At 69.2% G+C, this 56,759-nt stretch carries 48 protein-coding genes (2 of these 48 running past the window's edge); 27 read left to right on the forward strand and 21 right to left on the reverse strand.

The features are described from left to right. The 4 genes from odhB to sucD all read left to right on the forward strand — a co-directional run. Positions 1-1,102, forward strand: the 3' portion of a protein-coding gene (gene odhB, locus NFU04_RS00260) for a 2-oxoglutarate dehydrogenase complex dihydrolipoyllysine-residue succinyltransferase (protein ID WP_251307553.1). It extends 416 nt beyond the left edge of the window; only the last 1,102 of its 1,518 coding nucleotides appear in the window; its start codon lies beyond the left edge, outside the window; its stop codon occupies positions 1,100-1,102. A gap of 48 nt (positions 1,103-1,150) precedes the next feature. Next, entirely contained in the window at positions 1,151-2,587 is a 1,437-nt protein-coding gene (gene lpdA / locus NFU04_RS00265; protein ID WP_251307554.1) for a dihydrolipoyl dehydrogenase, read from the forward strand. Between the two features lie 137 nt (positions 2,588-2,724). After that, a complete protein-coding gene (gene sucC / locus NFU04_RS00270) occupies positions 2,725-3,891 on the forward strand; it encodes an ADP-forming succinate--CoA ligase subunit beta (RefSeq protein ID WP_146801620.1) in 1,167 nt (388 codons plus the stop codon). Next, entirely contained in the window at positions 3,891-4,763 is an 873-nt protein-coding gene (gene sucD, locus NFU04_RS00275) for a succinate--CoA ligase subunit alpha (RefSeq protein WP_146801619.1), read from the forward strand. Before sucC ends, sucD begins: the two co-directional genes overlap by 1 nt. Positions 4,764-4,825: 62 nt before the next feature. Here sucD and NFU04_RS00280 read toward each other — a convergent pair whose 3' ends face one another. The 7 genes from NFU04_RS00280 to NFU04_RS00310 all read right to left on the reverse strand — a co-directional run bounded on the left by NFU04_RS00280 (position 4,826) and on the right by NFU04_RS00310 (position 13,087). Continuing rightward, positions 4,826-5,845, reverse strand: coding sequence for a lysylphosphatidylglycerol synthase transmembrane domain-containing protein (locus NFU04_RS00280; RefSeq protein ID WP_251307555.1), 1,020 nt, complete (start codon positions 5,843-5,845; stop codon positions 4,826-4,828). After that, on the reverse strand, positions 5,842-6,966 hold the full coding sequence (locus NFU04_RS00285) for a glycosyltransferase (protein WP_251307556.1): 1,125 nt from the start codon (positions 6,964-6,966) through the stop codon (positions 5,842-5,844). Before NFU04_RS00285 ends, NFU04_RS00280 begins: the two co-directional genes overlap by 4 nt. Positions 6,967-7,040: 74 nt before the next feature. Continuing rightward, positions 7,041-7,823 carry a biofilm regulation diguanylate cyclase SiaD gene (gene siaD / locus NFU04_RS00290; protein WP_251307557.1) on the reverse strand — a complete coding sequence of 261 codons (783 nt, stop codon included), beginning with the start codon at positions 7,821-7,823 and terminating at the stop codon, positions 7,041-7,043. Then, complete coding sequence (gene siaC / locus NFU04_RS00295; RefSeq protein ID WP_285835092.1) at positions 7,820-8,215, reverse strand: biofilm regulation phosphoprotein SiaC; 396 nt, start codon at positions 8,213-8,215, stop codon at positions 7,820-7,822. The genes siaD and siaC overlap by 4 nt, the downstream gene beginning before the upstream one ends. 8 nt (positions 8,216-8,223) lie before the next feature. Next, positions 8,224-8,757 carry a biofilm regulation protein kinase SiaB gene (siaB, locus tag NFU04_RS00300; RefSeq protein ID WP_251307558.1) on the reverse strand — a complete coding sequence of 178 codons (534 nt, stop codon included), beginning with the start codon at positions 8,755-8,757 and terminating at the stop codon, positions 8,224-8,226. A 13-nt stretch (positions 8,758-8,770) separates the two neighbouring features. After that, the gene (gene siaA, locus NFU04_RS00305; RefSeq protein WP_251307559.1) at positions 8,771-10,834 is read right to left on the reverse strand and encodes a biofilm regulation protein phosphatase SiaA; all 2,064 of its coding nucleotides are present in this window, start codon (positions 10,832-10,834) and stop codon (positions 8,771-8,773) included. Between the two features lie 312 nt (positions 10,835-11,146). Further along, positions 11,147-13,087, reverse strand: a complete 1,941-nt coding sequence (locus NFU04_RS00310; protein WP_251307560.1) for an exoribonuclease II — start codon at positions 13,085-13,087, stop codon at positions 11,147-11,149. 278 nt (positions 13,088-13,365) lie between these two features. On the opposite strand from NFU04_RS00310, the gene NFU04_RS00315 reads away from it, so the two are divergent. The 9 genes from NFU04_RS00315 to NFU04_RS00355 all read left to right on the forward strand — a co-directional run bounded on the left by NFU04_RS00315 (position 13,366) and on the right by NFU04_RS00355 (position 25,336). After that, the gene (locus tag NFU04_RS00315; RefSeq protein WP_251307561.1) at positions 13,366-14,100 is read left to right on the forward strand and encodes a GntR family transcriptional regulator; all 735 of its coding nucleotides are present in this window, start codon (positions 13,366-13,368) and stop codon (positions 14,098-14,100) included. Between the two features lie 183 nt (positions 14,101-14,283). After that, positions 14,284-15,408 carry an N-acetylglucosamine-6-phosphate deacetylase gene (gene nagA, locus NFU04_RS00320; protein WP_251307562.1) on the forward strand — a complete coding sequence of 375 codons (1,125 nt, stop codon included), beginning with the start codon at positions 14,284-14,286 and terminating at the stop codon, positions 15,406-15,408. Then, positions 15,399-16,418 carry an SIS domain-containing protein gene (locus NFU04_RS00325; RefSeq protein WP_251307563.1) on the forward strand — a complete coding sequence of 340 codons (1,020 nt, stop codon included), beginning with the start codon at positions 15,399-15,401 and terminating at the stop codon, positions 16,416-16,418. Before nagA ends, NFU04_RS00325 begins: the two co-directional genes overlap by 10 nt. Positions 16,419-16,447: 29 nt before the next feature. Then, positions 16,448-19,033 carry a phosphoenolpyruvate--protein phosphotransferase gene (gene ptsP, locus NFU04_RS00330; protein ID WP_251307564.1) on the forward strand — a complete coding sequence of 862 codons (2,586 nt, stop codon included), beginning with the start codon at positions 16,448-16,450 and terminating at the stop codon, positions 19,031-19,033. Between the two features lies 1 nt (position 19,034). Continuing rightward, entirely contained in the window at positions 19,035-20,735 is a 1,701-nt protein-coding gene (gene nagE, locus NFU04_RS00335; RefSeq protein WP_285835093.1) for an N-acetylglucosamine-specific PTS transporter subunit IIBC, read from the forward strand. 260 nt (positions 20,736-20,995) lie between these two features. After that, the gene (locus tag NFU04_RS00340; protein ID WP_251307565.1) at positions 20,996-21,793 is read left to right on the forward strand and encodes a Cof-type HAD-IIB family hydrolase; all 798 of its coding nucleotides are present in this window, start codon (positions 20,996-20,998) and stop codon (positions 21,791-21,793) included. Between the two features lie 90 nt (positions 21,794-21,883). Then, entirely contained in the window at positions 21,884-22,606 is a 723-nt protein-coding gene (locus tag NFU04_RS00345) for a response regulator (protein WP_251307566.1), read from the forward strand. A 1-nt stretch (position 22,607) separates the two neighbouring features. Then, the gene (locus NFU04_RS00350; protein ID WP_251307567.1) at positions 22,608-24,083 is read left to right on the forward strand and encodes an ATP-binding protein; all 1,476 of its coding nucleotides are present in this window, start codon (positions 22,608-22,610) and stop codon (positions 24,081-24,083) included. Beyond that, on the forward strand, positions 24,083-25,336 hold the full coding sequence (locus tag NFU04_RS00355) for an ABC transporter substrate-binding protein (protein WP_251307568.1): 1,254 nt from the start codon (positions 24,083-24,085) through the stop codon (positions 25,334-25,336). Before NFU04_RS00350 ends, NFU04_RS00355 begins: the two co-directional genes overlap by 1 nt. Before the next feature lie 59 nt (positions 25,337-25,395). Here the strand turns inward: NFU04_RS00355 and NFU04_RS00360 are convergent, their stop codons facing one another. From NFU04_RS00360 to NFU04_RS00380, 5 genes are all read right to left on the reverse strand, one after another. After that, positions 25,396-25,833, reverse strand: a complete 438-nt coding sequence (locus NFU04_RS00360; RefSeq protein WP_251307569.1) for a universal stress protein — start codon at positions 25,831-25,833, stop codon at positions 25,396-25,398. Positions 25,834-25,924: 91 nt separating this feature from the next. Next, a complete protein-coding gene (locus tag NFU04_RS00365) occupies positions 25,925-26,959 on the reverse strand; it encodes a TIGR01620 family protein (RefSeq protein WP_251307570.1) in 1,035 nt (344 codons plus the stop codon). A gap of 11 nt (positions 26,960-26,970) precedes the next feature. Continuing rightward, entirely contained in the window at positions 26,971-28,353 is a 1,383-nt protein-coding gene (locus NFU04_RS00370; RefSeq protein ID WP_251307571.1) for a YcjX family GTP-binding protein, read from the reverse strand. 29 nt (positions 28,354-28,382) lie between these two features. Further along, positions 28,383-29,561: an MFS transporter gene (locus tag NFU04_RS00375; protein ID WP_251307572.1), complete on the reverse strand. Its 1,179-nt coding sequence runs from the start codon at positions 29,559-29,561 to the stop codon at positions 28,383-28,385. Positions 29,562-29,688: 127 nt separating this feature from the next. Next, positions 29,689-31,284, reverse strand: coding sequence for a solute:sodium symporter family transporter (locus NFU04_RS00380; RefSeq protein ID WP_251307573.1), 1,596 nt, complete (start codon positions 31,282-31,284; stop codon positions 29,689-29,691). A 221-nt stretch (positions 31,285-31,505) separates the two neighbouring features. Here NFU04_RS00380 and NFU04_RS00385 point away from each other — a divergent pair, with 221 nt between their 5' ends. Continuing rightward, positions 31,506-32,054, forward strand: coding sequence for a DUF924 family protein (locus tag NFU04_RS00385; protein ID WP_251307574.1), 549 nt, complete (start codon positions 31,506-31,508; stop codon positions 32,052-32,054). Between the two features lie 54 nt (positions 32,055-32,108). After that, positions 32,109-32,348, forward strand: a complete 240-nt coding sequence (locus NFU04_RS00390) for a GlsB/YeaQ/YmgE family stress response membrane protein (protein WP_146801598.1) — start codon at positions 32,109-32,111, stop codon at positions 32,346-32,348. A 79-nt stretch (positions 32,349-32,427) separates the two neighbouring features. Here NFU04_RS00390 and gabT read toward each other — a convergent pair whose 3' ends face one another. The 3 genes from gabT to NFU04_RS00405 all read right to left on the reverse strand — a co-directional run bounded on the left by gabT (position 32,428) and on the right by NFU04_RS00405 (position 36,239). Continuing rightward, on the reverse strand, positions 32,428-33,726 hold the full coding sequence (gene gabT, locus NFU04_RS00395; RefSeq protein ID WP_251307575.1) for a 4-aminobutyrate--2-oxoglutarate transaminase: 1,299 nt from the start codon (positions 33,724-33,726) through the stop codon (positions 32,428-32,430). A gap of 34 nt (positions 33,727-33,760) precedes the next feature. Beyond that, on the reverse strand, positions 33,761-35,206 hold the full coding sequence (locus NFU04_RS00400; protein WP_251307576.1) for an NAD-dependent succinate-semialdehyde dehydrogenase: 1,446 nt from the start codon (positions 35,204-35,206) through the stop codon (positions 33,761-33,763). Between the two features lie 145 nt (positions 35,207-35,351). Next, entirely contained in the window at positions 35,352-36,239 is an 888-nt protein-coding gene (locus NFU04_RS00405) for a LysR family transcriptional regulator (RefSeq protein ID WP_251307577.1), read from the reverse strand. A gap of 115 nt (positions 36,240-36,354) precedes the next feature. Between NFU04_RS00405 and NFU04_RS00410 the strand changes: the two genes are divergently transcribed. The 9 genes from NFU04_RS00410 to NFU04_RS00450 all read left to right on the forward strand — a co-directional run bounded on the left by NFU04_RS00410 (position 36,355) and on the right by NFU04_RS00450 (position 48,011). Then, the gene (locus tag NFU04_RS00410; RefSeq protein WP_251307578.1) at positions 36,355-37,794 is read left to right on the forward strand and encodes an aldehyde dehydrogenase family protein; all 1,440 of its coding nucleotides are present in this window, start codon (positions 36,355-36,357) and stop codon (positions 37,792-37,794) included. An 11-nt stretch (positions 37,795-37,805) separates the two neighbouring features. Further along, positions 37,806-38,807, forward strand: coding sequence for a dipeptidase (locus NFU04_RS00415; RefSeq protein ID WP_251307579.1), 1,002 nt, complete (start codon positions 37,806-37,808; stop codon positions 38,805-38,807). A gap of 65 nt (positions 38,808-38,872) precedes the next feature. Continuing rightward, positions 38,873-40,462: a BCCT family transporter gene (locus NFU04_RS00420; protein WP_251307580.1), complete on the forward strand. Its 1,590-nt coding sequence runs from the start codon at positions 38,873-38,875 to the stop codon at positions 40,460-40,462. Next, entirely contained in the window at positions 40,455-42,206 is a 1,752-nt protein-coding gene (locus NFU04_RS00425) for a hypothetical protein (RefSeq protein ID WP_251307581.1), read from the forward strand. The genes NFU04_RS00420 and NFU04_RS00425 overlap by 8 nt, the downstream gene beginning before the upstream one ends. Next, entirely contained in the window at positions 42,203-42,970 is a 768-nt protein-coding gene (locus NFU04_RS00430) for a DUF3726 domain-containing protein (RefSeq protein ID WP_251307582.1), read from the forward strand. Before NFU04_RS00425 ends, NFU04_RS00430 begins: the two co-directional genes overlap by 4 nt. Positions 42,971-42,986: 16 nt before the next feature. Beyond that, a complete protein-coding gene (locus NFU04_RS00435) occupies positions 42,987-43,376 on the forward strand; it encodes a RidA family protein (protein WP_251307583.1) in 390 nt (129 codons plus the stop codon). 104 nt (positions 43,377-43,480) lie between these two features. Continuing rightward, the gene (locus tag NFU04_RS00440; protein WP_251307584.1) at positions 43,481-45,940 is read left to right on the forward strand and encodes a DUF1266 domain-containing protein; all 2,460 of its coding nucleotides are present in this window, start codon (positions 43,481-43,483) and stop codon (positions 45,938-45,940) included. 87 nt (positions 45,941-46,027) lie between these two features. Then, entirely contained in the window at positions 46,028-46,663 is a 636-nt protein-coding gene (locus NFU04_RS00445) for a C40 family peptidase (RefSeq protein WP_459382053.1), read from the forward strand. 85 nt (positions 46,664-46,748) lie between these two features. Further along, a complete protein-coding gene (locus NFU04_RS00450) occupies positions 46,749-48,011 on the forward strand; it encodes an MFS transporter (RefSeq protein WP_251307585.1) in 1,263 nt (420 codons plus the stop codon). Here the strand turns inward: NFU04_RS00450 and msrA are convergent. After that, positions 47,933-48,544 (reverse strand): peptide-methionine (S)-S-oxide reductase MsrA, encoded by a 612-nt coding sequence (msrA, locus tag NFU04_RS00455; RefSeq protein ID WP_251307586.1) that lies wholly within the window; start codon positions 48,542-48,544, stop codon positions 47,933-47,935. The genes NFU04_RS00450 and msrA overlap by 79 nt on opposite strands. Positions 48,545-48,699: 155 nt before the next feature. On the opposite strand from msrA, the gene NFU04_RS00460 reads away from it, so the two are divergent. Beyond that, entirely contained in the window at positions 48,700-50,910 is a 2,211-nt protein-coding gene (locus NFU04_RS00460; protein ID WP_251307587.1) for an FAD-dependent oxidoreductase, read from the forward strand. Positions 50,911-50,970: 60 nt separating this feature from the next. Here NFU04_RS00460 and NFU04_RS00465 read toward each other — a convergent pair whose 3' ends face one another. Further along, complete coding sequence (locus NFU04_RS00465; protein ID WP_146801590.1) at positions 50,971-51,453, reverse strand: FKBP-type peptidyl-prolyl cis-trans isomerase; 483 nt, start codon at positions 51,451-51,453, stop codon at positions 50,971-50,973. 213 nt (positions 51,454-51,666) lie between these two features. Between NFU04_RS00465 and NFU04_RS00470 the strand changes: the two genes are divergently transcribed. Continuing rightward, positions 51,667-51,951 carry a hypothetical protein gene (locus tag NFU04_RS00470; protein ID WP_251307588.1) on the forward strand — a complete coding sequence of 95 codons (285 nt, stop codon included), beginning with the start codon at positions 51,667-51,669 and terminating at the stop codon, positions 51,949-51,951. A 125-nt stretch (positions 51,952-52,076) separates the two neighbouring features. Here the strand turns inward: NFU04_RS00470 and NFU04_RS00475 are convergent, their stop codons facing one another. Beyond that, entirely contained in the window at positions 52,077-52,544 is a 468-nt protein-coding gene (locus NFU04_RS00475; RefSeq protein WP_251307589.1) for an outer membrane lipoprotein, read from the reverse strand. A 626-nt stretch (positions 52,545-53,170) separates the two neighbouring features. On the opposite strand from NFU04_RS00475, the gene NFU04_RS00480 reads away from it, so the two are divergent. Continuing rightward, positions 53,171-53,395: a hypothetical protein gene (locus NFU04_RS00480; protein ID WP_146801587.1), complete on the forward strand. Its 225-nt coding sequence runs from the start codon at positions 53,171-53,173 to the stop codon at positions 53,393-53,395. A 355-nt stretch (positions 53,396-53,750) separates the two neighbouring features. On the opposite strand, the gene NFU04_RS00485 is transcribed toward NFU04_RS00480, so the two are convergent. The 3 genes from NFU04_RS00485 to NFU04_RS00495 form a co-directional block, all read right to left on the reverse strand. Beyond that, positions 53,751-55,343 (reverse strand): isocitrate lyase, encoded by a 1,593-nt coding sequence (locus tag NFU04_RS00485; protein WP_251307590.1) that lies wholly within the window; start codon positions 55,341-55,343, stop codon positions 53,751-53,753. Between the two features lie 354 nt (positions 55,344-55,697). Further along, the gene (locus tag NFU04_RS00490; protein WP_251307591.1) at positions 55,698-56,129 is read right to left on the reverse strand and encodes a GNAT family N-acetyltransferase; all 432 of its coding nucleotides are present in this window, start codon (positions 56,127-56,129) and stop codon (positions 55,698-55,700) included. After that, on the reverse strand, positions 56,122-56,759 hold the 3' portion of the coding sequence (locus NFU04_RS00495; protein ID WP_251307592.1) for a cupin domain-containing protein. The gene runs 565 nt beyond the window's last position; only the last 638 of its 1,203 coding nucleotides appear in the window; the start codon falls outside the window, past its right edge — the gene reads right to left on this strand; the stop codon is at positions 56,122-56,124. The genes NFU04_RS00490 and NFU04_RS00495 overlap by 8 nt, the downstream gene beginning before the upstream one ends.

Genomic DNA, 56,759 nt, shown 5'->3' on the forward strand with positions numbered 1-56,759 from the left:
CGAGATCGAGACCGACAAGGTGGTGCTGGAAGTGGTCGCCCCGGCCGACGGCGCCCTGGTGGAGATCAAGGCCGACGAGGGCAGCCAGGTAGCCTCCGAAGAGGTGCTGGCGGTCTTCGCCGAGGGCGCCGGCGGCGAAGCCGCGCCGGCCGCCGAGGCGCCGAGCGCGGCCGCGGACGAGGGCGCCGACGAGAAGGTCGGCGACAAGATCCTCGCCCCGGCGGCCCGCAAGCTGGTGGCCGAGCATGACCTGGACGTGGCCAAGATCGACGGCACCGGCAAGGGCGGCCGCATCCTCAAGGAGGACGTGCAGCGCGCCATTCAGGCCGGCAACGCCAAGAAGGCCAAGGCCGCCGCCGCGGCGCCGGCCGCCCCGGCCGCGGCCCCGGTGGCCGAGGGCGAGCGTCCCGAGAAGCGCGTGCCGATGAGCCGCCTGCGCCAGACCATCGCCAAGCGCCTGGTCCAGGCCCAGCAGACCGCCGCCATGCTGACCACCTACAACGAGGTGGACATGAGCGCGGTGATGGGCCTGCGTGCCCAGTACAAGGACACCTTCCTCAAGGCCCACGACACCAAGCTCGGCTTCATGGGCTTCTTCGTCAAGGCCGCCACCGAGGCGCTCAAGCGCTTCCCGGACGTCAACGCCTCCATCGATGGCAGCGATATCGTCTACCACGGCTACCAGGACATCGGCGTGGCGGTGTCCACCCCGCGTGGCCTGGTGGTTCCCGTCCTGCGTGACACCTCGAGCATGTCGCTGGCCGACGTGGAGAAGGGCATCGTCGATTTCGGCAAGCGCGCCCGCGACGGCAAGCTGGGCATCGACGAGATGCAGGGCGGTACCTTCACAATTACAAATGGGGGCATCTTCGGCTCACTGATGTCGACGCCGATTCTGAATCCGCCGCAAACCGCCATCCTGGGCATGCACAAGATCCAGGAACGACCCATGGCGGTGAACGGCAAGGTCGAAATTCGTCCGATGATGTACCTGGCGCTCTCCTACGACCACCGCATGATCGACGGCAAGGACGCGGTACAGTTCCTGGTCGCCGTCAAGGATCTGCTGGAGGATCCGGCACGCCTGCTGCTGGACGTCTAAGCGCCAACCATCGGACTCAAACGCGAACCGATCAACAGGAAAGATTCAATGGCCGATAAATTTGATGTGATCGTCATCGGTGCTGGCCCCGGCGGCTATGTGGCCGCCATCCGTGCCGCCCAGCTGGGGCTGAAGACCGCCTGTGTCGAGAAGTGGATCGGCAAGGAAGGCAAGGTCGTCCACGGCGGCACCTGCCTGAACGTGGGCTGCATCCCGTCCAAGGCGCTGCTCGAGGCCTCCCACAAGTTCGTCGAAGCGCAGCACGACTTCGACGACATGGGCATCCAGGCCGGCGACGTCACGATGGACGTCAAGAAGATGATGGCCCGCAAGGACAAGATCGTTAAGAACCTGACCGGCGGCATCGCCGGCCTGTTCAAGGCCAATGGCGTCACCGCCCTGGAAGGCGCCGGCAAGGTGCTCTCCGGCAAGCAGGTCGAGGTCAGCAAGGATGGCGAGAGCGCCGTCTACGAGGCCGACCATATCGTCATCGCCTCCGGCTCGGTGCCGGTGGAGATCCCGCCGACCCCGCTCACCGAGGGCCTGATCGTCGATTCCACCGGCGCCCTGGAGTTCCAGGAAACGCCCAAGCGTCTCGGCGTGATCGGCGCCGGCGTGATCGGCCTGGAGCTGGGCAGCGTGTGGAACCGCCTGGGCTCCGAGGTCACCGTGCTCGAGGCCATGGACTCCTTCCTGCCGATGGTCGATAGCGCCATCGCCAAGGAGACCCAGAAGCTGCTCAAGAAGCAGGGCATGGACATCAAGCTGGGCGCTCGGGTCACCGGCTCCGAGGTCAAGGGTGACGAGGTGGTGGTCAAGTACACCGACGCCAATGGCGAGCAGGAGCAGGTCTTCGACAAGCTGATCGTCTGCGTGGGTCGCCGCCCCTACACCCAGGGCCTGCTGGGCGACGACGCCGGCGTCAAGCTCGACGAGCGCGGCTTTATCTTCGTCGACGACCAGTGCCGTACCAGCGTGCCGGGCGTCTACGCCATCGGTGACGTGGTGCGCGGCCCGATGCTGGCCCACAAGGCCTCCGAAGAGGGCATCATGGTGGCCGATATCATCGCCGGCCATAAGGCCGAGATGAACTACGACGCCATCCCCAGCGTCATCTACACCTTCCCGGAAGTGGCCTGGGTCGGCATGACCGAGCAGGACGCCAAGGCCCAGGGCATCGAGGTCAAGACCGGCGCCTTCCCGTTCGCCGCCAGCGGCCGCGCCATGGCCAACAACGCCACCGAGGGGCAGGCCAAGATCATCACCGATGCCGAGACCGACCGCATCCTGGGCATGCATATCGTCGGCCAGCATGCCGGCGAGATGATCGCACAGGGCGTGATCGCCATGGAGTTCGGCTCCAGCGCCGAGGACCTGGCGCTGACCTGCTACGCGCACCCGACCATGTCGGAAGCGGTCCATGAAGCGGCACTCGCCGTGGAAGGGCACGCCATCCATATGGCCAACCGCAAGAAGCGCAAGTAAGACAACAAGCGCCGCCCGCGGGCGGCGCGGCGCGCCCGGCGATGTATCGGGCGCGATCGGTGGTGACCCGGCCAGCGTCGTTTCGGCCTAGCGCCGTGGTCACCGTTCGAGTCACATGCAACCAATGGCATGACACGATGAACCTTCACGAGTATCAGGGCAAACAGCTGTTTGCCGACTATGGTCTGCCGGTGTCCAAGGGCTTCGCCGTGGACACTCCCGAGGAAGCCGCCGAGGCCTGCAAGAAGATCGGTGGCGACATGTGGGTCGTCAAGGCCCAGGTGCACGCCGGTGGTCGCGGCAAGGCCGGTGGCGTCAAGCTGATCAAGGATCCGGCCGAGGCCAAGGCCTTCGCCGAGCAGTGGCTGGGCAAGAACCTGGTGACCTACCAGACCGACGCCAACGGTCAGCCGGTCTCCAAGATCCTGGTCGAGAACTGCACCGATATCGCCTCCGAGCTCTACCTGGGCGCCGTGGTCGACCGCACCACCCGTCGCGTGGTCTTCATGGCCTCCACCGAAGGCGGCGTGGAGATCGAGAAGGTCGCCGAGGAGACCCCCGAGAAGATCCTCAAGGCCGAGATCGACCCGCTGGTCGGCGCGCAGCCCTACCAGGCCCGTGAGCTGGCCTTCGCCCTGGGCCTGTCCGGCAACCAGGTGAAGCAGTTCACCAAGATCTTCCTGGGACTCTCCAAGCTGTTCCACGACAAGGATCTGGCACTGCTCGAGATCAACCCCCTGGTGATCACCGACGAAGGCAACCTGCACTGCCTCGACGCCAAGATCAACCTGGACAGCAACGCCCTCTATCGTCACCCGGACCTGCAGGCGATGCGCGATCCCTCCCAGGAGGACGCTCGCGAGGCCGAGGCGGCGAAGTGGGAGCTGAACTACGTGGCCCTCGACGGCAACATCGGCTGCATGGTCAACGGCGCCGGCCTGGCCATGGGCACCATGGACATCGTCAACCTCAACGGCGGCAAGCCGGCCAACTTCCTCGACGTGGGCGGTGGCGCCACCAAGGAGCGGGTCGCCGAGGCGTTCAAGCTGATCCTCTCCGACGACAACGTCAAGGCGGTACTGGTCAACATCTTCGGCGGCATCGTGCGCTGTGACATGATCGCCGAGGGCATCATCGGTGCCGTCGAGCAGGTCGGCGTCAACGTGCCGGTCGTGGTGCGCCTGGAAGGCACCAACGCCGAGCTGGGCGCCGAGAAGCTGGCCTCCAGCGGTCTGAACATCATCGCTGCGACCAGCCTGAGCGACGCCGCTCAGCAGGTGGTCAAGGCAGCGGAGGGCAAGTAATGAGCATCCTGATCGACAAGAACACCAAGGTCATCTGCCAGGGCTTCACCGGCGGCCAGGGGACCTTCCACTCCGAGCAGGCGATCGCCTACGGCACCCAGATGGTCGGCGGCGTGACTCCGGGCAAGGGCGGCCAGACCCACCTGGGCCTGCCGGTGTTCAACACCGTCAAGGAAGCCGTGGAAGCCACCGGCGCCGAGGCCAGCGTGATCTACGTGCCGGCCCCGTTCTGCAAGGACTCCATCCTGGAAGCCGCCAACGGCGGCATCAAGCTGATCGTCTGCATCACCGAGGGCATCCCCACCCTCGACATGCTCGACGCCAAGGTGAAGTGCGACGAGCTGGGCGTGCGCCTGATCGGCCCGAACTGCCCCGGCGTGATCACCCCGGGCGAGTGCAAGATCGGCATCATGCCGGGTCATATCCACAAGCCGGGCAAGGTGGGTATCGTCTCCCGCTCCGGCACCCTGACCTATGAAGCCGTCAAGCAGACCACCGACCACGGCTTCGGCCAGTCCACCTGCGTGGGCATCGGCGGCGACCCGATCCCGGGCTCCAACTTCATCGACATCCTCGAGATGTTCGAGAAGGACCCGCAGACCGAAGCCATCGTGATGATCGGTGAGATCGGCGGCACCGCCGAGGAAGAGGCCGCCGCCTTTATCAAGGCCAACGTCTCCAAGCCGGTGGTCTCCTACATCGCCGGCGTGACCGCCCCTCCGGGCAAGCGTATGGGCCATGCGGGCGCCATCATCTCCGGCGGCAAGGGCACCGCGGACGAGAAGTTCGCCGCCCTGGAAGACGCCGGCGTCAAGACCGTGCGCTCCCTGGCGCATATCGGCGATGCCCTGAAGGAAGTGACCGGCTGGTAAGCCATCACCGCCTCAGACGCGCCGCAAAGGGCACCCCTCGGGGTGCCCTTTTTCGTGGGCGCTCAGGAGGCCACCGGGCGCGCCAGCCAGCGGCTCGCCTGGACGAGGAATACCGGGGCCCCGGCGAGCAGGTAGAGGTGATAGCTGATCAGGCGCCAGATCACCACGGCGGCGGCGGCCTGGTCGCGCTCCATCAGCGGCAGCAGCAGGGCGCCGACGCTGAGCTCGGCGGTGCCGGCGCCGCCGGGTAGCACGCTGAGCTGGCTGGCCGCCATGGCCAGCATCTGTACCAGGAAGGTCCAGGCCCAGTCGGCCAGCCCCTCGCCCTGGCCGGCGATGCCGAGCACGGCCAGGTAGAGCAGGCTGTAGCGCAGCAGCCAGTGCAGGGCGCAGAGGGCGAAGACCGCCGCCAGCACCCGCGGCGGCAGGCGTAGGGTGGCGATCAGGGTGCGCCGGGCGGCGAGCAGCTGGCGGGCGAGGCGCCGGCGGCGCCGCGGGCCGGGCCAGGCGAGCCAGGGGCGTCGGCGCAGCAGCCGCGGCAGCACCGCCAGGGCCAGCCCCAGGCCGCCAAGCAGCAGCCCCAGGCCGAGCAGGGCGCCGGCCATCAGGGCGCGGTGCGGCCAGTCGATGGCGCCGGTCAGGGTCGCCGCGACCAGCAGGCCGAGCATCAGGGCGAAGAACAGCAGGTCGCAGGCCTGATCGACCAGGTAGATGGCCGAGGCCCGGGCCGGGGGGTAGCCGCGGCGGGCCAGCAGCAGCAGGAAGGTGGCGGCGCCGCCGCTGCCCCCCGGGGTGGCGCAGAGGGCGAACTTGGCGGCCATCTCGAGGGCCAGGGCGCCGTCCTGCCCCAGGCGCCCGGCGCGCCCCGAGAACAGCAGGCGCCAGCGGGCGGCATTGAGGTTCCAGCACAGCACGGCGATGACCGTCATCAGCGCCAGCAGGGGGAGCGGAAAGGCGGCCAGCGCCGCCAGGGTGCCCGCGCCCCCCAGCCACCAGGGCAGCAGCAGGGGCATCAGCAGCGCCAGGGCCAGCGGGACGAGGTGAAGCCATCGCCATTTCGGCGCCGGGCGCGGCGCCGTCATCCCCGCTCGACCCGAGCGGCGTCGGGGCGGCCCGCGCCGCGGATCAGGGCCGTATAGTGCCGGCTCAGGTCGCCGATCACCCTGTCCCAGTCGTAATGGCGCTCCACATGGCGACGCGCGTGGCGGCCCATGGCCGCCGGGTCGTTGAGAAACAGCTCCGCGACGGCGCGGGCCATGTCCGCCGGATCGCATGGGCGGCAGAGGATGCCGGCCCCCAGCGGGATGGTCTCCTTGAGGGCGCCGGCCCGGGCGGCGACCACCGGCAGGCCGCTGGCCATGGCTTCCTGGGCCACCAGGCCGAAGGTCTCCCGGGTGCCGGCATGCAGCATGGCATCGGCGCTGGCCAGGGCCCGGGCCACCTCGTCGGGGGGACAGTAGCGGGGCACCACGGTGACGTTGTCGGGGACCCGGTGGGGCATGCCGGGCCCCATCAGCAACAGATGGTAGTCGGCCCCCAGCCGGGCCAGGGTGGCCAGCAGCACGTCCACCTGCTTCTCGGGGGAGCCGCGTCCGGCGAAGACCAGCAGGCGCTGATCATCGTGAAGCCCCAGGCGCTGGCGCAGCGACGGGTCGTGGTGGCGGGGATGGAAGGCCGCCAGGTCGACCCCCAGGGGCTGCAGGCGCACGTCCTTTACCCCCCAGTCGTCCAGGCGCTGGGCCATGGCGCTGCACGGCGTCAGCACGCTGTCGAAGCGCCCATAGAGGTCACGCACATAGCGTTGCAGGCGTTGCTCGACCCGAGGACCGAAGCGGTCGCCCATCAGCCGCGGCAGGTCGGAGTGGTAGAAGCCCACCACCGGAATATCCAGGGCGCGCCCGGCCTCCAGGGCCGCCCAGGCGGTGACATAGGGGTCGCCGGCCTCGATCAGGTCGGGGCGCATCTCGATCAGGGCCTGGCGCCAGGGGCCCCGGCGTAGCGGGAAGCGGTAGCCCTGGCCCAGGGGCAGGCGCGGGGCGGGAAGGGTGTGTACGCCACCTAGGGCGCTACGCTCGGCCCCGGGCACCAGCAGGCTGCTGCGCAGCTCGGGGCGGGTGGCCAGCACGCGTCGCTTGGCCTCGAGGTAGGTGCGCACGCCGCCGCTGGCCGGGGCGTGGAACATGGTGATATCGACGAGATGCAAGGGGCCCTCCTGGCGCCGTCATGCCTGACGGCCAGGGTAGGGCAGGGATGCGACAGTTCGGCGACAGGGTGTGGCTAGCGCTTGGCCAGTTGGCTGCGGTCGCGGCCCTCGCGCTTGGCGTCCAGCAGCGCCTGGTCGGCCCGCTGCAGGGTCGTCAGGTAGGGCTCGCCGTGGCGGTGCTCGCTGAGCCCGGCGCTCAGGGTGACCGAGAGCCACCGGTCGCCGCTGGGCACCCGCACCTCGGCCAGCCGGGCACGCAATCGCTCGACGATGCATGAGGCCTCGTCCAGGGCGGTGTCGCCCAGCAGCAGCAGGAACTCCTCGCCGCCCCAACGGCCGCAGAGGTCATAGTCGCGCAGGCCCTGGCGCATGGTGCGGGTGATGGCCACCAGCAGCTCGTCGCCCACGTCGTGGCCGTGCTCGTCGTTGACCTGCTTGAAGTGGTCGATATCCAGCAGCGCCAGGGTGTAGCGGCGCCCGCTCCGGTCCAGTTGCGCGAGCCGCGCATCGATCAGCCGTCGGTTGGGCAGCGCGGTGAGGGCGTCGTGATGCGCCTCCTGGTGCAGCGTCTGGTTGCGCTCACGCATCAGCGCCTGATAGCGATCGGAGATCCGTGACAGCTTCTTCTGGCGCTTCAGGGCCCGCTCGTAGCGCTGCTGGGTCACCTGCTGGGCCTCCCGGGCCAGGGCCTGGTAACGATCGGAGATGCTCATCAGCCGATCGAGCTGCTCCTGCTGGTCGCGGTGTTTCAGGTAGAGCTCCTCCAGCGCCTCGCGCAGGGGATCCTCGGCATGCCGGGACTCGTCGAGCAGCGCGGCGACGCGCTCCAGCAGGCCCTCCTCGCCCCGGACCTTCATGCGTTCACCGGAGTCGGGGTGATCGCGAAGGGGTAGCTGCAGTCCTCCTTGAACTCTTCGGCGAGCTCGGCGATGCGCTCGTTGCGGGGGTCATAGTGCCAGGTCACGGCGACCGAACGGCCCTGCTCATGGGCCTCCTCCAGCAGGTCGAAGATATCCATCATCGCCTTGACCGAGGAGGTGTTGAGGTAGACCAGGGAGAGCTCCAGGGCCAGGGGGCGCTGCTCTTCCCGCAGGAAGTGCTGCACCCAGGCGATCACCTGGTCGAAGAGGTCGTAGGAGTTTTCCGGGTAGGAGTCGCCCTGCATGGTCAGGCGGCCGGCGGCCCAGTCGCTGCGAATGATCGGGGTGGACTGACTGCCGGAGATGTCGAGGTCGGGAATCATGGTCATGGCGGGCATCAAATGGTGGCTGTCAGGCTAAAGAAGCTTTGCTGCGCGGACAAGGGCTGCAGCGAAGCGCGCATCGGTTGGCTCGATTTGCGGGCGATATCCAGCAGGCCCAGGCCGGCCCCGCTGGGCGAGGCCTCATCCCGGGGCTGGCGCAGTTGGCGTTTGTAGGCGGCCTTGAGCTCGGCCTTGTCGAGGGCCTCCAGGCCTTCGATGGTGGCCACCAGGCGCTCGCCGTCGGGGGTCTCCACCAGGTTGCCCGCCGAGACCTGGTAACGCCCCTGATCATCCTGGGAGACCACCACGGTGGCCGAGGCCTGTTCGTCGTTGTAGTCCTGGCGGCGGGCATAGTGGCGGATGTTCTGGGTCATCTCGATATAGGCGGCGAAGACATCCATGGCCGCGGCGGGGGCGGTCTGCTGGGTGTCCAGGTAGTTGCGCAGCGCCTTGCCGATCTCCTCGATCAGGCTGCGCGAGATGGGCCCATTGAAACACAGCATGACCCGCTCACGCTGGTAGCTCTCCCGCATGCTCAGTAGGTCCATGTTGCCTCCGTGGCTAGCGAGACCCCGTCGGGGACTCGGTTGGCGAATGGGGTGCCGGGCCCGCGGCGGGCTCGGCGCGAAAGGCCAGCAGGGTGATATCGTCGCGCTGGGGCAGCTCGCCCCGATAGGCCGAGAGGGCCGTCTCGAAGGCGTGCATCTGCTCGGCCAGGGGACGGCCCGCCTGGGCCTTGATCAGGGCCTCGAGGCGCGGGTTGCCGAAGCCGAAACCGTGACTGCCGCCGGCCTGGTCGAGGAAGCCATCGCTGCACAGATAGTAGCTGTGGCCAGCGGCGAGGGGCAGGTGCTGGTTGCTGTAGTGCCCCGGACGGCGGTGGCCGATGGCCCGCTTGTTGGCCTTGAGGCGGGTCAGGGTCTCACCGTCGCTGGCGTAGAGGTCGATCTTGGCCCCGGCGTAGGTGAGCCGTTCGCGGCTGGGGTCGACCCACACCAGGCCCAGGTCCATGTTGGTGGCGATGGAGGAGGGCAGGCGCTCGGCGGGCAGCAGCTCGCGACCGCGGCGGTCGATCTCGGTGAGCAGGGCGGCGGGGTCATCGGCGCTATGCCGGGCGATGGCCTGATCGATCAGGGCCCGGGCCAGCATGGTCATCATGGCGCCGGGGACGCCGTGGCCGGCACAGTCGACGACACCCAGCAGGTAGCCGCGCCCGCTGGCGCGGAACACATAGAAGTCGCCGCCGACGGTGTCCCGGGGCTTCCAGAGTACCCCGTAGTGGTGAGTCAGGTGCCGTTCCAGCTGGTTGTCGGGGAGGATGGCGCGCTGGATGATGCTGGCGTACTGGATGGAATCACCGAGTTGCTGATGGGCGGCGGCCACCTTCGCATGGGCCGCCTCCAGGGCCCGGGTGCGCTCGCGTACCTGCCCTTCCAGGTCGCGGGTGTAACGCTCCACCTGGTTGGCCATGCGCGAGAAGGCCTGGGAGAGGGCGCCGATCTCGTCGTCGCGGCCGGTGGGCAGCCGCGGACTGTAGTCGCCGCCAGCGATGGCCTGGGCCGAGAGGGTCAGGCGGCGCAGGGGGCGCAGGATCAGGCGATGGGTGGCATAGGCGAAGGCGCCCATCAGGATGGCCAGGATCAGCCCCAGGCCCAGCACCATGGGCCAGAACCAGCGGCTGTCGAGGAGGGGATAGGCGCCGAGATCCAGGGCCGTGACCATCAGCCACTGCAGCTCGGGAATATAGCCCAGGGTCAGCAGGCGGGGCTCGCCCTCGAGGGTGGTCTCGAGGGTGGCGATCTCGCCGGGACGCCGGGTGGTCTGCTGGATGGCGGCCCGCAGTGCCTCGCGCTGTGTCGCGTCATCGAGCATCGCATAGAGGCCGAGGTCGCCGTTCAGGTCCTGGGACAGATTGACGGAGCTCAGGGCGATCCGCTCGGGGTCGGCATGGGCCTGGAGGGCGCCGCGGCTATCGATGATCATCGGCGTGAGGCCCGCCGGCGCCGAGCGGATAAAGCGGTCGAGGAAGTCGCTGAGGTCGATGCTGCCGCCGGCCAGGCCCAGCGGTTCGCCGTCGTCCATGATCTTGATATTGAACCAGATCATGGTGCGTTCGAGGGCCCGGTCGACGTTGACGTTGATATTGTAGGTGGCGCTGCTGTCCATGGTGGCGAAGTACCAGGCGTCCTCCTCGCGCTGCCGCGAGAGGCGATAGGTGGGCCTGGCCAGGGAGCCTTGACCGTTGCTGGCGTCGTCGTCGCTGAAGTAGTAGTCGTCGCTGGCGTGGTCGACGATAAAGAAGGCGCCGCTGGTGAACTGCTGGCGATAGCCCTCCGCCTCGCGGAAGAAACGCCGACGGTGTTCCGGGTCGCTGGGGTCGCGCAGCCATTCGTGGGTCACGATGGAATCGGCGAAGCGCCGGGAGAGCGCCAGTTCGCGGCTCAGGGGGGCCATGATGCGCTGTATCTGCAGCAGGGTGTACTGCTCGGCATAGGCGCTGGCGAAGTGCCGCCGCACCTCGTCCACGGCCTTCCAGCCGATCAGCGCCGCCGGCAGCAGTGCCAGCAGGCAGGCGAAGAGAAGCGTAACCACGGACTTGCCGCGCAGGCCGAGAAGCGCCGCCATAGAGTGAGATCCCTGCTCGTCGGCCGCCCCCGCGCTGGGACGGCCCCGGTTATCATCGTTTTGCGGCTTACTTTGCCATAAAGCCTTGATACGGGCGAGTCACGGCAGGTGACAGGGTTCAACAAAAAGGCCCCGGAGTCGAACTCCAGGGCCTCGGGCCGTCGCAGTGTGTGAGGTCCCCATCGGGTCTTGGGGCGCCTGAGGGCAGGCTGTCGCGGGGCGCTGTGAACCCATCCCTGGGCGCTACCGATGCCATCCCTGGCATAGGACCCTCGCTCCATCCTGCCCCCAGCGCCTTCCGTCACCGACTGGTTACTCGCTGGGGCGAGCGACCAGGGAGCGGGTCTCCTCCCGGGCCTCGGTCAGCGCCACGCGCACCGCATCGCCGAGCTTATAACGCTCTTCTCCCTCGACCTGGATGCGCCCCTCCTTGTCGTCGATGGCCACCTTGGTGCGGTCGCTGTGGAGCAGCGGCGCCGGCACGAAGGCGGTGGCGCCGTTGGCGACCAAGCGCACCCGCATGCCGCCGCGGTTGATGGCGATCACCTCGGCGTCGAAGGCCTCCTGGGCCTTGGCGGCGGGGGTCAGGTAGCGCACATAGAGCCAATCCTTGACGTCGCGCTCGGCCATGCGGTTGAGGCGGCGGCGCTCGGTGAGCTGCTCGGTGAGCTCGAGGCTCGCCTCGGCGGGGGCCTGCTCGCCCTTGAGCACCCGCTTGATCAGGCGATGGTTGACCATATCGCCATACTTGCGGATCGGCGAGGTCCAGGTGGCGTAGGCGGGCAGCCCCAGGCCGAAGTGGGGGCCGGGCCGGGCGGACATGCTGGTAAAGCCCTGGAAGCGACGCAGGCGGGCATCCAGCCAGGCATCGTCGCGGCCTTCCAGCTCGCGCTTGAGCTCCTTGTAGCGGGCCAGCTCGGTGAGGGCCTCGCGCTCCACCTCGATCGCCTGGCTGGCCAGGAACTCCTGGGCGGCCTCGGCCTTCTCTTCCTCGAAGGCGCGGTGCACGTTGAAGATGCCGTGCCCCACCTGTTGGGCCAGGAGGTCGGCGCAGCAGGCGTTGGCGGCGATCATCGACTCCTCGATCATGCGGTTGGCGATGCGCCGTTCTTCGGTGCGGATATCCAGCACATTGCCCGCCTCGTCCAGGTCGAAGACGTAGTCGGGACGATCCTTGAACACCAGGGCATGCTCGGCGCGCCAGGCGCTGCGCGCCTCGGTCAGGTCGCGCAGGGCCTCGAGCTGCTCGCCGATCACCGCTTCCGGGGCCCAGTCGCCCTGGCCTTCCAGCCAGTCGGAGACCCGGTCGTAGACCAGCTTGGCCCGGGAGGTGGCCGTCGCGGCGAAGAAGCGGTAGTCGCCGAAGCTGCCGTCGGCATGGACGGTCAGGGTGCAGGCCAGCACCGGGCGCTCCTGGCCTTCCCACAGGGAGCAGAGGTCATCGGCCAACTGCTCGGGGAGCATGGTGACGTTCTGGCCCGGCAGGTAGACGGTGAAGGCGCGGGTGCGTGCCTCGAGGTCCGCCGCATGACCCTCTTCCACATAGGCGGTGGGGTCGGCGATGGCCACCGTCAGGTCCCAGCCGCCGTCCTCCCGGACACGGATGCGCAGGGCGTCGTCCATGTCTCGGGTCTTCTCGCCATCGATGGTGAAGAAGGGCTCGGCGCTGAGGTCCTCGCGCTCGAGGCCCTCGTCGCGCAGCGGCCAGTCGCTGCCGGCGTCCGGGCACTCCTGCTCCAGGGCGTGGCGGGCCAGGGTCACCCGCCAGGGCACCGCCGGGTTGTCGGCCTTGGCCACCAGCTCGTCGATCTGGCTGAAGAAGCCGCGATCGTTCTCCTTGAGCGGGTGGCGCACCAGGCGGGCCACGACCCAGTCACCGTCGCCGATGCTCTCCTCGTCGAGGCTGCGCTTGATGCGCGCCTTGAGGACATTCTTGATGGAGGGGTGGTCCGGTACCACCGCCAGGCGCCCCTCGCGCTTCTGTACCCGGGCGATAAAGCGGTCGAGTCCCTGCTCGATCAGGGTGTCTGGCTCGACGCTCTTCTTCTCGCCCTCCTCGTGGAGGATGGCTTCCACCCGGTCGCCATGCAGCACCTGCTTCATGGCGGGGGGCGGCACGAAGTAGGAGTCGCCGTCGTCGGTCTCCAGGAAGCCGAAGCCCTTGTCGGTGGCTTTGATCACGCCCTCCACGCGGGGCGTACTGGAGCGGATCTGTTGCTTGAGCTGAGCAAGCATGGCGTTGTTCTGCAGCATCGGACACTTTCAGGTGGCGGGGTGAGAGGCTGCCACTATACGGATTCCCGCCCGTGGCGCCAATCGCGCGCCTCCTGAAGTTCGCTTTGGCTCCGATTTCTCAACAACCTGCGCTTCCTCGACCGGTTGACTACGCCAGACAGACCGCGTCGAGGCGCTTACGGCAAGAGGCCCTATGCCACCAAGGTCGTAGTGAAGTGGTATTTGATTGGTATCAATGTGGGTCTATAGTGGTATTAGATTGGTATGGCTGCTGCCCCCCAGACAGGGAGAGACCCATGGACCCACGCTTTACCCAGCTGCGCCTCGACCCCCAGGGCGCGACGCCCCTCTATCAGCAGCTGGCCCGCCAGCTGGAGCAGGCCATCGAGACCGGCGCCTGGCAGGCCGGCGAGGCGCTGCCCTCGGAGCGCAACCTGGCCGAGAGCCTGGAGGTCTCGCGGATCACCGCCCGCAAGGCCCTGGACCGCCTGGCCGAGCTGGGGCTGATCCGCCGCAGCCGCGGCTCCGGCACCTTTATTACCCCGCGGCTCAATCAGTCCCTGTCGCGGCTCTCCAGCTTTACCGAGCTGCTCACCCAGCGCGGTTTCACCCCCGGCTCCCACTGGCTGGAACGCGGTCTGGCCAATCCCAGCGTGGAGGAGGGCATGCGTCTGGGGCTGGGTGCCGATGCCCGGGTGGCGCGCCTCAAGCGCCTGCGCCTGGCCGATGACGTGGTGATGGCGGTGGAGGAGAGCTGCCTGCCGGCGGCGGTGCTGCCCGACCCCCAGGCGGTGGAGACCTCCCTCTATGCGGTGCTGGAGGCCGGCGGCAAGCGGGTGGCCCGGGCCCTGCAGCATGTCACCGCCATCAATGCCGACGCCGAGCTGGCGGCGCTGGCCGAGGTGCCGGAGGGCCAGGCGCTGCTCAAGGTGACCCGCCTGGGCTATCTCGCCGACGGCACCCCGGCGGAGCTCACCGTCACCTACTGCCGCACCGATTACTACGACTTTATGGTCGAGCTGACCCGTTAGGCTCTGTACGAAAACTGCCTGCGCTCGCCCATACGGCGTTAAAAATCGGCTCGTGCGCGAGTCCGATCAAAGTACTCATTTACACCCCGTAAACTCGTACGCGAGCCCGGTCCGTCTTTTCGCTGATTTTTGCCTTGTCTGGTCGTCGCTCGCCGACTTTTCGTAAAAAACCTAGGAGGCCCCATGCTGTACGGCAATATCCTCACCCCCGAGGGCTGGCGCCTGGGGGAGATCGATTGGGACGGCGGGCGCATCACCCGCCTGACCGGCGAGCCGGTGGACCCCGAGTCCAACGACCATCCGCGGCTCTTGCCCGGCTTTATCGACCTGCATGTGCATGGCGGCGGCGGTGCCGACACCATGGAGGGGGGCACGGCCCTGGCCACCCTGGCGCGCACCCATGCGCGCTTCGGTACCACCCGCTTGCTGGCCACCACCATGACCGCCCCGGACGCCGAGATCCGCCGGGTGCTGGGCGAGATCGCCGCCTATATGGCTGACCCCGATCCCCGGGCCGCCGGGGTGCTGGGGGTGCACCTGGAGGGGCCCTATATCAACCCCGGCAAGCTCGGCGCCCAGCCGGCCCATGCCCGCAGCGGCTTGATCGAGGAGGTGGACGAGCTCTGCGCCCTGGCGCCGATCCGCCTGGTCACCCTGGCCCCGGAACTGGCCGGGCACCATGCGTTGATTCGCCACCTCAGCGAGCGCGGCGTGCGGGTCCAGCTGGGCCACACCCTGGGCAGCTACGAGGAGGGAGTCGAGGCCCTGGCCCATGGCGCCTGCGGCTTCACCCACCTGTTCAATGCCATGACCGGCCTGCACCATCGCAAGCCGGGCATGGTCGGCGCGGCCCTGGCCCACGCCCAATACGCCGAGCTGATCCCCGACCTGTTGCATGTGCATCCCGGGGCCATCCGCACCGCCCTGCGCTGCATCCCCAACCTCTATGCGGTCACCGACTCCACCGCCGCCGCCGGCATGCCCGACGGCGATTACCGGCTGGGCGAGCAGACCGTCACCAAGTGCCTGGGCGGCGTGCGCCTGGCCGACGGCACCCTGGCCGGCAGCACCCTGACCATGGATCAGGCGCTGCGCAACTTCGTCGGCCTGGGCCTCTCCCTGGCCGAGGCCTCGGATCGCCTGTCGCGCTTCCCCGCCGACTTCCTGGGGATCGACGAGATCGGCCGCCTGCGGGAGGGCGCCCTGGCCGACCTGGTGGTCCTCGACCCCCGACTCCAACTCCAAGCGGTCTTCGTCGAGGGCCGCCCCGTCTCTGGCAATGCCCAAGGAGCCCCGTCATGTCCCTGATGCTCGAAGAAGCCCGTAACGCCCCGGAGCGCATCCGCGGCCAGCTGCAGCGCAACCAGGCCCTGCTCGCCGACCTGGGCGAGCGCCTGCGCCTCGCCGAGCCCGCGGCGGCGGTCACCGTGGCCCGGGGCAGCTCCGATCACGCCGCCGGCTACTTCGCCTACCAGTGCATGAAGCGCCGCGGCATCCCGGTGGCCTCCCTACCGCCCTCGCTGACCACCCTGGCCCAGGCCCCCTGGCGCCTTGATGGTCAGCTGGCCCTGGCGGTCTCCCAGTCGGGGCAGAGTCCCGACCTGGTGGCCACCCAGCGGGCCCTGGCCGCCGCCGGCGCCCGTACCCTGGCCCTGGTCAATACCCCCCAGTCGCCCCTGGGCGCGGCCAGCGACACCGAGCTTCCCCTCTATGCCGGGGAGGAGAAGAGCGTGGCCGCCACCAAGAGCTACCTGGCCACCCTCTCCGCCATGGCCCAGTTGATCGGCCACTGGCAGGAGGATCGCGGCCTGCTCGATGCCCTGGACGACCTGCCCGAGCGCCTGACCCGGGCCCTGGCGATGGACTGGTCACCGGCCATCGAGGCCCTGACCGGCGCCGACAAGCTGATGGTGATCGGCCGCGGCGCGGGCCTCGCCGTGGCCCAGGAGGCGGCGCTGAAGTTCAAGGAGACCTGCGCCATCCAGGCCGAGCCCTTCAGCGGCGCCGAGGTGCGTCACGGCCCCATGGCGCTGATCGGCCCCGGCTACCCGGTGCTGGTGTTCGCCCCGCCGGGACCGGAGCAGGCCGGGCTGCTGGAGCTGGCCGAGTGGCTCGAGGGCGTCGGCGCCCGGGTGCTGCTGGCCGCCGACGAGTGCGTGGCGACGCGCCAACTGACCCTGGTGGATGCCGGCCACGAGGCCCTGCAGCCGCTGTCGGTGATCCAGAGCTTCTACGTCATGGTGGCCGGCCTGGCGGCGGCCCGGGGCAGTGACCCGGACCGGCCCAGGCACCTCAACAAGGTCACCTGCACCCTGTAACGCCTAACAATAATATCGGGAGTCTTCCCATGTCCGATTCCAGCCAATCCCTGACCCTGCTGGCCCCGGTAGCCGGGATGGTGGTGCCCCTCGCCGCGGTGCCCGACCCGGTCTTCGCCGACCAGGCCCTGGGCGAGGGCATCGCCCTCGACCCCCTCGGCGAGTGCCTGCATGCCCCCTGCGACGGCGAGGTGGTGCAGTGCGCCCGCACCCACCATGCCCTGACCCTGAGAACCGAGGCCGGGGTGGAGCTGCTGCTCCACCTGGGCCTGGATACCGTGGAACTCCAGGGGGCCGGCATCGAGCCCCTGGTAGCCGTGGGCGACCGGGTGCGCGCCGGCGACCCCCTGTGCCGCTTCGATGCCGACGCCCTGGCCCGGGGCGCCAGCGCCCTGATCACCCCCCTGGTGATTACCGAGGCCGCCGGCTGGCGGCTGCGTGAGCCGAGTCTCACGGCCGGCGCCCGGGTCGCCCTGGGCGAGCCGCTGCTGGTGCTGGAGGCGGCGGGGACGGAAAGCCACGAGACGCTGGCCGATGGCCCCGAGGCCGAGCGGCACCTGAGCCTGGCCCTGGCGGCGGGCCTGCACGCCCGCCCCGCGGCGCGGCTGCGGGCCATCGCCCGGGAGCATGGCGTTGGCCTGGCGGTGCACCATAAGGAGGCGTCCGCCAGCGCCGAGAGTGTCAGCGCCCTGATGAACCTGGGCCTCACCGAGGGCGCGGCCCTGCGGCTGAGCGCCCGGGGCGACAACGCCGAGGCGGCCCTGGACGCCGCCGAGGCGCTGCTGACCACCCCCGAGGCCGAAGCGCACGCCGCGCCCCAGACGGCGTCGAACGAGGCGTCGGGGGAGGCACTGGGGGAGGAGTTAGCGGAGGGCGAGCTGGCCGGCCTGGTGGCCAGCCCCGGCCTGGCCCTGGGGCCGCTGGTGCATTATCGGCCGCCGCTGCCCGCCGTGCCCCATGACGGCGCGGGCGAGGCGGTGGAGGCGCCGCGCCTGAGCGAGGCCCTGGCCCGGGTCGGCGAGGCCCTGGCCCGGGACGAGGCCGAGGCGACCCGCACCGGCCAGACCGCCGAGGCGGAGATCTTCGCCGCCCATGGCGCCTGGCTGGCGGACCCGGACCTGGCGGCGGCGGCGGGCGAGCACATCCGCGCCGGTCGCGGCGCCGGCCAGGCCTGGCGGGAGGCCCTGGACGCCGAGGCCGAGCGCCTCGCTGCCACCGGCAATGCCCTGCTGGCCGCCCGGGTCGCCGACCTGCGCGACCTGCAGCGGCGGGTGATGGCGGAGCTCAGCGAGGCGGCGGAGCCTGCCCTGCCCGACGTTCCCGAGGGGGCCCTGCTGGTGGCCGAGGAGCTGACCCCCTCGGAGCTGGTGGCCGTGGCCGCGCGCCGTCCCGCCGGGCTCTGCCTGGCCGGCGGCGGCACCACCTCCCATGTGGCGATCCTGGCCCGGGCCCGGGGCCTTCCCTGCCTGGTGGCCATGGGGCCGGCCCTGCCGGCGGCGATCGACGCGGCCCCGGGCGCAGACGCCATCCTGGATGCCGAGCGCGGTCGCCTGATGGTGGCGCCGGGGGAGACCCGGGTCGCCGAGGTGACCGCGCGGCTCGAGGCCCGCCGCCGCGAGGCCGAGGCGGCCCAGGCGGCGGCCTTCGAGCCGGCCATCACCCGGGACGGTCGCGAGGTCGAGGTGTGCGCCAATATCGGCGGCGCCGAGGAGGCGCGCCTGGCCGCGGAGGCCGGCGCCGATGGGGTGGGCCTGCTGCGCAGCGAGTTCCTCTTCCTGGAGCGTGACAGCGCCCCCGACGAGGTCACCCAGCGGGACGAATACCAGGCCGCCCTGGCGGCCCTGGGCGGCAAGCCGGTGATCATCCGCACCCTGGATATCGGCGCCGACAAGCAGCTCCCCTACCTGCGCCTGCCGGCGGTGCCCAACCCGGCGCTGGGCGTGCGCGGCGCCCGCCTCTGGGCGAGTCATCCCGAGCTGCTGGAGACCCAGCTCAGGGCGCTGCTCGGCGTCACGCCCCTGGAGACGCTGCATATCATGCTGCCCATGGTCAGCGAGGCCGGCGAGCTGCGCCGGGTGCGCCGGCGCCTGGAGGCCATCGCCGCCGAGCTTGGCCTTAGCGCGCGGCCGCGCCTGGGGGCCATGATCGAGGTGCCCAGCGCCGCCCTCTGTGCGGCGAGTCTCGCCGCCGAGGCGGACTTCCTCTCCATCGGCACCAACGACCTGACCCAGTACACCCTGGCCATGGATCGCGAGGACCCGGCGCTGACCGCCCGGGCCGACGTGCTGCACCCGGCGGTGCTGCGGCTGATCCAGGCCACGGTGGCCGGCGCCGAGGGACGCTGCCCGGTGGGGGTGTGTGGCGCCGCCGCCGGCGACGACCTGGCCGCGCCCCTGCTGGTGGCGCTGGGGGTCGACGAGCTCTCCGTGGAGCCGGCCCGGGTGCCGGCGGTGAAGGCCGCCCTGCGGCGCCTGGACGCCGCCGCCCTGGCCGCCGAGCTGCCCGAGCTGTTGGCCCTGGACGATGCTTGCGCGGTGCGCGAGCGCCTCACCGCCTGGCTGGATCAGACCGACGACACCACCACAACAACGACAACGACCCTCGAGAGGTGCTGAGATGTCTACCACGACCCTGGGATCCCGCCTGATGGGCGGGCTACAGCGACTCGGTCGCTCCCTGATGCTGCCCATCGCGGTACTGCCCATCGCCGGCCTGCTGCTGCGCCTGGGCCAGCCCGACCTGCTGGATATCGCCTTTATCGCCAGTGCCGGCGAGGCGATCTTCGCCAACCTGGCGCTGATCTTCGCCATCGGCCTGGCGGTGGGCTTCGCCAATGACAACAACGGCGCCGCCGGCCTCGCCGGGGTGATCGGCTACCTGGTGCTGGACGCCGTGCTCACCGCCCTCAACCCCGAGATCGACATGGGGGTGCTGGCCGGGATCATCATCGGCAGTGTGGCGGGCCTGCTCTATAACCGCTACCACGCGATCGCGCTGCCGGAATACCTGGCCTTCTTCGGCGGGCGGCGCTTCGTGCCCATCGCCACGGGGCTGGCCGCCGTGGCCCTGGGGGTAGGTTTCGGGGTGATCTGGCCGCCGGTGCAGCATGGCATCGATGCCCTCGGCCAGTGGTTGATCGACGCCGGCGAGCTGGGCCTGTTCGTCTATGGCACCCTCAACCGCCTGCTGATCGTCACCGGCCTGCACCATGTGCTCAACAGCCTGGTGTGGTTCGTCTTCGGCAGCTTCGAGGCGACCTCCGGGGTGGTGGCCAGCGGCGACCTCAACCGCTTCTTCGCCGGCGACCCCGAGGCGGGGCGCTTCATGGCGGGCTTCTTCCCGGTGATGATGTTCGGCCTGCCGGCGGCGGCCCTGGCCATGTACCACGCCGCCCCCAAGGGGCGCCGCGCCCAGGTGGGAGGCCTCCTGCTGTCGCTGGCGCTGACCGCCTTCCTCACCGGGGTCACCGAGCCCATCGAGTTCACCTTTATGTTCCTGGCGCCGCTGCTCTATGGCCTGCATGCGGTGCTGACCGGCGTCTCCATGGCGCTGCTGCACTGGCTCGACGTCAAGCTCGGCTTTACCTTCTCCGCCGGGGCCTTCGACTTCGCCCTCTCCTATGGGCTCGCCACCAATGGCTGGCTGATGCTGCCGGTGGGCCTGGCCTACTTCGCCCTCTACTACACGGTGTTCCGCTGGGCCATCCTGCGCTTCGACCTGCCCACCCCGGGCCGCGAGCCGGAAACCGCGGCACCGGCGGCCACCCAGGCCGGCGGCGAGCGCGGCCCGGCCTTCGTCGCCGCCCTGGGCGGGGCGGGCAACCTCAGCAGCGTCGGCGCCTGCACCACCCGGCTGCGCCTGGTGCTGGAGCACCCCGAGGCCATCGACGAGGCGGCCCTCAAGGCCCTGGGCTCCCGGGGCATCCTGCGCCTCAAGGGCGGCGGCCTCCAGGTGATCCTCGGTCCCATCGCGGATGGGGTGGCCGACGAAATCCGCGCCGCCATGGTCGCCCAGGGCACGACGCCCGTGGCCGCACCGACGCCCGAGGAAGTGCCCCGGCCCCAGGCGATCCCGGCCATCGATGCCCAGGCGCGTCAGGCCTGGCACCGGGCCCTGGGCGGCGAGGCCAATCTGCGCAGCGCCACGGCGGTGGCCGCCACCCGGCTGCGCCTGGAGCTGGCCGATGCCCGGGCCCTGGACGAGGCGGCCCTGGCCGACCTCGGCGCCCAGGCGATCCAGCGCCTGGAGCGGGGCGTGATCCATGTGCTGCTGGGCGAACGGGCCGCCGCCGTGGCCCGGGGACTGGGCGACGCCTAAGTCGGCTTGCCCCCAGCGCCGCCAAGGCTATCGCCGAGGGACGCTGGGGGCAGGGCGGAGCAAAGCGTCTTTATCATGGACGATAACGTCGAGCTTCCAGGGAAGGGTTCACAGCGTCTTAGCGAAGGCTTGCCCCCAGGGTAGCCCCGTGCCGGTGAGCAGCAAGCGTGTCAATTGCGATAGCCACCCAGCCCCGCTGCGACTAGGAGTCCCCGGGGTGAATCGGTTAAGCTGGGGCGCCCTGATGCCGGGAGCGCCCCATGACCCCACGCCTGATCGTCTCCGACCTGGATGGCACCCTGCTGGGCGCCGACCATGACCTGGCGCCGCGCACCGTCGAGGTGCTGCGGGCCCTGGCCGAGCGGGGCCACCACCTGGCCTTCGCCTCCGGGCGCCACTACCGGGACATGCTGGCCTATCGGCAACGCCTCGGGGTGCCGGTGCACCTGATCAGCACCAACGGCGCCTATCTCCACGACCCGGCGGGACGCCTGCTGGCGGCCCGCCACCTGGACGCGGCCCGGGCCCGGGCGCTGATCGCCCTGGAGCGCCCCGCCGAGGTGCGCCTCAACCTCTATCGGGACGACGACTGGCTGATCGATGCCGAGGCGCCGCGGCTGCTGGCGCTGCATGCCGCCACCGGCTTCGGCTACCGGGTGGTGGCGCCGGACGCCCTGGACGGCGAACGCGTCGGCAAGGTGCTCTATATCGGCGACCCGGATCACCTGGCGCGTCTCGAGGCCCAGGCCCTGGCGCACCACGGGGAGGCCCTGCATATCACCTATTCCACCGCCAATGCCCTGGAGATCATGGCCGGCGGGGTCAACAAGGGCAGTGCCCTGGCGGCCCTGCTCGAGCGCCTGGGATTGGCCCCCGAGGCCTGCCTGGCCTTCGGCGACAACCTCAATGACACCGAGATGCTCGGCCTCGCCGGCGAGGCCCAGGTGATGGCCAATGCCCACCCGGAGCTCGCCGGCCGGGTGCCCGAGGCGCGGCGCATCGGCCACCACGGCGAGGCGGCGGTGGCCGAGTGGCTCAGCGAGCGCTTCGCCCTCTGAGGCCGCGACCATGGTCGCACTCGTCTTGTCGCTACCCCGGTCCTCGCCCATGATCGAGACTCCTATACCCCTCAGCGCGGGATGCCCGCCATGACGACGACGCCTGCCACCCTGATCGTGGTCGATGACGACCCGGAGATCCGCGAGCTGCTGGCCGACTACCTGGGACGCCACGGCTACCGGGCCCTGACCGCCGAGGACGGCGAGGCCCTGCGCGCCCTGCTGGCCCGGGAGACCCCGGACCTGCTGATCGTCGACCTGATGCTGCCCGGCGACGATGGCTTCACCCTGTGTCGCGAGCTGCGCCGCGACAGCGAGGTGCCGATCATCATGCTGACCGCCAGCGCCGACGAGACCGATCGCATCCTCGGCCTGGAGCTGGGCGCCGACGATTACCTGGGCAAGCCCTTCAATCCCCGCGAGCTGCTGGCCCGCATCAAGGCGGTGCTGCGTCGCACCCGGGCGCAGGCACCGCCCCGCCCCGCCCAGGCGCGGCTGGTGGCCTTCGGCGACTGGCGCCTGGATCGGGTGACCCGCGAGCTGATCGATGCCGAGGAGGCGCGCCTGCCCCTCTCCGGGGCCGACTTCCAGCTACTGCAGGTGTTCCTCGAGCACCCGGAGGAGGTGCTCTCTCGGGAGGCGCTCTTCGAGCTGACCCGGGGGCGGCCGGCGCCGCCCCTGGATCGCTCCATCGATGTGCATGTGTGCCGGCTGCGCCAGCGCCTGGGCGAGGATGCCCAGCACTCCCAGTTGATCCGTACCGTGCGCGGCGCCGGCTATGTGCTGACCACCCGGGTCGAGGCCCTCGCCTAGCATGGTGGCGGGGGCTCGGCGGCGATTGCATCGGCTGCTGCCGCGGACCCTGCGCGGCCGCTTCGTGCTGATCATGATCACTGGCGTGCTCAGCGCCCAGCTCGCCAGCTATGCCATCTGGACCGCCCAGGCCCGGGCCAGTCGCCTCGAGCAGCTCGACGAGCTCTCCCGCAACGTGGCCTACAGCGTCGCCTCCACGGTGCGCTTCTTCCGCTCCCTGCCCCATGACTACCGGCATATCGTCCTGGATCAGCTGCGCAGCATGGGCGGGACCCGCTTCTTCGTCAGCATCAACGATCACCGTATCCCGGTGGAGGAGATCGGCCAGGGCCGCGAACAGGCCCTGGTGGTGGGCAACTTCCGGCGGGTCCTCGGTGAGGAGCTGGGCATCCGCGACGCCCGGGTCGAGTTCTCCCGCGCCGAGACCCTGCGCCTGCTCAACAACGAGGTGCTGCTCCACGACCTGCCGCCGCGCTGGGGACAGCACAGCCTGCTGATGGAGCCCCTGTCGCCGCCCATCCTGGTGGTCCAGCTGGCCCTGGCGCCGCAGGAATGGCTCTACGTGGCGACCCTGCTGCCGGTGCCGGAGCTCTTCGCCGGTGGCCGCTGGCTGGCCGGGGATCGCCTCTTCGCGGTGCTGATCGTGCTGTTAACCGTGGTGGGGCTCTCCTGGCTGGGCATCCGCGGGGTGACTCGGCCCCTGGCGAAGCTGGCCGGCGCCGCTCGCCAGCTGGGCGATGACCTGGACGCGCCGCCCCTGCCGGAGCGGGGCCCTCGGGAGACCCGCGAGACGACCCGGGCCTTCAACCGCATGCAGGAGCGCATCCGTGCCCAGGTCGAGGAGCGCGAGCGCCTCTTCGCGGCGATCTCCCACGACCTCAAGACCCCGATTACCCGGCTGCGCCTGCGCGCCGAGATGCTCGACGATCCCCACCAGCGGGAGCGCTTCTGTGCCTCCCTCGACGAGCTGGACCTGCTGGTCAAGGGGGCCCTGGCCTCGGTGAAGGGGCTCGATCTCCAGGAGGCGGTGGTGGCGGTGGACGTGGTGGCGCTGCTGGAGGCGCTCGCCGCCGAGCTGCGCCTGCAGGGGGGCGAGGTGGTGGTGACGGGGACGGCGGCGCCGCTGGCGGCCAAGCCCCTGGCCCTGAAGCGCTGCCTGGGCAACCTGCTGGAGAATGCCGTCTTCTACGGTGGCCGTGCCGAGGTGCGCCTGGCCGATGGTCCCGAGGCGCTGGCGATCACCCTGCGCGATCACGGCCCGGGCATCCCCGAAGCACAGCGTGAGCGGGTCTTCGAGCCCTTCGTGCGGCTGGAACCCTCGCGTAGCCGGCATACCGGCGGCAGCGGCCTGGGGCTGGGCATCGCCCGGCATATCCTGCGCGCCCAGGGCGGCTCCCTGACCCTCGCCAACCATCCCGAGGGGGGCCTGGTGGTGCGCCTGAGCCTGCCCCGCCGCGACGGCCCCGGGGCGCGCTGATGTTCGGTCCGCGGCTTCGTCGACTGAGCCTGCTGATCGCCCTGGGCGCCGCGCCCGGAATCCAGGCCGGCGAGGTGGAGGTGCTGCACTGGTGGACCAGCGGCGGCGAGGCCCAGGCCGCGGCACGGCTGCGCGAGCGGGTCGAGGCCGAAGGGCACCGCTGGCGGGAGTTCGCCGTGGCGGGGGGCGGCGGCGAGGGGGCCATGACGGTGCTCAAGTCCCGGGCCCTGTCCGGCAATCCGCCCTCGGCGGCTCAGCTCAAGGGACCGGAGATCCAGGAGTGGGGCGAGCTGGGGCTGCTCGGCGAGCTGGACGCGGTGGCCCAGGCGCAGGGCTGGGACGCCTTGCTGCCGCCCCGGGTGGCGGCGCGGATGCGCCACGACGGCCACTATGTTGCGGTACCGATGAATATTCACCGCATCAACTGGCTATGGGGCAATCCCCGGGTACTGGCGGCCGCCGGTGTCGCCATGCCGACGAGCCTCGACGAGCTATTCGCGGCCGGCGAGGCACTCCGCGCGGCGGGCGTCGTGCCCCTGGCCCATGGCGGCCAGCCCTGGCAGGACGCCACCCTCTTCGAGACGGTGGTGCTGGCGGAGGCCGGCGTCGACTTCTACCGCCGCGCCCTGGTGACCCTCGACCCCCAGGCCCTGGGCAGCGACACCATGATCCAGGCACTCGCCACCTTCAGGCGCTTGCGCGGGCTGATGGACGAGGGCGTGCCGGGGCGCGACTGGCACCTGGCCAGCGCCATGGTGATCGAGGGCGAGGCCGCGATGCAGCTGATGGGGGACTGGGTCAAGGGGGAGTTCGCCGCCGCCGGCCTGGTCGCCGGCGAGGACTACCTCTGCGCCCCGGCGCCGGGCACCGAGGGTGCCTTCGGCTTCACCATCGACAGCCTGGCCATGTTCCGGGTCACCGAGGCCGAGGACCTGGCCGCCCAGCGCGACCTGGCGCGACTGGCGCTGTCGCCCCAGGTGCAGGTCGCCTTCAATCGGGCCAAGGGCTCGATTCCCGCCCGCCGCGACCTGGCGGTCACGGCCTTCGATGCCTGCGCCCGTGCGGCCATCGGGGATTTTCGGGCCGCCGAGGCGGGGGATGCCCTGGTGCCCAGCCTGGCCCATGGCATGGCGCTGGGCGGGGAGGCGCAGCGGGCCTGGATGGATATAGTCAGCCGCTACTTCAATGATCCGACGATCTCCCCCGAGGAGGCGGCGCGGCGCCTGGTCAGCCTGGCTCGCGCGCTTCCCTGAGCGTGGCCGGCATCCCCTTGGGGTCCGGCCACGTCAGAGCCCTCGCGAGCCGAGGAGAGTCAGCGGACGGTGATCACGCCGCACTTGGCACTGTGCATCACCTTGTGGGAGACGCTGCCCATCACCAGCCCGGCCAGGTCGCCCAGGCCGCGGCTGCCCAGCACGATGGTGTCGACCTTCAGGTGCTTGGCCTTGTCGAGGATGGTGCGGGCCGGTTCGCCCTGGCCCAGGTGAGTCTCCACCTTGGCCACGCCGAGTTCCCTGGCCTGGGCCTCGGCCCGCTCGATCACCTGCTTGCCGGCGGCCTCCAGGTCCTGGCGGCTGGCCTCCAGGGAGACGGCGCCGATGCCCCAGACCAGGGTGGTCTCATGGGCCAGGGATTCGGGAATATGCAGGATATGCAGGGTGGCCTCCCCCTGGGTCAGGCGACAGGCCAGCTCCAGGGCCTTCTTGCCGTTCTCGGAACCATCCACGGCGACCAGCAGTGATTGATACATGGGGCCTCTCCTTTCTCGTCGGGGGGACGTCGCCATTCTCGGCACTCGCCTTCCATCCTAGGTCATCCGCGTCATCGCGACTTGACCGGGATCAAGCTTGCGGCGACTCGTCGCTGGCCTCCAGGCGTCGCAGGCGCTGCCAGACATCCTGGCGCAGGTCCCTGAGGCGTGGCGCCTCGCCCTCGGTGAAGGGCAGGGGGCGGGTCAGGCGCTGGGTGCGCAGGCCGAGTCGGGCACCCAGCAGGCCGATCCCCAGCCCCTGGGCGCCGCGTGTCGAGAGGCGCCCGGCCAGGTTCATCGATAGCAGCTCCATGCCCGCCTCGCTGGCCAGTTCGCTGGCGCCGGCGAAGGCCATCTGGTAGAGCACCGCCCGCAGCAGGCGCAGGCGGCTGGCATAGCCAAGCTCCAGGCCGTAGAGCCGGGCCAGGCGATTCACCAGGGCCAGGTGGCGCCAGGCGACCAGGGCCATGTCCGCCAGGGTCAAAGGGCTCAGGGCCACCAGCACCGCGGTATCGCCGGACATCCGCGAGATCAGCCGTCGCGCCTCGCGATCCCGGGGCGCCAGCAGGTGGTGGGCCAGCAGCACGGCGGTCTCGGCGCCGTCATGGTGGGGTGCCCGGGCGGCCAGGTAACCGCGCCAGTGAGGGTGATCGTCGTCGAGGCCGAGCCGGCGTCGCAGCCGCTCCGCCAGGGCCTGGGCCTCGCCCGGCGTCGCCTGGGGCAGCGCCGCCAGGGCCGCGCGGAGTCGGTCATGACCGCGCAGCCGCCTGAGTCGCCAGAGCTCGCGGCCCAGGGCCATGCCCCCCAGGCCCAGGGCCAGCAACAGCAAGAGGCTCCAGCCGCCGGCCAGCCAGTCGCCGCCGAGGGCGGCCCGATAGAGGGTCCGGGCGCCCTCCAGGGCTCCCAGGCCCAGGGCGCCGCCGAGCAGGGTCAGCAGCCCCCAGCGGCGCCGGCGAGGGCGGGAAAGGCCTCCGTCGAGGGTTGCCGCGGCCTGGCCCGCCTCGCTCTCCTCGTCCAGGGGGCGGCTGGCCTGGGCGGCGTCGAAGCGCTGCCCGGGGCGTGGATCGTCCTGGGCGGGGGGCGGCTCGTCGAGGGTGAATCGCTTCCCGGGGCGGGGATCGCTCATATAAAGGGGTCCTATTGAAGCTTATCGCCCAGTAGCCACTCCAGGGCGGCATCGAGACGAAGATGCGGCAGGGCGCCGCCGTCGATCGGTGGCGGGCGGAAGGCCGGGAAGTCGAAGCCCTGGCGCCGCCAGAAGTCCCGCGCCGGCAGGCGCTCCGGCACCTCGCCGGGAAACAGCAGCGCCTCCTCGCCGTCGAGCAGGGTGCCGCGCAGGGCGGGACTGGTGGCGCCCTCCGCGTTCACCGCTCGGGCCTCGGTGGCGCGGATGGCGGCCAGGGAGAGGGCCTTGACCGGCACATCGGCGAAGCGCAGCTCCTTGAGGGGCTCGGCCAGCAGCGCCTCCAGCAGGCCGACCAGCCGTGGGTGCTGCTCCGGGGTGACATGGTCGGCCTTGGTGGCGGCGATGGCCAGGCGGTCGATGCGCGGCGCGAAGAGGCGGTTGAGCAGGCTACGCTTGCCGTAGTCGAAACTCTGCATCAGGGTACCCAGCGCCCGGGCCAGGTCGTCGAAGCGCTCCGGGCCGGCGGCCAGGGCGCCGAGCAGGTCGACCAGCACGATCTGGCGATCGAAGCGGCGGAAGTGCTCCCGGTAGAAGGGCTTGACGACCCGCTGCTGGTAGTGGCGAAAGCGGCGGGTCAGGGTGGCCAGGTTGCTCTCCGGCGCCGGCCGGCCGGCGGGCAGCGCCTCGAGGCCGGGCAGCGGGAAGAACTGCAGCACCGGGGCGCCCTCCAGGTCCCCGGGGAGCAGGAAGCGCCCCGGCTGCAGGTCGGCGAAGCCCGCCTCCCGGGCCGAGCGCAGGCCCTCGGCATAGCGCTCGGCGAGCGCCGCCAGCTGCGCCTCGTCGGCGGGGGCCAGCGGGTCGAGTGCGCTCACCGCCGCCAGCCAGTCGGCGAAGTGCTCGCGGCGGGCCGGCCCCAGGCCCTGCCACTGGGCCCGGCTCCAGCCGGCGTAGTCGTGACCCAGCAGCGGCAGGTCGAGCAGCCACTCGCCGGGGTAGTCGAACAGGTCCAGGGTCAGCTGGCGGGTCTCGCCGCCCAGCAGGCCGCGCCGGGTGGGACGGTAACGGATCAGCAGGCGCAGCTCGCTGATGCCCCGGGTGGGCTCCGGCCAGCGGGGCGGCGTCTCGGTGAGCGCCGCCATGGCCGGGTCGTAGGGGAAGCGGGGCACCGAGAGGTCGCCCTGATCGACCCGGCGGGCCCCCAGCAGGCGGCCCTCCCGGGCGGCGGACAGCAGGTCGAGGCGCGCCTCCAAGCCGGCATGGCGCAGCTGGTTGACCAGGGAGGTAAGGAAGGCGGTCTTGCCGGCGCGGGAGAGGCCGGTCACCGCCAGTCGCAGCTGGCGGTCACGGCCCCGTTCGAGCAGATCCTGAACGTCGCGGGCCAGGGGCGGTCGCATGGGCGTTCTCGTGGCTGGGCGTGGTGGAGTCAGTCACTAATGTGAGGATCCAGGGCCGGCTTGGCAAGCCGTTGCCAGGCCAGGGCCGCCACCGGCAGCAGGCACAGCGGCAGCAGCCAGGTGTTCAGCGTCGCCCAGCCCAGGGCGTTGATCAGGGGCGCGGCCAGCAGGGCGGTGAGGGTCACGGTGAAGAAGACCAGGAACTCGTTGGCGGCCTGGGTGCGGGCCTTCTCGGCGGGGCGATAGGTCTCGGTGAGCAGGCCGGTGGCGGGCAGGAAGGTGAAGTTCCAGCCCAGCCCCAGCAGGATCAGCCCCAGGTGGAAGCGCATGACGCCCATCTCCAGCTGGGCCACCAGGGCGCTGGCGGCGAGCAGCAGGCAGCCGGCGAGGATCATCCGCGGCGCCCCGAAGCGGGCGGTAAGGCGGCCGGTGATGAAGGAGGGCAGGTACATGGCCACTACGTGCCACTGGATGGTGGTGGCGACGTGATCGAAATGGTGGCCGGCGTCGGCCATGGCCAGGGGGGTGGCGGTCATGGCCAGGTTCATCACCCCGTAACCGATCAGCGCGGCGGTCACGGCGACGACGAAGGTGGGCTGGCGCAGGATGGTGCCCAGCGGCCGGGCGGGGCCCTCGCCATGGGTAGCCGCCGGCGGCGGCAGGCGCAGCAGGGCGATCAGCGCCAGGGCCAGCAGGTAGAGGACGCCGAGGCCGAGGAAGCTGCCCAGGAAAGGGGTGTCGGCCAGCTCGCGGCTGGTGCGGGCCAGCCAGGGGCCGAAGAAGGCCGCCAGCACGCCACCGCCCATCACCAGGCCGATGGCGCGGTCGCGCAGCGCCGCCGGGGCCGCTTCTACGGCGGCGAAGCGGTAGAGCTGACCGAAGCCGATGCCGATGCCGATCAGCCAGGTGCCGAGCATAAAGAGCAGGAAGTGTTCGCTCACCAGGGCCTGGGCGGCGACGGCGACGCCGCCCAGGCCGATCAGGTTGCCGAGCACGAAGCCACGCTTGCGCCCCAGCTTGGCCATCAGCAGGGAGGCGGGGATGGTGGCGCACATCAGCCCCAGCCACTGGGTGGCCACCGGCGCCGTGGCCCAGGTGGGGCTCGGCGCCAGGGCGGCACCGATCAGCGGCGAGACGGCGATCAGGAGGATATTGCCGCTGATCAGCAGGGCCTGGCAGAGCGACAGCAGGGTCACGGTAAGTGGCATGACGACATTCCTTTGCGTGCTAAGACTCCTAGTCTGGCCCTCCTGGTCGAGCGCCACAAGGGTCAGAAACGACCTGGCCCCACACGGGGCGGGGCCAGTCGGTGGCGGGGCGATGCCGGGCCTTGGGCTAGCCGGCGAAGGCGGCGTAGATAAGGATCACCAGCAGCACCAGGACGATCCCCACGGGCACGGCGCCCTTCCAGGGGGTCAGGTCCACCTCGCCGCTGTCCTCGTGGACCCAGGGGGTGGGCCGCGGCCGCAGCTTGCCGATCAGCAGCATCACCGCCACCAGCAGCACGAAGACCGCCGCCACGAAGTGGAACTCGTGCATGATCATCGGCAGCTTGTCGAAGGGCGGCACGAAGTAGCCGGCGGCGATCAGCAGGCAGCCGCCCACCAGGGCCACCTTGGCGGCCATCGGCGGCACCCGTTTGGTGAGCAGGCCGACGATCACCACCGCCAGGATGGGAATGAAGTAGATGGCGTTCATCTTCTGCAGGTAGCCGAACAGGCTCTCCTGGCCGGCCAGCAGCGGGGCGATGATCATGGTGACGATGGCCATGATCCAGCCGAAGATCTTGCCCGACATCACCACCTGCTCCTCGCTGGCGTCCTTCTTGAGGACCCCCTTGTAGATGCCCAGGCTGAAGATGGTGGTGGTGCTGTTGAGCGCCGAGTTGAAGGAGGAGAGGATGGCACCCACCATCACCGCGGCGAAGAAGCCGGTGAGGTAGGGGGGCAGGACATTGAACACCAGCTGGCCATAGGCCTCGTCGGCGCGCACGCCCTGATCGACGTAGAGGTGATAGGCGATGATCCCCGGTAGCACCAGGTAGAGGGGGCCGAGCAGCTTGAAGGCGCCGGTGAGCAGCACGCCCTTCTGGCCCTCGGCCAGGGTCCTGGCGGCGAAGGTGCGCTGGATGATCTGCTGGTTGGTGGTCCAGTAGAAGAGGTGCAGCAGCAGCACGCCGGTGAAGACGGTGGCGAAGGGCACCTGCTGCTCCGGGCCGCCGATGGAGTCGAGCTTCTGCGGGTCGCTGGCCTTGAGCAGCTCCCAGCCCGCCAGCACGCCGTCGCCGCCGCTGACCGCCTGGAGGCCGAAGTAGACGATCACGAAGCCGCCGATCAGCAGGCCCACGCCGTTGAGGGTGTCGGAGACCGCCACGGTGCGCAGGCCGCCGAACAGGGCGTAGACGGCGCCGATCAGGCCGACCACCCATACCGTCAGCCACAGCAGGGCGGTGGGCGACTCGATGCCGGTGAGGCCGGGCAGGTCGAGCATGCCCTGCAGGCCCATGGCGCCGGAGTAGAGGATGATCGGCAGCAGGATCACCGCATAGGCGATCAGGAAGATGATGTTGCAGATCAGCTGGGTGCCCCGGTCGAAGCGGATCTCCAGCAACTGGGGCAGGGTGGCGATGCCGCTTCTCAAGAAGCGTGGCAGGAAGAAGAGCGCCAGGGCCACTAGGGCGATCACCGCGATCACCTCCCAGGCCATGACGCTCAGGCCGTCGGCGAAGGCGGCCCCGTTGAGGCCCACCATCTGCTCGGTGGAGAGGTTGGTCATCAGCAACGAGCCGGCGATCAGCGGGAAGGTCAGGCTGCGGCCGGCCAGGAAGTAGCCGCGGGTGCTCTCGTGGTCGTCGCGGCGGGTCAGCCACCAGGTGATCAGGGCCACCAGGCCGGTGAAGAACAGGAAGGAGACTAGGGTCAGGGCGTGCATAGGAAGATCCTTGCCGTTGAACTGCCCCCCGGAGGGCGTGGTTTGTGTAATTTTACTAAGTAGTTCGGATTCTACGGCCAGACCTGTCGGGCCTCATTAGACGAAGGTCGATATTTTATTGGTGAATTATTGGTTTTGTTACATCGTTGAAATAAAGCGGGGGCGGTATCGCCTATGCTGGAGACCATCGCCCCGCGGGGCCCCGAGCGAAGGAGCAGACGATGGCGCCGGAATCGCCACAGGCAGTACTGAGTTTCTGGTTCGAGACCCTGACCCCACGCCAGTGGTTCGCCAAGGACGCGGCCCTGGACCGGCGCATCGCCGAGGCCTTCGGCGCCACCCTGGCGGCGGCCGGTCGCGGCGAACTCTGGACATGGCGAGAGAGCGCCCAGGGACGCCTGGCGGAGATCCTGGTGCTGGATCAGTTCTCGCGCAATATTCACCGGGACGCCCCCGGGGCCTTCGCCCAGGACCCCCTGGCGCTGGTGCTGGCCCAGGAGGCGGTGGCCCGGGGCACGGATCGCCATCTGTCGGTGCCCTGGCGGGCCTTTCTCTATATGCCCTATATGCATAGCGAGTCGCTGGCGATCCATGACCAGGCCGTGCGGCTCTTCGATCAGCCGGGGCTGGAGGAGAACCTGCGTTTCGAGCATCGCCATCGGGAGATCATCGTGCGCTTCGGGCGTTACCCGCACCGCAATGCCATCCTGGGGCGGGAATCCACGCCGCAGGAGCTGGCCTTCCTCGAGGAACCGGGCTCCTCCTTCTGAACTCGGGTAGACTGCCCGGGTACCCTTCCCACAGCGAGAGACAAGGAGTCGCCCATGGGCTTGATCGGCTGGTTGATTATCGGAGGACTGGCGGGCTGGATCGCCGGACACGTGATGCGTGGCGGCGGCTTCGGGCTGTTCGGCAATATCGGGGTGGGCATCCTGGGGGCGGTGATCGGCGGCTTCCTGTTCGGCCTGCTGGGCCTGGAGGCCGGCAGCGTGATCGGCTCCCTGGTGACCGCGGTCATCGGTGCCGTGGTGCTGCTCTGGGGCATCAATATGCTCAAGAAGTAGCACCGCGTCTCTCCGTACATAAACAAACCGCCCGGCCAGTTGGCCGGGCGGTTTGTTTTCAGCGCGCTACCGTCATCGCTCAGGCGGTGGCGGAGGCCTTGCTGCCGACCACTTCCTCGAGGGCTTGCTCGACGATGTCCAGGCCCTCTTCGAGGATGGCGTCCTCGATGGTGACCGGCATCAGGAAGCGGATGGAGTTGCTCCAGAAGCCGCAGGAGAGCAGGATCAGGCCCTTCTCCTTGGCCTTCTGGCACAGCTTGGCGGCCAGTTCCGGGGCCGGGGTACGCGAGGCCTTGTCGGTGACCAGCTCGAAGGCGGCCATGGAGCCGAGGTTGCGGCAGTTGTCCACCGCCTCGAAGTCGCCCTGCCACTTGGCGAAGCGCTGGGCCAGCTTGTTGCCCAGGGCGGCGCTCTTCTCGAGGATATTCTCGGCCTCGATGGCCTCGATCACCGCCAGGGCCGCGGCGCAGGCCAGGGGGTTACCGCTGTAGGTGCCGCCCAGGGAGTTGGGGCCGGAGGCGTCCATCACCTCGGCGGTGCCCACCACCGCGGAGAGCGGCATGCCGTCGGCCATGGACTTGGCCATGGTCATGATGTCGGCCTCGATGCCGCTGTGCTCCAGGGCGAACAGCTTGCCGGTACGACCGAAGCCGGACTGCACCTCGTCGGCGATCAGCAGGATGCCGTGCTCGTCGCACAGCTCGCGCAGGGCCTGGAGGAAGGCCGGGGAGGCGGCATAGAAGCCCCCTTCGCCCTGCACCGGCTCGATGACGATGGCGGCGGTGCGATGCGGCGCGATATCGGTCTTGAAGAGGGTCTTCAGGGCCTTGAGGGAGTCCTCTTCGCTGATGCCGTGATAGGGCACCGGGAAGGGGGCGCGGAAGACGTCACCCGGCATGGGGCCGAAGTCGTTCTTGTAGGGCAGCACCTTGCCGGTCATGGCCAGGGTCATGAAGGTACGGCCGTGGAAGCTGCCGTCGAAGCAGATCACGCCGCTGCGGCCGGTGGCGGCGCGGGCGATCTTGACGGCGTTCTCCAGCGCCTCGGCGCCGGTGTTGACCATCATGGTCTTGGCCTCGCCCTTGACCGGGGTCAGCTGGCAGAGCTTCTCGGCCAGCTGCACGTAGGGGGCGTAGGAGATCACGGTCTGGCAGGTGTGCATCAGCTTGTCGAGCTGGGCCTTGACCGCCTCGACCACCTTGGGGTGACGGTGGCCCAGGTTGAGCACGCCGATGCCGCCGGCGAAGTCGATGTAGCGCTTGCCTTCGACATCCCACAGCTCGGCGTTTTCGGCACGCTCGACGAACTGGGGAGAGGGGCTGGCGGCACCCTTGGCCACGTAGCGCTGCTTGAGCTCGTTGAGTTGAGCGTTATTCATAAGAAAGCCTCCTTTGGGTCGATGGGGCGTGCGCTTACAGGCCGCCGATACACACATACTTTAGTTCAGTAAAGTCCTCGAGGCCGTGCCGCGAGCCTTCGCGACCCAGGCCCGACTCCTTGACGCCGCCGAAGGGCGCCAGCTCGGTGGAGAGGATGCCCTCGTTGACCGCCACCATGCCGTACTCCAGCCCCTCCATCACATGCCAGATGCGACGATAGTCGCGGGCATAGAAGTAGGCGGCCAGGCCGAATTCGGTGGCGTTGGCCATGGCGATGGCTTCCTCGTCGCTGTCGAAGCGGAACACCGGGGCCAGGGGGCCGAAGGTCTCCTCGGTGGCGACCTTCATCTCGGTGGTCACGTCGGCGACCACGGTGGGCTGGAAGAAGGTGCCGCCCAGCGCGTGGGGCTCGCCGCCGCAGATCAGGCGACCGCCCTTGTCGAGGGCATCGCGCACATGGCTCTGCACCTTCTCGACGGCGGCCTGGTTGATCAGCGGGCCCTGGGAGACGCCATCTTCCAGGCCGTTGCCGACCTTGAGCTGGGCGACCCGGGCCGCCAGCTTCTCGAGGAAGGCCTCGTAGACGCCGGACTGCACCAGCAGGCGATTGGTGCATACGCAGGTCTGGCCGGAGTTGCGGTACTTGGAGGCCACGGCGCCTTCCACGGCGGCGTCCAGGTCGGCGTCGTCGAAGACGATAAAGGGCGCGTTGCCGCCCAGCTCCATGGCGGCCTTCTTGACGGTGCCGGCGCACTGGGCCAGCAGCATCTTGCCCACCGGGGTGGAGCCGGTGAAGGAGACCTTGCGCACCCGCGGGTCGGTGGTCAGCACCTCGCCGATGGCGGCCGGCTTCTCGCCGGTGACCACGTTGAGCACCCCGGCGGGCAGGCCGACCTGCTCGCCCAGGCGCACCAGGGCCAGGGCGGTCAGCGGGGTGGCCTCGGCGGGCTTGATCACCACCGGGCAGCCGGCGGCCAGCGCCGGGGCGCACTTGCGGGTGATCATCGCCAGCGGGAAGTTCCAGGGGGTGATGGCGGCCACCACGCCGATCGGCTCGCGCAGCACCAGGATGCGCTTGTCGACGCCATGGCTGGGCAGGGTCTCGCCGGCCATGCGCTTGGCTTCCTCGGCGTAGAACTCCACGAAGGAGGCGCCATAGGCCACCTCGCCCCGGGACTCGGCCAGCGGCTTGCCCTGCTCCTGGGTCATCAACTGAGCCAGGGCCTCCTGGTTGGCCATGATGGCCTCGTACCAGGCGCGCAGCAGGGCGGCGCGCTCCTTGACCGGACGCTGGCGCCAGTCGGCCCAGCTGGCCTCGGCGGCGGCCACCGCCTCGCGGGCCTCGTCGGCGCCCAGGTCCGGCACCTCGGCGAGCAGCTCGCCGGTGGCGGGGTTGGTTACGGCGAAACGACGCTCGGCGTCGCGCCACTGGCCACCGATATAGGCCTTGGGAATCAGGAAGTCGGGCAGGACGGACATGGCTCCTCCGGGGGGGTGTTGGCATCATATTTAACGCAGTGTGCATTATTTAAAACGTCTCGCCAAGTCCCACTCTGTTAAATATTTTTGGATGCCTGGGCCCGGTGGGTGGCTGCCTCGCGTCGGTCCTGCTCCGTGGCTGGCATTACTCGGTGCGGGAAGCCAATTGCCGCATCAGGTGCTCCTGCATCGCCTCGGCGGCGGGGGAGAGGCTTTGGGTGGAGCGGCGCAGCAGGCCGATGCGACGCTCCAGGCGCGGCGCGGCGAGGGGGATGAAACGCAGCCGCTCATGCTCCTCCTGGAAGGCCAGCCGCGGCAGGGTGGTGATGCCGATACCGGCCTCGAGCATGGCGGTCAGGGAGATCATGTTGGAAATATATAACGTGCTCTGGGTGAGCAGCTCGGCGGCGGGGGAGCCCTCCAGCAGACGGGAGGTGCCGTTGCGGATCAATGGATGACCCGCCAGCGCCTGCCAGTGCAACTGCTTATGCTGCGCCAGGGGGTGGTCGTCGCGGCACACCACCCCCACCTCGTCCCGCAGCAGGGGGGTAAAGTGCAACGCCTCGTCGGGTAGCCACAAACTGGTGATGCCGAGCTCCACTTCGCCCTTGAGCACCATCTGGTTGACGCGCTCGGAGTGGCCATCCTGGAGGCTGATCTCGATGCCGGGGTGGTCGCGAACGAAGCTGGTCAGGAGGCTCGGCATCAGGCGGCTGGCGACCGAGGGGACGGCGGCGATATCCACCCGACCTCGCTGTTGGCTGGCCAGGGCCAGGGCGGACCGACAGAGGCGGTCGTGATGGGCCACCAGCTCGCGGAAGCGCGGTTCGCACCACTGCCCGAAGGGGGTCAGCAGGGGCTTGCCGCTGCCCTTCTCGAATAGCGCTTGACCGAGGCGGGACTCCAGGTCGCGTACCGCCATCGACAGCGCTGGCTGGGTACGATGCAGCTGGCGAGCGGCGGCATGGAAGCCACCGGCATCGACGATGGCCAGCACATAGCGAAGGGGCTGAATCTTGAGCTCGGGCAGCATGGCGACCTCGATCGGATAGAGTGGTAAGAAAGCCTTATCATTTCATCTTTATTATTGATTATCCTTATCTGAAAGGCTCTCCTAGGATGATGTCAACATCTCAAAGGAGGTTCCCATGTCCCACGTTCATTCTCTCTACATCGACGGCACCTGGATCGATGGCCAGGGCAGCGTTACCAACCTCAACCCCTCCGACACCAGCGACGTGATCGGCGAGTATGCCCAGGCCGGTGTCGACCAGGTCGGCCAGGCCATCGCCGCCGCCAAGCGCGGTCTCGCCGCCTGGCGCCATAGCGGCCTGGAGCAGCGCTACGGCGTGCTGATGGCCATCGGCGACGAGCTGGTCGCTCGCAAGGACGAGCTCGGCGAGCTGCTGGCCCGGGAAGAGGGCAAGACCCGCGCCGAGGGCGTGGGCGAGGTCTATCGCTCCGCTCAGTTCTTCCACTACTACGCCGCCGAGGTGCTGCGCCAGATCGACGAGCGGGCCGACTCCGTGCGCCCGGGGATCGAGGTCGATACCCGCCGCGAGCCGGTGGGCGTGGTGGGGATCATCAGTCCCTGGAACTTCCCCATGGCCACCGCCGTATGGAAGATCGCCCCGGCGCTGGCCTTCGGCAACGCCGTGATCTTCAAGCCCGCCAACCTGGTCCCGGCCAGCGCCTGGGCACTGACCGAGATCATCAGCCGTCAGGCGCTGCCCGCCGGTACCTTCAACCTGCTGATGGGCCCGGGCGGCAGCGTCGGCGATGCCCTTATCTCGAGCCCCGAGATCGATGCCCTGAGCTTCACCGGCTCCCTGGACGTGGGCCGCCGCGTGGCCGCCGCCACCGCCGGCAACCTGGTCAAGTGTCAGCTGGAGATGGGCTCCAAGAACGCCCTGATCGTCGCCGACGATGCCGACCTGGAGCTGGCCGTGGAGGCCGCCTTCGCCGGCGCCTACTCCGGTACCGGCCAGAAGTGCACCGCCTCCTCGCGACTGATCGTCACCGAGGCGGTCCATGATGCCTTCGTCGAGAAGCTGATCAAGAAACTCGAGACGGTCCGCGTCGGCCATGCCCTGGAGGAGGGCGTGCATATCGGCCCCGCCGTGGATGCCCGCCAGCTGGAGTCCAACCTGGCCTGGGTCGAGCGCGCCCGCGCCGACGGCGCCACCCTGGCCTTCGGCGGCGAGCGGCTGGCACGCGACACCGAGGGCTTCTTCATGGCGCCGACGCTGTTCGTCGACACCACCAACGCCATGGCCATCAACCGCGAGGAGGTCTTCGGCCCGATCGCCTGCGTGATCAAGGTCCGTGACTACGAGGAGGCGATCGCCACCCTCAACGACACCAACTTCGGCCTCACCGCCGGCATCATCACCGACTCCCTGAAGCTCGCCAACGACTTCAAGGCCCGCGCCGAGACCGGCTGCGTGATGGTCAACCTGGCCACCGCCGGCACCGACTACCACGTGCCCTTCGGCGGCCGCAAGGATTCCAGCTTCGGTCCCCGGGAGCAGGGCCGCTACGCCCGCGAGTTCTATACCGTGGTCAAGACCTGCTACGTCAAGGCCTGAGGAGGCACCCCATGTCCAAGGAAATGCTCACCGTCGACGGCCTGCAGTACTCCAACTGGTCCCGGGAGATCTTCGAACAGATGCGCGAGGGCGGCGTCGACGCCGTCCACGCCACCCTGGTCTATCACGAGAACACCCGCGAGACCCTGACGCGCCTCGGCGAGTGGAACCGCCGCTTCGAGGCCCATGGCGACCTGATCATGCCGGTGCGCGTGCCGGGGGATATCGAGCGCGCCCGTCAGGCCGGCAAGGTCGGCATTTTCCTAGGCGCCCAGAACTGCTCGCCCATCGAGGACGACATCGACATGGTCGCGGTGATGCGCGACCTGGGGCTGCTGATCATGCAGCTGACCTACAATAATCAGAGCCTGCTGGCCTGCGGCTGCTACGAGGCGGAGGACAGCGGCATCACCCGCTTCGGTCGCCAGGTGATCCGCGAGATGAACCGGGTGGGCATGGTCATCGACATGTCCCACAGCGCCGAGCGCTCGACCCTGGAGGCCGTGGAAATCTCCGAGCGGCCGGTGATCATCTCCCACGCCAACCCGGCCTCCTTCCATCCGGCCAAGCGCAACAAGTCGGACAGGGTGCTCCGGGCCATCGCCGAGTCCGGCGGGATCCTGGGCTTCTCGGCCTACCCCTTCCACCTGAAGAACGGGCCGGACTGCTCCCTCGAGGATTTCTGCGACATGGTCGCCCGCACCGCCGACCTGATGGGCATCGAGCATATCGGCATCGGCACCGACCTGTGCCAGGCCCAGCCGACCTCGGTGCTGGAGTGGATGCGCAACGGCCGCTGGTCCAAGGAGATGGACTACGGCGAGGGCAGCAAGGCCAACGCCGACTGGCCGAAGCCGCTCGCCTGGCTGCGGGACAGCCGGGACTTCCCCAACCTGATCGCGGGATTGCGCCGGCGGGGCTTCGACGAGCCCTCGATCGCGCGGGTCATGGGACGCAACTGGGTCGAGCTGCTGGAGCGCGCCGCCGTCCCGGCCGGGGCCGGCATCGCCTGACCCGACCGTGCCTGACCGACAATAACAACGGGCCCCGCCGGGCCCTTCAGCCAGAGGTCATCGATATGACACAACACAATATCGCCACCGAAGCGGCCTCCACGCCGCGGGAGCACCGCCTGGGCGACCCCGTCGTGCTGACGCTCAGCGTGGGCTTCATCCTGCTGTTCGTCGCCCTGTCGCTGTATGATATCGATATGGTGGCCGGTGCCATCGGCACCGGCTTCGCCTGGACGGCCCGCACCCTGGGGTCCTACTTCCAGCTGTTGTTGCTGCTGACCTTCTTCATCGGCATCGGCGTGGCCGTCTCCCCCGCCGCCAGCGCCAGGATCGGCAACCGCGCCACCCCGGAAATCAGTACCTTCAAGTGGCTGTCGATCATCATGTGCACCCTGCTGGCCGGGGGCGGCGTGTTCTTCGCCGCCGGCGAGCCGGTGTATCACTTCGTGGTCACCCCCCCGGCCTTCGACACCGAGGCGGGCACCGCCGAGGCGGTCGCCGGGGCCCTGGCCCAGTCCTTTATGCACTGGGGCTTCCTGGCCTGGGCGGTGCTCGGCTCGCTGACCGCGGTGGTACTGGCCCACGCCCACTACGACAAGGGCCAGCCGCTGCAGCCTCGCACCCTGCTCTATCCGATCCTCGGCGAGCGAGTGATGAGCGGTACCTTCGGCGGCGTGGTCGACGCCCTGTGCGTGATCGCCGTGGTCGCCGGCACCGTGGGGCCCATCGGCTTCCTGGCCACCCAGGTGAGCTTCGGCCTGCACGAGCTGTTCGGCGTCTCCGAGGGCTACGGCACCCAGCTGGTGATCCTGGTGGCCCTGGCCGCGGTCTACGTGACCTCGGCGGTGACCGGTATCCACCGTGGCATCCAGCTGCTCAGCCGCTTCAACGTCTTCCTGGCACTGGCCATCGCCGCGGTGATCTTCGTCTTCGGCCCCACGCTGTTCCTGACCAACGCTTTCACCCAGGGCTTCGGCGAATACCTGACCTCCTTCTTCGCCATGTCGACCATGACCGCCGAGACGGCGCCGGCCTGGTGGATGCAGTGGTGGACGGTGTTCTTCTTCGCCTGGTTTATCGGCTATGGCCCGCTGATGGCGATCTTCGTGGCGCGCATCTCCCGGGGCCGTACCATCCGCCAGATGATCCTGGCCGTCGCGGTGCTGGCGCCGATCGCCACCGCCGCCTGGTTCACCCTGCTCGGCGGCTCGGGGATCCATTTCCAGCTGACCGGCGTGATCGATCTGACCGAGGCGCTCAACAACTTCCAGTTCGACGTGGCCACCCTGACCGTGGCCCAGGCGCTGCCCGGCGGCACCCTGATGGCCGTGGCCATCCTGGTGCTGACCACCATCTTCGTCGCCACCACCGGTGACTCCATGAGCTATGCCATCGCCGTGGTGGGCTCCGGCCACGACCGCCCCAGTTCCCTGGTACGGGCCTTCTGGGGCATCGCCATGGCGCTGATGGCGGGCATCCTGCTGTACATGGGGGCCGGCCAGATCAGCGTGCTGCAGCAGTTCATCGTGCTTACCGCCATCCCGGTGTCGTTGGTGCTGTTACCTTCCCTGTGGACCGGTCCCCAGGCCGCCTATGCCATGGCCCGCGCCCAGGGCCTGTCCCCGCATCGCAAGTCGGAGCAAGCGCATGACTGAGTTCGCCTACCCGACCGCCCCCGTGGTGCCGCTGCGCCCCGCCGAGGAGGTCATGGACATGGAGCGGCTGGGTAGCCTGCCGGCCAGCCGCCTGAGCTTCGTGCGCAGCCTTATCCGCCAGATGGCCCGCCAGCGTTGGCAGATCAGCCGCACCCGCTTCGACCTGGACGACCAGGGACACGGCATCGCCATCTATCGGCTGCAGACGCCCCAGGGCCGCTATCACGGCGTGATCTTCTCCCAACACCTGGAGGACGACCAGCGCTCCGACCGGGTGATCGCCCAGGCCTGGGACGTCACCTTCGGCGTGGTCGAGGGCGACGTGGACGACGCCCTGCTCGAGCAGATGGCCGCCAACGTGCCGCTGCAGGAGGCCGGGCGCCAGCATCCGCGGCTGCTGGTGCTGTCCCGGGCCAACCGCAGCCTGCGCAACTTCGCCCACTTCGTGGAGGCGCTGTCCGTCGGCGAGCAACCCGACCCGGCCTGGCTGACCCGGGTCGGCTACCTCTACCGGACCACGGCGGTCTATGGCAACGGCAAGTTCGGCATCGCCGACTTCGTGCGCCTGCGGGACAACCCCGACTTCCGGCGCCCCTTCTCGGCCCAGATGCTGGCGGTCTACCTGCTGCGCCACTTCTCCATCGAGCAGGTGGAGCACATCGCCCGCGGCCGGGCCCCCGAGACCGCGGTGCCCATGGCCACCGAGCTGCGCCGCTATCTGGGTATCGGCAACTCCACCGGGCTCGGCATGGCGCCCTTTTTGATCAACCACCCCCAGTTGATCCAGCAGTGGGTGACCTGCCGGGAAACCGCCCTGGCCCTGGCCCTGGAGCAGGCGCCGGACGAGGACAGCCGCCGGCGGCTGATCGCTCTGACCCGGCGCGCCATGCGCCACCTGTCCCAGACGGTGGCCGAGGACGCCGACCAGGCCGCGCGCAATGCCGCCATCGTGGCGGCCCTGCCGGAGGTCATCGCCTGGCTCGAGGAAGTACCGCTGGAGGAGGCGCTCTGGCAACAGCTGGTGGCCTGGAGCGCGCGGACCCTGCCGCTGGAGGCCCAGGAGCTGGTCAACACCCTGTTGATCGAACTCTACCCGGAGCGGGTCGATCCGCTGGAGGATCGGATGGGCACCGAGGAGTGCCTGGAGCTGACCCCGGACATGCCCCTGGTGCGCCTCAAGCAGCTGATCGAGACCCATTACGACTGGGCCCTGGCCGAGGACTTCGAGTGCCCGGAGGCGCGCCACTGGTTCTGGTACCGCTCCGCCGAGAAGGAGGAGCCGCGGCTCGGCGTGCGCGGCGTCGAGCCCGGTGCCGACAAGGAGCTGCCGCTGGCCATCGCCCCCCGGGTCCATCATACCCATGGGGTGCTCTCCGAGTTTCTCGAGGCCAACCCCCGGGCCCTGGTGGTGGAGTTCCTGATTGCCCACCCCCGGCACAAGGACATCATACGGCGCATCCAGACCATGGTGGAGACGCCCTACGGGGAGATTCGCGCCAACCTCTGGCACCGGGACATGAAGCCCATGCACCTGCTGCGCACCAAGCTGTCGTTCTTCGGCGCCAGCCGCTTCGACCCCAAGTCGGATCGCTGGGTGCGCATCACCCTCTTCCAGGGCGCGCCCCTGGTCGAGGAGCTCAATGCCGAGCCCCGGGACCTGGCAGACTTCGATGACTGGAGCTTTCCGCTGGAGCCCGAGGGCATCGGGCAGGCACAACGACAAGGCGCAGGAGTGACATCATGAAGGCGTCCTACAACGAGCTGCAGGGCCTGTGCCGCAAGGCCTTTATCGGCATGGGCTTCGAGGAGGGCGACGCCGCGGATGCCGCCGACATGGTCGCCTGGATGCAGTGCTTCGGCCTCGGCGGCCTGGCCGCCCTGAGCCGCGGCCTGGACTTCCTGCTCGAGGAGGACCCCGACGAGATGCCCAGCGTGCTCTACCAGGACGGCGACCTGGCGGTGATCGATGGCCATGGTCAGAGCGTGCTGAGAAGCTCCACCCTGGCCCTGGAGCTCGGCTTCGCCAAGGCCCGGGCCCGGGGGCTCTCGGTGACCAAGATCCGCCACTGCCACAATCGCCAACTGATCATGGGCTACCTGGCCCGCCTGGCCGGTCGCGGCATGAACGTCACCGCCTTCTGGCGCAACGTCCAGCAGCCGCTGACCGAGCAGGTGGTGGGCTTCCGGGCCAACGGCTCGGCGCCGGAGATTCGCGTCTACGCGGTGCAGGAGGTGCCGGAGGAGAACGAGCCCAACGACGGCATCACCCTGGTGATGGCCAACCACGTGGATCTGCTGCCGGCAATGCGCTCCGACTACCGCTACGACCTGCTGGCGCGCCACGACGAATCCGACCTGCTGGCCTGCCGCAACCAGGCCCTGGCCGAGGGCATCGAGGTCGACGAGGCCGTTTGGGAACGCCTCAAGCACCTCGCCACCCGCATGCTGGTGGAGGCCACCGACGCTTCCCGAGAGGGTGCCGGAGCCGGCACCAACGACAACGACTGAGACGAGACACCGACCGATGATTCATCCCGTAAGCACCGACCTCTTCGCCTCCAAGGCGCCCCTGGAATGGGCCGTCGTGGGCAACGGCATCCTGTTCACCGCCCAGATCCCCATCGGCGCCGACGGCCAGGTGGTGGACGGCGGGATCGAGGCCCAGACTCGCCAGACCCTGGATAACCTGGTCCACACCCTGGAGAAGGCGGGCGCCGGCCCGGAAGCCCTGACCCAGGTACTGATCTACGTCACCGCCCGGGAGGACCTGGCCACGGTCAACCGGGTCTACGCTGAGTACGTCCGCGAGCCCTACCCCAACCGGGCGGCCATCATCGTCTCCGGCTTCGCCCGGGAGGAGATGCTCGTCGAGATGGTGGCCTATGCCGCCATGGAGACGCCGCTGCCTGCCTGATGGCGAAGAGAAACTCACCGGATGATGCCCCGCCATCGGCGCCGCCGCCGCTTTCCGCTACACTAGGCGCCGATTGCGATTGCATATGAGTGTCGAGGTGAGCCTTGGTTGATCCCCTGAACGCCTGGTGGGCCCAGCAGCTGGTGTTGTGCGGTTGGGCCTTCGAGCCCGATCCCACCGTCGTGGATGCCGGCATGGCGGCGACGCGTCTCGTCGAACTGGGCTGCGCCGATCGTGGCGAGCTGGGCTGGCGCCTGGTGGCCGCCCTGGTGCCCGGGGCGGAGAATGCCGCCGAGCAGCTGGCCGCCCTGGAGCTGCTGGCGCTGGCCAGTGCCGCCGGCTGGCTGCCCGAGGCCCGGGCCCGGGCCTGGGTGCGTTGCCTGGCGGAGAGCATCAGTGCCCACCATGGTCAGCTCGACGACTGGCTGCAGGCGGTGATGCATGCGCGCAGTGCCGAGGGCTGGGTGCGCGGCGACGATGGCCTGTTCGAGGCCTGCGAGGCCCTGGCGCTGCTGGAACACCAGGGCGAGGGCATCACCTGGGAGCGCCTCGCCGAGACCCTGGGGCGTCGCGCCCCCTCGACCTCGCTGTGGCCGGATGCCCCCGGGGAGGCGGTATGGCGGCTGCGGGCCGCCTTCTCGCCGGTGGTGGCCCTGCCGCCGGCGGCGGGGATCGACTGGCCCGAGGCCCAGGCCTGGCTGCGCGAGGTGTGGAAGGTCGAGAACCGTGACGACCTGCTGCGCCTGATGCTGTGGCTGAGCGCCCAGGGCGATCGCTATGGCTGGGACCTGGATGCCGGCAAGCTGCTCGATCAGGCCCCCGAGGCGCGTCGCCAATGGCTCGATGGCCTCGGCGAAGGGCGCCCCTATGGCCAGGTGCTGCTGGGCTTCCTGACCCGCGGCGAACCCCTTGAGTGGGCGGCCTGGGACTGGATGCGCTTGATCGACCTGGCCTACGTGGGCTGGAGCCTGGAGTGGCTCAGCGCCGAGGAGGCCGAGGGGTTCGCCGTGCATGCCGCCGATCTCCTCCACCATCGCTACAGCGACTGGCTGGCGCTGGTCAGCGCCTACCAGCGCGGGCGCAGCCTCTACGAGGGACGCGACGGCATGGCCGAACTGGAGCGGGACTGGGGGCTGCTGCTGCACTCGCCGGGTTCTCCCTGGCGCTTCGATATGCACCAACTGGTCAGCGACGAGCAGCAGCGGGCCGCCGCGGCGCTGTTGCGGGCCTGGCGCCGTGACCCGCGCCACTGGGTGCTGAGCCTGGCGGCGGTGCGCGAGCCCGACCTGATGTTCCGTCAGGGGCTCGATCTCGCCCTGGACGAGAGTCGCCGGGAGGATGCCCGCCACTACCTGCGCGAGAGCCTGGGACTCTACCCGGAAGATGGCGTGGCGGGCCTGGCCCGCTACTGGCTGCCCGCCCAGGCGCACCACCTCAACCAACTGGCGGCGGATGCCCAGCACCGGGCGCTGCCGGCCCTGGAGACGCCCTTCGGCCGCCCGGCGGCGGAGGCGGTGACGCTGCGCGAGCGCCTCAAGGGCTGCAGTCGCCACGCCGCGACTATCCATATGGCCGAGAAGTACGCCTTCTATCTGCAGATGGCCATGGACAGCGGCGACTTCGCGGCCGCGGGGCTGGCCGAGCTGGCGGAGGCGCTGCGCAGCGTGCTGTGTCGCTTCTATCCCACCCCGCGGCGCCTGCTGGAGGCCTGGGCCCAGTGGGAGCAGGCGCTGCCGGAGGAGGGGCAGCCGCCGATGCGCCACGAGATCCGCTGGCACCTGGAGGACCCCGGCAGTCCCTTCCACTACCTGGACTGGCAGGCGTCGGCCTGGCAGGAACCGGGACCGCGTCCCGACCTGACCCGCTTTACCGCCCTGGGACTGGTGGGGCCCTTGAATGCCGGGGCCTGGAGCGATCCCCTGCCGGAGAGCCCCCGGGAGGTGGCGGCGATCCGCGAGTGGATCGATGGTCACTATGGCCTGCAGGGGCCCGAGGGGCTGCGCGACTTCCTCGACTTCCTGCTCGCCTCCGGGGATCGCCAGGAGTACCAGATCAACTATGCGCCCTACACCCTGAATCCCCAGCGCCTGGAGGCGGAGATCGCCATCCTCGAGTCCGGGGATTGCGGCGAGGAGGAGCGCAACCACCTGCTGCGCCTGCAACGGGTGCGCGACAACGATGCCGGCTGCAACGAGGTGGACATGACCGCCTGGGATGTCGCCCAGGCGGTGGATCTGGCCATCGCCGGGCGTCAGCTGGGGTGGCTGGAGGCCGAGGCCTTCGCCGCGGTGCTCGACCGCGCCCTGACCCTGGCCCAGGCCCACTACTCGGGCTGGGAGAGCTATGCCCGCGGCCTCTATGCCGGTTTCGCCTTTTTCATGGGCGAGACCGAGGAGCGGGAGCCGTACCTGACCAGCTTCCGGGAGGCCCTGGTGGCCTGGCTCAGCGGGGCGCCGCCGCTGGCCGGTAGCTGGGCGAGCCTCGACTTTCCCGGGGCGCGGCCCCGCCACTGGGCGCCCCTGCATATCGATACCCTGCCCGGGGATGCGCGTACCCTGCATTGAGCCGAGGCTTCCCAGGCATTCGAACGATCGATTATAGTCGTGAAGGATTTTTGACAGGGCCAGAGCCGCAAGAAGGGAGTTCGAGGCGTGATTTCAAGGAACGAAAGGGGCGCGATACGCCGGGATGTCCGGCGTCTGGCCGGGGTGGGCCTGCTGCTGGCGACACTCGCCGGCTGTGCCTCGGCCCCCCGGGAGGCCGTCCCTCCCGACGATGTCGCCTACTTCGAGCGCCCTCTGCCCTCCCTGGCCGAGGGCGCCTTGATGTCGCCCCGCGAGGATGGTGCCTCCCTGGACTTCTCCAACCCGGCCCTGGCCCGGGTGCGCCAGGCGCTGCTGGATGCCCACGAGCGTTGGGTGGGCACCCCCTACCGCCTGGGCGGGGAGTCGTCCCGGGGCATCGACTGCTCGGCGCTGGTCCAGCGGGTCTTCGCGGAGAACTTCCGTATCGAGCTGCCGCGCACCACCCGGGCCCAGGTCCAGGAGGGCACCCCGGTGGCCCGGGACGAGCTGCTGGTGGGCGACCTGGTCTTCTTCCGTCCCCCCGGCGCCTACCGCCACGTGGGCATCTACGTGGGGGAGGGCTACTTCCTCCACGCCTCCACCTCCCAGGGGGTGATCCTCTCCGAGCTGGACAACGTCTACTGGCGACGCCACTACTGGCAGGCCCGGCGCCCCATGGAGCCTACCCAGTTGGCCCAGCGCACCACCTGGTTCGACTCCTAGGTGTTGTACGAAAGTCGGCGCTAAATAAGCGGTTTCACTTATCGTTGTGGGGCGGCGAACCTGGGCTGCCGAGTCGGAGTCCGTCATGATTGCACTGCACAGCCGCGCCTGGTGGCGCGCCACCCTGGCCCTCTGCCTGGGATCCATCATCGTCTTCGTCAACCTCTATGCGCCCCAGCCGCTGCTGCCGGCGCTGCGAGAGTTGCATGGCGTCTCGACCCTGGCCGCGGGCCTGGTGATGTCCGCGGCGACCCTGGCGGTGGCCCTGGCCCTGCTGCTCTTCGGGCCCCTCTCCGACGCCCTGGGACGGGGAGCCATCATGCGCCTGACCCTGCTGTTCAGTGCCCTGGCCAGCCTGGGCCTCGCTCTGGTGCCCGGCTTCGAGGGGCTGTTGCTGCTGCGGGTGCTCCAGGGCCTGATGCTGGGGGGATTGCCGGCGGTGGCCATCGCCTGGATGGGTGACGAGTTCGAGCCCCGGGCGCTGAGCGCGGCGGTGGGACTCTATATCGGGGCCAATACCCTGGGTGGCATCGGCGGGCGCCTGCTGGGCGGCGCCGCGGGGGAGTGGTGGGGCCTGGAGGCCGCCTTCCTGCTGATCGGCGGGCTCAGCCTGGTCGCCGTGGCGCTGTTCTGGTGGCTGCTGCCCCGGGCGCGGCACTTCCGGCCCGCCCCCCTGACGCCGCGGACCATCGCCGCCGGGCTGGCCGCCCAGTTACGCCATCCGCCGCTGCTGGGGGCCTATCTGATCGGCGGGATCAGCTTCCTGGTCTTTATCAACCAGTACAGTTACCTGACGTTTCGCCTGAGCGAGGCGCCCCACGAGCTCTCGTCGCGCTGGCTGGGGGTGTTGTTCCTGACCTACCTGGGCGGAACCCTGGGGGCCGCGTTATCGGGGCGGATCACGCGGCGCTTCGCCCAGCCCCGGGTGATGGTATTCGGCATCGGTCTGCTGATGCTGGGCAGCCTGGGGACCCTGGGTGGCTCCCTGACGGGGATTTTCGCCGCCCTGACCCTCAATGCCTTCGGCTTCTTCCTGGCCCATGCCACCGCCTCGGCCTGGGTGGGACTGCACGCCCGGGGCGCGCGGGGCAGCGCCTCGGCGCTCTATCTGGTCTGCTACTACCTGGGGGCCAGCCTCGGCACCCTGTATCTGGAGCCTTTCTGGCGGCTCTGGCAGTGGCCCGGGGTGGTGGTGGCCTCGCTGGCCCTGCTGCTGGTGCCCCTGGGCATCGCCCTCGCCCTGGGGCGCTGGGTCAGCGACCGGCCGCCTCAGGGCAGCGGCAGGCCGCCGGCCTCGTCGCCCCAGACCTCCGCCAGGCGATCCTCGCGACCACAGGCGGACTTGTAGAAGCGGTAGCGCAGCGGGTTCTTCTGGTAGTAATCCTGGTGGTAGGCCTCGGCGGGGTAGAAGGCTTCGAAGTCGCTGATCTCGGTGGCCACCTCGCGACCGAAGCGCTCCTCCACGGCGGTCAGGCTGGCTTCGGCCAGCTCACGCTGCTCGGCATTCATCGGGAAGAGGGCGCTGCGGTAGGAGTCGCCGGCATCGCAGAACTGGCGATCCACCGCGAAGGGGTCGACATTGCGCCAGAACACATGCAACAGGTCCTGGTAGTCGACCACGTCGGGGTCGTAGGTTACCTCCACCACTTCGGCATGGCCGGTACCGCCGGCCACCACCCGCTGGTAGCTGGGGGCCTCCACCCGGCCGCCACTGAAGCCGGAGGTCGTCGCGAGCACGCCGTCGACCTTGTCATAGGCCTCCTCGACGCACCAGAAGCAGCCCCCGGCGAAGACCGCGCGGGCGGGCTCCTGGGCCTGGCCCTGGGAGAGGCCGCCGAGCAGCAGCAGGGGAGTCAACAGGAGCAGAGAAAGAGGGCGCATGGGGAGTCCTCGTCGCTGGGGGGGTGTCCAGGAGACCCGTCGTGCCGCCAAGGGTTCCCCGTCAGGGACTGTAAGGAAAGGCCGCCGGTGGGTGACTCAAGGCACAAGTGCAGGCAAGCTTGCCTGGCCCCTTTTTCCTCTTGGAGACTCTCGTGATGCAGCGGCGTCGTCTTTTCCTGCTTGCCCTGGTGGCCATCGCCGTGGCCACCTTCTTCCTCGGTGGAGCCCATGAGTTCCTGACCCTGGCGAACCTCCAGGCCGAGCAGGCCGACTTCCAGGCCTGGTTCGCCGAGCAGCCCTGGCGGGTGGGCGGCGGCTTCTTCGTCCTCTATGTGCTGATGGCGGCATTCTCGCTGCCCGGGGCGGCGCTGATGACGCTATTGAGCGGAGCCCTGTTCGGGCTCGGCTGGGGGCTGGTGATCGTCTCCTTCGCCAGCAGCCTGGGCGCGACCCTGGCCTTCCTGATCGCCCGGACCCTGGCCCAGGCGCCCCTGGAGCGGCGCTTCGCCGGGCAGCTGGCGCGCATCAATGCCGGCATTCGCCGCGAGGGGGCCTTCTACCTCTTTACCCTGCGCCTGATTCCGCTCTTTCCCTTCTTCGTCATCAACCTGGTGATGGGGCTGACTCGCCTGCCGGTGCGCACCTTCTACTGGGTCAGCCAGCTGGGCATGCTGCCGGGCACCCTGGTCTATGTGAATGCCGGCCGCGAGCTGGGGCAGCTGGAATCGCTGTCCGGCATCCTCTCGCCGAGCCTGATCGCCTCCTTCGTGCTGATCGGCCTCTTCCCCTGGCTGGCCCGGGGCCTGGTGGCCCTGCTCAAGCGGCGTCGCCTGGCGGCTCGCTACGCCAGGCCCCGGGGCTTCGATTACGACATCGTGGTGATCGGCGCCGGCTCGGCGGGCCTGGTGGCCAGCTATATCGCCGCGGCGGTCAAGGCCAGGGTGGCCCTGGTGGAGCGGGACAAGATGGGCGGCGACTGCCTCAACACCGGCTGTGTGCCCTCCAAGGCGCTGATTCGTGCGGCGCGCCTGGCCCAGGAGGTACGCCAGGCACCGCGCTTCGGTATCGAGGCCGGCGAGCCGCGGGTCGACTTCAAGGCGGTGATGGCCCATGTGCATGACGCCATTCGGCGGGTCGAGCCCCACGACAGCCCCGAGCGCTACCGGGGGCTGGGCGTCGAGGTGATCCAGGGGGAGGCGCGGCTGACGACGCCCTGGGAGGTCAGCGTCGGCCCACGCACCCTGACCACGCGGCATGTGATCATCGCCAGCGGGGCCCGGCCGCGGCTGCCGGCACTGCCGGGGCTGGAGACCATCGAACCGCTGACCTCCGAGAACCTCTGGCAACTGGAGTCGCTCCCCGAGCGCCTGGTGGTGCTGGGGGGCGGCCCCATCGGCTGTGAACTGGGCCAGAGCTTCGCGCGCCTGGGCAGCCGCGTCAGCCTGGTGCAGCGCCGGCCCCGGCTGCTGCCCCGGGAAGATGAGGATGTGACCGAGGTGCTGGCCGAACAGCTCCGCGAGGAGGGGGTATCGCTCCACCTGGGCTGGCGGGCGGTGGCCATCGAGGCGGGCCCCAGCCACGGCGATGCGGGCAAGGTGCTGGTCATCGAGCGCGACGGCGACCAGGGCCCCGAGCGGCAGCGGCTGGTCTTCGATCGCCTGCTGGTGGCGACGGGGCGCGAGGCGCGGGTCGAGGGCCTGGGGCTGGAGGCGCTGGGCATCGAGACCCGCGCCGATGGCACCCTGGCGGTGGACGAGACCCTGCGCAGCCTGCTGCCCAATGTCTGGGCCTGCGGCGATGTGGCGGGGCCCTACCAGCTGACCCATGCCGGTGCCCATCAGGCCTGGCATGCCACCGTGAATGCCCTGTTCGGCGAGGTGAAGCGCTTCCGGGTCGAGTATCGCAACCTGCCGGCGGTCACCTTCTGCGAGCCGGAGGTGGCCCGGGTGGGCCTCAACGAGCGGCAGGCGCGAGACGAGGGGATCGCCTATGAGGTGACCCGCTATGACTTCAGCGAGCTGGATCGCGCCATCGCCGATGGCCAGACCCGGGGCTTTATCAAGGTGCTGACGGTACCGGGCCGGGATCGCATCCTCGGCGCCAGCATCGTCGGTCATGGGGCGGGGGAGCTGCTCGGCGAGTTCACCCTGGCCATGACCCAGGGCATTGGCCTCAACAAGCTGCTGGGGACCATCCATCCTTACCCGACCTTCTCCGAGGCGGCCAAGGCCAGTGCCGGGGCCTGGAAGAATGCCCACAAGCCCGAGCGCCTGCTGGGCGGGTTGCGGCGCTACTTCGCCTGGCGGCGGCGTGGCAGGGGAGCGGCCGCTTCGCCAGGGGCCTCCCGCGGGGTGAGCCGGCGATAGACGCGAAAGGGGGCAGCCACTGGCTGCCCCCTTTCGATGCGGTTGGCGCGTGCCGAGAGCTTAGTGCTCGACGCCGCCCTCGCCATGCACATGGCCGTGCTCGGCTTCTTCGTCGCTGGCTTCACGCACGGAGGCGATCTCGACGTCGAAGTTCAGGGTCTGGCCGGCCAGCGGATGGTTGCCATCCACGGTCACGGTGTCGCCTTCCACCTTGGTCACGGTGACCATCAGCGGACCGCCCTGGGTCTGGGCCTGGAACTGCATGCCCGGCTGCACTTCCTCGACGCCCTGGAAGGCATCGCGGGGGACTTCCTGCACCAGTGCCGGCTGGAGCTCGCCATACCCTTCGGCGGGGGCCACGGTGACCTGCAGCTTCTCGCCGGCTTCGCGTCCCTCCAGCTCCTTCTCCAGCCCGGGGATGATGTTCCCGGCGCCGTGGAGATAGGTAAGCGGGTCGCGGCCTTCGGAGCTGTCCAGCACTTCACCCGCATCGTTGGTCAGGGTGTAGTGGAACGCGACCACGGCATTTTGTGCAATTTGCATTGAGGAACCTTTCGATGAGTGCATGTCCTGACAATGGTAACGTGGTGGGTTGGGGGCTGTCAGGGGGATAGGGATTTTTTTCAGCTTTCCGGCTCCGCGCATGACGTTGATTCAAGCCACTGCGTGGCGGTTGCGCGGCTCGAGTGCCAGGGCTACCCTAGCCTCACCTTTTCTTCATCCTGACCCGTGACCGAATCCCGGCGGAGAGCGACCATGACCCTGACCCTGATCTGGCTGATCAGCTTTGCGATTATCCTGTTTTTGAGCCTCAAGCGCTGGGAGCATGGCCTCGGTGGCGTCTTCGAGAAGAAGCTGCCCGAGGTGCTGCGCACCGGCACCGACGAACGTTGGGTCTGGTGCCCGGCCCTGGCGGTGCTGGGGGCCACCTTTATCGTGCGCCCCGTGGACGTGCTGCTGACCCTGATCGTGATCGCCCTGGTGGTCACCATCGGCGGCAAGCTGGTGTGCTGGGCCATGAGCAAGGCCAAGCTGCACTGAGTCGAGGCCCGGTTTCCGGGCCCCAATGGATCACGAGGAAAAGCCCGCGGCCAAGGCCGCGGGCTTTTTCGTGGTGGCTTCTACTAGAAGGGTGGCTTCTACTAGAAGGGGCGCGACGGCGAGATTTAGTAGGGAGCGACGCTGAGGTTGGCGCCGCTGCCGATCAGGCGCACCCGTTGGCCGACCTGGAAGGGTTGGTCGGCCTTCTGCACGACCACCACGCTTTGGCCGTTGTCCTTGCGAACCTCGATCTCCCAGGCGGCGGTGCGGTTGACCGAGTCCTCGATACGGGAGCCGGCCATGGCCCCCCCGATGGCCCCGGCGGCGGTGGCCAGTTGGCGGCCGGAGCCGCCGCCCACCTGGTTGCCCAGCAGGCCACCGATCACGGCGCCGCCAACGGTGCCCAGGGCATTGCCGGAGGGGCTATCGGCCTGAATCTGCACCTGACGCAGGGCGGTGATGGTGCCGAAGGTAACGCTCTGGGCGGTCTGGGCCTGATTGCCCCGATAGACGTTGCCGCCATAGGGGGCCGTATTGGCACAGCCGGCCAGGGTCAGGGCGCCGATGGCGAGGATGGGAAGCAGACGTTTCATGGTGAACCTCCTGAGGCGGTCGGTCGGGACGAGGCCCGGGACATCCTGTCGAATGGGGAAAACAGGTTATTGAACACTGTTTGCTAACTGGATTCTATCCTTGCTTCGAAGCTTTGACCAGTCTTGGCCGGCCGTGTGCCGTCCAGTCTAGTCGGAAATGCCCCGGCGCGTGTGCCGGTCCCGGGGTAGGCGAAAGCAGGATGGTGCCGGTGGGGGCGCTCGGGGTTCAATATCGTCGGCCACTCCTGGCCGGTGGCTCTTCTCTTTCGGTAAATCAATTACCGGCAGTGCTACCCGTCGACACCCATGTAGTCCGGCTACAACCCGCGCTGCGCCCAATGGCGCATTGTGAGGTTTCTTGCACTGCACCATAGTGAATTCATGGTTCAGGGCAGGGGATCGTTACCCCCGATTCACCGACCTGGACTCGGCTACGACCCAGGCGCCATTTTTCCTTGATCCGGGCGCCAGTGGCGAAGGTCTTTCCAAGCTTGTGACCCATCGCAGTTGCAGTACCGGGCGCTTACCCGGCCCGGAAAGCGTAGCTAAGGCACCAATCACCATCGCAGATGGCTGCCCGAGACAAGCTCCCAGGGCAGTGATGACCTTACAAGAGGAACGACACCATGAACTGCACCGAACTGAGCCAACAAGCCGACCTTATTGCCAGCAGCTTCAGCAAAAAGGACCTGGCCCGGCTAGTGGTCGCCCTGAAGGGCAAAGGCGAGTCCCTGCAAGACGCCCTCGAGGTGATCGACACCATCGATACCCGCCTGGGCTACACCCTCGACGAGGCCTGGGAAGAGGTGCATGCCGGGGAGACCCGCATGGCCGCCGTCGACGAGGAGTAAGTCACCCGACCTGGCCATAAACGTCGCCCCCCTTGCCTCGGCAAGGGGGGCGTTTTCTATGGGGGGACTTGCTCCCTGCTCCCTGCTCCTTGCTCCTTGCTCCTTGCTCCTTGTTCCTTGGGGCCCATCCCCTAGCGAAGAGCCCCCGTCGCGCAGAAATCTCAGACACCGGGTTGCCGGGTTTTCCGCTGCCATTCGCGCCAAGCTATGGTGGCCCCTATCGCCTTTCTCGCTTGCGTATCTCCGTGCTTGCGCATCAGAGTGCGCACGGTCGTGGCCGCATTCCGAGCCGCGCAGAGCAAAAAAAGGGGAGGCTTTCGCCTCCCCCAATTCCAGTTTCACCTTGGTGCCATGATCAGAACTGATTCATGGTGTTGTCCTTGCCACCGGCCTTGAGGGCCGCATCGCCGTGGAAGAACTCCTTGTGGTCATCGCCGATATTGGAGCCGGCCATGTCCTGGTGCTTGACCGTGGCGATGCCCTCGCGAATCTCGCGGCGCTGGACCCCGGCCACATAGGCCAGCATGCCTTCGTCGCCGAAGTAGCCCTTGGCCAGGTTGTCGGTGGACAGGGCCGCGGTGTGGTAGGTGGGCAGGGTGATCAGGTGGTGGAAGATCCCCGCCTCCCGGGAGGCGTCGCGCTGGAAGTTCTGGGTCCACTCGTCGGCCAGGCGGCCCAGTTCGGTGGCGTCGTACTCGGCGCTCATCAGGTTGGCGCGGTCGTAGGCGCCGACATCACGGCCTTCGGCCTCCCAGGCATCGAACACCTGCTGGCGGAAGTTGAGGGTCCAGTTGAAGGAGGGCGAGTTGTTGTAGACCAGCTTGGCGTCCGGGCAGACCTCGCGGATACGGTTGACCATGCCGGCGATCTGGCCGACGTGGGGCTTCTCGGTCTCGATCCACAGCAGGTCGGCGCCATTCTGCAGGCTGGTGATGCAGTCCAGCACCACCCGATCCTCGCCGGTGCCCGGCTTGAACTGGTAGAGGCCGGAGGCCAGGCGCTTGACCTTGACCAGCTTGCCGTTCTGCTTGATGACCACGTCGCCGTTGTCGATATCGGAGGCCGAGGTGATCTCGTCGCCGTCCAGGAAGGCGTTGTACTGGTCGCCCAGGTCGCCGGGCTCCTTGGTCACGGCGATCTTCTGGGTCAGGCCGGCGCCCAGGGAGTCGGTGCGGGCGACGATGACGCCATCGTCCACGCCCAGTTCCAGGAAGGCGTAGCGCACGGCATTGATCTTGGCCAGGAAGTCCTCGTGGGGCACGGTGACCTTGCCGTCCTGGTGGCCGCACTGCTTCTCGTCGGAGACCTGGTTTTCGATCTGGATGCAGCAGGCGCCCGCTTCGATCATCTTCTTGGCCAGCAGGTAGGTGGCCTCGGCGTTGCCGAAACCGGCGTCGATATCGGCGATGATCGGCACCACATGGGTCTCGTGGTTGTCGATCTGGGCCTCGAGCTCGGCCACCTTGGCGGCGTCGCCGGCGGCCTTGGCCTCTTCCAGGGCGCGGAACAGGTGGTTGAGCTCCCAGGCATCGGCCTGGCGCAGGAAGGTGTAGAGCTCCTCGATCAGCCCGGCCACGCTGGTCTTCTCGTGCATGGACTGGTCGGGCAGCGGGCCGAACTCGGAGCGCAGGGCGGCGACCATCCAGCCGGAGAGGTAGAGGTAGCGGCGCTTGGTGGTACCGAAGTGCTTCTTGATGGAGATCAGCTTCTGCTGACCGATGAAGCCGTGCCAGCAGCCCAGCGACTGGGTGTACTTAGCGCTGTCGGCGTCATAGGCGGCCATGTCCTCACGCATGATCTTGGCGGTGTACTTGGCGATGTCCAGGCCGGTCTTGAAACGGTTCTGGGCACGCAGGCGGGCGGCATTCTCGGGGCTGATGCTCGCCCAGCCGCTACCCATGGCTTCGCGCAGTTGGGTCAATGCCTTGATATCGTCTTGGTATGACATGGGGCCTTCCTTCCTCAGTGGTATCGAGCCTTGCCGGGTGACCCACAGGTGTCGAGAAATGCTGCACCTGCGAAGTGTTTTCAGGATCGACCAGCGTCGGTGGTTTGTCTCTGCTGCCTTGGTCGAAGGTTATTCCGGTTTAAAACGAATGTTTAATGCCTGACTACAAGGTCGTTATCAAACAAATGTTTTCGGCCGGGCTTGCCAACCACTATGGCCCATGGCTGCTGGGCTCAACAATCGACACTTAGGGGAAGAAGGCGTTGTAGTATGACTACAGGAGGGCCCGGGGAGGCCCTCGTTATGTAGTGACTTTCCGTTTGGACATGGCGAGGGTGGAGACTTGCTCCGCCCTCAATCCACTAGGGAGAGACGCATGTTGCGATGCGGGATGCCGGCGTCGAGGAAGTCGTCGCCGTAGGCTTCGAAGCCGAGTTGCTCGTAGAAGGGCAGGGCATGCAGCTGAGCGGAGAGCTCCACGCTGGGATGGCCCTGGAGGCGGGCGGCTTCCACCGCCGCCGCCACCAGGCGCTGGCCGATGCCCTGGCCGCGGGCCTCGGCGAGCACCGCCACCCGGCCGATATGGGCGTCCGGCAGCAGGCGGGCGGCGCCCACCGCCACTTCGTCCCGGTAGGCCACGAAGTGCAGGCTGATGGCATCGCGGCCGTCCCACTCCTCCTCTTCGGGCACTTTCTGTTCCACCACGAAGACCCGGTGGCGGATGGGCCCGGTGGTATCGCCGAGCTCCTCCCAGTCGCCCTGGTGAATGGTGATGGCATCACTCATGGTCAGTCTCCTCGTCATCGAGCGCCGCCTCGTCCAGGGGCCAGGCGAGGCTGCCACGATTGAGCAGCTCGACCAGCAGGTCGGCGGCGCCGGGGTAGGTCAGGGTTTGGGCATCCAAGGGGGCGCGCGAGGCCAGGGTGCGGGCCAGCTCGGCGTCGCAGGCCAGGCCATCGCCATCCACGAAGAGGGTGGTCCGACCGTCGGCTTCACGACGCCAGGCGAAGCGCGAGCCCAGGCTGCGTTCCAGCCAGGCGCCGTCCTGTAGCTCGGCGACAAGCTCGGCGGCGGCCAGCGGCGTCTCCTGGGGCACCAGTTGGTCCACGTACTTGGGCTGGGTCATCACCCGGCCGAACCACTGGGCGAGCTGCTCGGGATCGTCGAGGGTGTCGAGGATCAGCCGGCGCATGCGCTCGAGTGCCGCGTCGTCGAGCTCGCCCGGGTCGGCGGGGGGGGCCATGCCGGTGTCGGCGTAGCGCAGGGAGGCGGGCAGCTGTTCGCCCAGGTAGTCGGCGAAGGAGGTCACCGCCTCGTCGGCGGAGGGCGCCCGGAAGCCCACCGAGAGGGTCATGCAGTCCGCGGACTGGCTGACCCCGTGGTGGGCCCAGCCCGGCGGCACATAGAGCATATCGC

The sequence above is a fragment of the Halomonas sp. NCCP-2165 genome (assembly GCF_023708045.1).
In the GTDB taxonomy this organism is placed as follows: domain Bacteria; phylum Pseudomonadota; class Gammaproteobacteria; order Pseudomonadales; family Halomonadaceae; genus Bisbaumannia; species Bisbaumannia pacifica.

Bases quoted from the DNA above. Each gene is read 5' to 3' on its own strand.
- NFU04_RS00410 (WP_251307578.1), top strand. From the start codon at position 36,355: ATGTCCCACGTTCATTCTCTCTACATCGACGGCACCTGGATCGATGGC.
- NFU04_RS00450 (WP_251307585.1), top strand. From the start codon at position 46,749: ATGATTGCACTGCACAGCCGCGCCTGGTGGCGCGCCACCCTGGCCCTC.
- NFU04_RS00375 (WP_251307572.1), bottom strand. From the start codon at position 29,561: ATGCCACTTACCGTGACCCTGCTGTCGCTCTGCCAGGCCCTGCTGATC.
- siaD (WP_251307557.1), bottom strand. From the start codon at position 7,823: ATGAAGGTCCGGGGCGAGGAGGGCCTGCTGGAGCGCGTCGCCGCGCTG.
- NFU04_RS00435 (WP_251307583.1), top strand. From the start codon at position 42,987: ATGATTCATCCCGTAAGCACCGACCTCTTCGCCTCCAAGGCGCCCCTG.
- NFU04_RS00350 (WP_251307567.1), top strand. From the start codon at position 22,608: ATGGTGGCGGGGGCTCGGCGGCGATTGCATCGGCTGCTGCCGCGGACC.
- NFU04_RS00345 (WP_251307566.1), top strand. From the start codon at position 21,884: ATGACGACGACGCCTGCCACCCTGATCGTGGTCGATGACGACCCGGAG.
- NFU04_RS00405 (WP_251307577.1), bottom strand. From the start codon at position 36,239: ATGCTGCCCGAGCTCAAGATTCAGCCCCTTCGCTATGTGCTGGCCATC.
- NFU04_RS00430 (WP_251307582.1), top strand. From the start codon at position 42,203: ATGAAGGCGTCCTACAACGAGCTGCAGGGCCTGTGCCGCAAGGCCTTT.
- siaA (WP_251307559.1), bottom strand. From the start codon at position 10,834: ATGGCGGCGCTTCTCGGCCTGCGCGGCAAGTCCGTGGTTACGCTTCTC.
- NFU04_RS00360 (WP_251307569.1), bottom strand. From the start codon at position 25,833: ATGTATCAATCACTGCTGGTCGCCGTGGATGGTTCCGAGAACGGCAAG.
- NFU04_RS00485 (WP_251307590.1), bottom strand. From the start codon at position 55,343: ATGTCATACCAAGACGATATCAAGGCATTGACCCAACTGCGCGAAGCC.
- NFU04_RS00400 (WP_251307576.1), bottom strand. From the start codon at position 35,206: ATGTCCGTCCTGCCCGACTTCCTGATTCCCAAGGCCTATATCGGTGGC.
- NFU04_RS00465 (WP_146801590.1), bottom strand. From the start codon at position 51,453: ATGCAAATTGCACAAAATGCCGTGGTCGCGTTCCACTACACCCTGACC.
- NFU04_RS00355 (WP_251307568.1), top strand. From the start codon at position 24,083: ATGTTCGGTCCGCGGCTTCGTCGACTGAGCCTGCTGATCGCCCTGGGC.
- NFU04_RS00470 (WP_251307588.1), top strand. From the start codon at position 51,667: ATGACCCTGACCCTGATCTGGCTGATCAGCTTTGCGATTATCCTGTTT.
- siaC (WP_285835092.1), bottom strand. From the start codon at position 8,215: ATGACCATGATTCCCGACCTCGACATCTCCGGCAGTCAGTCCACCCCG.
- NFU04_RS00415 (WP_251307579.1), top strand. From the start codon at position 37,806: ATGTCCAAGGAAATGCTCACCGTCGACGGCCTGCAGTACTCCAACTGG.
- NFU04_RS00490 (WP_251307591.1), bottom strand. From the start codon at position 56,129: ATGAGTGATGCCATCACCATTCACCAGGGCGACTGGGAGGAGCTCGGC.
- gabT (WP_251307575.1), bottom strand. From the start codon at position 33,726: ATGAATAACGCTCAACTCAACGAGCTCAAGCAGCGCTACGTGGCCAAG.
- NFU04_RS00380 (WP_251307573.1), bottom strand. From the start codon at position 31,284: ATGCACGCCCTGACCCTAGTCTCCTTCCTGTTCTTCACCGGCCTGGTG.
- lpdA (WP_251307554.1), top strand. From the start codon at position 1,151: ATGGCCGATAAATTTGATGTGATCGTCATCGGTGCTGGCCCCGGCGGC.
- NFU04_RS00315 (WP_251307561.1), top strand. From the start codon at position 13,366: ATGGACCCACGCTTTACCCAGCTGCGCCTCGACCCCCAGGGCGCGACG.
- sucD (WP_146801619.1), top strand. From the start codon at position 3,891: ATGAGCATCCTGATCGACAAGAACACCAAGGTCATCTGCCAGGGCTTC.
- NFU04_RS00425 (WP_251307581.1), top strand. From the start codon at position 40,455: ATGACTGAGTTCGCCTACCCGACCGCCCCCGTGGTGCCGCTGCGCCCC.
- NFU04_RS00390 (WP_146801598.1), top strand. From the start codon at position 32,109: ATGGGCTTGATCGGCTGGTTGATTATCGGAGGACTGGCGGGCTGGATC.
- ptsP (WP_251307564.1), top strand. From the start codon at position 16,448: ATGTCCGATTCCAGCCAATCCCTGACCCTGCTGGCCCCGGTAGCCGGG.
- NFU04_RS00420 (WP_251307580.1), top strand. From the start codon at position 38,873: ATGACACAACACAATATCGCCACCGAAGCGGCCTCCACGCCGCGGGAG.
- NFU04_RS00370 (WP_251307571.1), bottom strand. From the start codon at position 28,353: ATGCGACCGCCCCTGGCCCGCGACGTTCAGGATCTGCTCGAACGGGGC.
- NFU04_RS00385 (WP_251307574.1), top strand. From the start codon at position 31,506: ATGGCGCCGGAATCGCCACAGGCAGTACTGAGTTTCTGGTTCGAGACC.
- NFU04_RS00340 (WP_251307565.1), top strand. From the start codon at position 20,996: ATGACCCCACGCCTGATCGTCTCCGACCTGGATGGCACCCTGCTGGGC.
- NFU04_RS00365 (WP_251307570.1), bottom strand. From the start codon at position 26,959: ATGAGCGATCCCCGCCCCGGGAAGCGATTCACCCTCGACGAGCCGCCC.
- NFU04_RS00325 (WP_251307563.1), top strand. From the start codon at position 15,399: ATGTCCCTGATGCTCGAAGAAGCCCGTAACGCCCCGGAGCGCATCCGC.
- NFU04_RS00480 (WP_146801587.1), top strand. From the start codon at position 53,171: ATGAACTGCACCGAACTGAGCCAACAAGCCGACCTTATTGCCAGCAGC.
- nagA (WP_251307562.1), top strand. From the start codon at position 14,284: ATGCTGTACGGCAATATCCTCACCCCCGAGGGCTGGCGCCTGGGGGAG.
- msrA (WP_251307586.1), bottom strand. From the start codon at position 48,544: ATGCGCCCTCTTTCTCTGCTCCTGTTGACTCCCCTGCTGCTGCTCGGC.
- NFU04_RS00280 (WP_251307555.1), bottom strand. From the start codon at position 5,845: ATGACGGCGCCGCGCCCGGCGCCGAAATGGCGATGGCTTCACCTCGTC.
- NFU04_RS00475 (WP_251307589.1), bottom strand. From the start codon at position 52,544: ATGAAACGTCTGCTTCCCATCCTCGCCATCGGCGCCCTGACCCTGGCC.
- NFU04_RS00310 (WP_251307560.1), bottom strand. From the start codon at position 13,087: ATGCTGCAGAACAACGCCATGCTTGCTCAGCTCAAGCAACAGATCCGC.
- nagE (WP_285835093.1), top strand. From the start codon at position 19,035: ATGTCTACCACGACCCTGGGATCCCGCCTGATGGGCGGGCTACAGCGA.
- siaB (WP_251307558.1), bottom strand. From the start codon at position 8,757: ATGGACCTACTGAGCATGCGGGAGAGCTACCAGCGTGAGCGGGTCATG.
- NFU04_RS00460 (WP_251307587.1), top strand. From the start codon at position 48,700: ATGCAGCGGCGTCGTCTTTTCCTGCTTGCCCTGGTGGCCATCGCCGTG.
- sucC (WP_146801620.1), top strand. From the start codon at position 2,725: ATGAACCTTCACGAGTATCAGGGCAAACAGCTGTTTGCCGACTATGGT.